The sequence below is a fragment of the Pseudomonas sp. URIL14HWK12:I5 genome (assembly GCF_900176445.1).
In the GTDB taxonomy this organism is placed as follows: Bacteria; Pseudomonadota; Gammaproteobacteria; order Pseudomonadales; family Pseudomonadaceae; genus Aquipseudomonas; species Aquipseudomonas monteilii.
On record NZ_FWXQ01000005.1, the window covers coordinates 394,545 to 440,596 of the forward strand.

39 protein-coding genes and 1 rRNA gene are annotated in these 46,052 nt (G+C 63.0%); 19 read left to right on the top strand and 21 right to left on the bottom strand.

Annotation, left to right across the window (positions count from 1 at the left end; all coding sequences use genetic code 11):
* Window positions 1–123 precede the first annotated feature (123 nt).
* A complete protein-coding gene (locus B9A31_RS14505) occupies window positions 124–1,641 on the top strand; it encodes a nucleobase:cation symporter-2 family protein (RefSeq protein ID WP_019098815.1) in 1,518 nt (505 codons plus the stop codon).
* A gap of 95 nt (window positions 1,642–1,736) precedes the next feature.
* On the opposite strand, the gene radA is transcribed toward B9A31_RS14505, so the two are convergent.
* Entirely contained in the window at window positions 1,737–3,107 is a 1,371-nt protein-coding gene (gene radA, locus B9A31_RS14510; RefSeq protein WP_012274175.1) for a DNA repair protein RadA, read from the bottom strand.
* Window positions 3,108–3,283: 176 nt separating this feature from the next.
* On the opposite strand from radA, the gene mscL reads away from it, so the two are divergent.
* Window positions 3,284–3,703 (top strand): large-conductance mechanosensitive channel protein MscL, encoded by a 420-nt coding sequence (gene mscL / locus B9A31_RS14515; protein WP_019098814.1) that lies wholly within the window; start codon window positions 3,284–3,286, stop codon window positions 3,701–3,703.
* 28 nt (window positions 3,704–3,731) lie between these two features.
* Here the strand turns inward: mscL and B9A31_RS14520 are convergent, their stop codons facing one another.
* Window positions 3,732–4,508, bottom strand: a complete 777-nt coding sequence (locus B9A31_RS14520; RefSeq protein WP_025753999.1) for a ferredoxin--NADP reductase — start codon at window positions 4,506–4,508, stop codon at window positions 3,732–3,734.
* Window positions 4,509–4,721: 213 nt separating this feature from the next.
* Here B9A31_RS14520 and B9A31_RS14525 point away from each other — a divergent pair, with 213 nt between their 5' ends.
* Together B9A31_RS14525 and B9A31_RS14530 are read left to right on the top strand one after the other, a co-directional pair.
* Window positions 4,722–5,429, top strand: a complete 708-nt coding sequence (locus B9A31_RS14525; RefSeq protein ID WP_084297086.1) for an autoinducer binding domain-containing protein — start codon at window positions 4,722–4,724, stop codon at window positions 5,427–5,429.
* Window positions 5,430–5,525: 96 nt separating this feature from the next.
* On the top strand, window positions 5,526–6,650 hold the full coding sequence (locus B9A31_RS14530) for a methyltransferase (protein ID WP_025754000.1): 1,125 nt from the start codon (window positions 5,526–5,528) through the stop codon (window positions 6,648–6,650).
* A gap of 31 nt (window positions 6,651–6,681) precedes the next feature.
* Here the strand turns inward: B9A31_RS14530 and B9A31_RS14535 are convergent, their stop codons facing one another.
* Genes B9A31_RS14535 through B9A31_RS14545 form a run of 3 tightly spaced genes read right to left on the bottom strand, consistent with a single transcriptional unit; the run spans window position 6,682 to window position 9,294 of the window.
* Entirely contained in the window at window positions 6,682–6,837 is a 156-nt protein-coding gene (locus tag B9A31_RS14535; protein WP_016713451.1) for a DUF2474 domain-containing protein, read from the bottom strand.
* 9 nt (window positions 6,838–6,846) lie between these two features.
* Window positions 6,847–7,854, bottom strand: a complete 1,008-nt coding sequence (cydB, locus tag B9A31_RS14540) for a cytochrome d ubiquinol oxidase subunit II (RefSeq protein WP_019098811.1) — start codon at window positions 7,852–7,854, stop codon at window positions 6,847–6,849.
* 3 nt (window positions 7,855–7,857) lie between these two features.
* Window positions 7,858–9,294, bottom strand: coding sequence for a cytochrome ubiquinol oxidase subunit I (locus B9A31_RS14545; protein ID WP_084297087.1), 1,437 nt, complete (start codon window positions 9,292–9,294; stop codon window positions 7,858–7,860).
* A 346-nt stretch (window positions 9,295–9,640) separates the two neighbouring features.
* Here B9A31_RS14545 and B9A31_RS14550 point away from each other — a divergent pair, with 346 nt between their 5' ends.
* The 3 genes from B9A31_RS14550 to trmA all read left to right on the top strand — a co-directional run bounded on the left by B9A31_RS14550 (window position 9,641) and on the right by trmA (window position 13,456).
* Window positions 9,641–10,861, top strand: a complete 1,221-nt coding sequence (locus tag B9A31_RS14550) for an MFS transporter (protein WP_016713448.1) — start codon at window positions 9,641–9,643, stop codon at window positions 10,859–10,861.
* Window positions 10,862–11,078: 217 nt separating this feature from the next.
* Window positions 11,079–12,374, top strand: coding sequence for an NCS2 family permease (locus B9A31_RS14555; protein ID WP_019098809.1), 1,296 nt, complete (start codon window positions 11,079–11,081; stop codon window positions 12,372–12,374).
* Entirely contained in the window at window positions 12,371–13,456 is a 1,086-nt protein-coding gene (gene trmA, locus B9A31_RS14560; protein WP_025754003.1) for a tRNA (uridine(54)-C5)-methyltransferase TrmA, read from the top strand. Before B9A31_RS14555 ends, trmA begins: the two co-directional genes overlap by 4 nt.
* 43 nt (window positions 13,457–13,499) lie before the next feature.
* Here trmA and pcaG read toward each other — a convergent pair whose 3' ends face one another.
* Window positions 13,500–14,105 (bottom strand): protocatechuate 3,4-dioxygenase subunit alpha, encoded by a 606-nt coding sequence (gene pcaG, locus B9A31_RS14565; protein WP_012274187.1) that lies wholly within the window; start codon window positions 14,103–14,105, stop codon window positions 13,500–13,502.
* Window positions 14,106–14,115: 10 nt separating this feature from the next.
* On the bottom strand, window positions 14,116–14,835 hold the full coding sequence (pcaH, locus tag B9A31_RS14570; RefSeq protein WP_009682255.1) for a protocatechuate 3,4-dioxygenase subunit beta: 720 nt from the start codon (window positions 14,833–14,835) through the stop codon (window positions 14,116–14,118).
* A 200-nt stretch (window positions 14,836–15,035) separates the two neighbouring features.
* Between pcaH and B9A31_RS14575 the strand changes: the two genes are divergently transcribed.
* Window positions 15,036–15,929, top strand: a complete 894-nt coding sequence (locus tag B9A31_RS14575; protein ID WP_016713442.1) for a KPN_02809 family neutral zinc metallopeptidase — start codon at window positions 15,036–15,038, stop codon at window positions 15,927–15,929.
* 174 nt (window positions 15,930–16,103) lie between these two features.
* Entirely contained in the window at window positions 16,104–18,023 is a 1,920-nt protein-coding gene (locus tag B9A31_RS14580; RefSeq protein ID WP_019098807.1) for a methyl-accepting chemotaxis protein, read from the top strand.
* 134 nt (window positions 18,024–18,157) lie between these two features.
* Here B9A31_RS14580 and ggt read toward each other — a convergent pair whose 3' ends face one another.
* The 3 genes from ggt to B9A31_RS14595 form a co-directional block, all read right to left on the bottom strand.
* Window positions 18,158–19,825, bottom strand: coding sequence for a gamma-glutamyltransferase (gene ggt / locus B9A31_RS14585; protein ID WP_019098806.1), 1,668 nt, complete (start codon window positions 19,823–19,825; stop codon window positions 18,158–18,160).
* A gap of 117 nt (window positions 19,826–19,942) precedes the next feature.
* Window positions 19,943–20,839 (bottom strand): LysR family transcriptional regulator, encoded by an 897-nt coding sequence (locus B9A31_RS14590; protein ID WP_025754006.1) that lies wholly within the window; start codon window positions 20,837–20,839, stop codon window positions 19,943–19,945.
* 30 nt (window positions 20,840–20,869) lie between these two features.
* Window positions 20,870–21,460: an NADPH:quinone oxidoreductase MdaB gene (locus B9A31_RS14595; RefSeq protein WP_084297088.1), complete on the bottom strand. Its 591-nt coding sequence runs from the start codon at window positions 21,458–21,460 to the stop codon at window positions 20,870–20,872.
* Window positions 21,461–21,622: 162 nt separating this feature from the next.
* Here B9A31_RS14595 and B9A31_RS14600 point away from each other — a divergent pair, with 162 nt between their 5' ends.
* On the top strand, window positions 21,623–21,937 hold the full coding sequence (locus tag B9A31_RS14600) for a putative quinol monooxygenase (RefSeq protein WP_019098803.1): 315 nt from the start codon (window positions 21,623–21,625) through the stop codon (window positions 21,935–21,937).
* Here B9A31_RS14600 and B9A31_RS14605 read toward each other — a convergent pair.
* Entirely contained in the window at window positions 21,927–22,691 is a 765-nt protein-coding gene (locus tag B9A31_RS14605; RefSeq protein WP_019098802.1) for a sulfite exporter TauE/SafE family protein, read from the bottom strand. The genes B9A31_RS14600 and B9A31_RS14605 overlap by 11 nt on opposite strands.
* A gap of 138 nt (window positions 22,692–22,829) precedes the next feature.
* On the opposite strand from B9A31_RS14605, the gene B9A31_RS14610 reads away from it, so the two are divergent.
* Genes B9A31_RS14610 through B9A31_RS14635 form a run of 6 tightly spaced genes read left to right on the top strand, consistent with a single transcriptional unit; the run spans window position 22,830 to window position 28,530 of the window.
* Entirely contained in the window at window positions 22,830–23,441 is a 612-nt protein-coding gene (locus tag B9A31_RS14610) for a CDP-alcohol phosphatidyltransferase family protein (RefSeq protein ID WP_019098801.1), read from the top strand.
* 24 nt (window positions 23,442–23,465) lie between these two features.
* Window positions 23,466–25,220: a bifunctional alpha/beta hydrolase/class I SAM-dependent methyltransferase gene (locus B9A31_RS14615; protein ID WP_027609102.1), complete on the top strand. Its 1,755-nt coding sequence runs from the start codon at window positions 23,466–23,468 to the stop codon at window positions 25,218–25,220.
* On the top strand, window positions 25,221–26,534 hold the full coding sequence (locus B9A31_RS14620) for a phosphatase PAP2/dual specificity phosphatase family protein (RefSeq protein WP_084297089.1): 1,314 nt from the start codon (window positions 25,221–25,223) through the stop codon (window positions 26,532–26,534). It begins immediately after the preceding gene.
* Window positions 26,531–26,962: a hypothetical protein gene (locus B9A31_RS14625; RefSeq protein WP_084297090.1), complete on the top strand. Its 432-nt coding sequence runs from the start codon at window positions 26,531–26,533 to the stop codon at window positions 26,960–26,962. The genes B9A31_RS14620 and B9A31_RS14625 overlap by 4 nt, the downstream gene beginning before the upstream one ends.
* Window positions 26,963–26,972: 10 nt before the next feature.
* Window positions 26,973–27,596, top strand: a complete 624-nt coding sequence (locus B9A31_RS14630; protein ID WP_084297091.1) for a lysophospholipid acyltransferase family protein — start codon at window positions 26,973–26,975, stop codon at window positions 27,594–27,596.
* Window position 27,597: 1 nt separating this feature from the next.
* The gene (locus B9A31_RS14635; protein ID WP_019098796.1) at window positions 27,598–28,530 is read left to right on the top strand and encodes a phosphatidate cytidylyltransferase; all 933 of its coding nucleotides are present in this window, start codon (window positions 27,598–27,600) and stop codon (window positions 28,528–28,530) included.
* Window positions 28,531–28,622: 92 nt separating this feature from the next.
* On the opposite strand, the gene B9A31_RS14640 is transcribed toward B9A31_RS14635, so the two are convergent.
* On the bottom strand, window positions 28,623–28,898 hold the full coding sequence (locus B9A31_RS14640; RefSeq protein WP_019098795.1) for a metal/formaldehyde-sensitive transcriptional repressor: 276 nt from the start codon (window positions 28,896–28,898) through the stop codon (window positions 28,623–28,625).
* A gap of 70 nt (window positions 28,899–28,968) precedes the next feature.
* Between B9A31_RS14640 and dmeF the strand changes: the two genes are divergently transcribed.
* Together dmeF and B9A31_RS14650 are read left to right on the top strand one after the other, a co-directional pair.
* Window positions 28,969–29,904: a CDF family Co(II)/Ni(II) efflux transporter DmeF gene (gene dmeF, locus B9A31_RS14645; protein ID WP_027609100.1), complete on the top strand. Its 936-nt coding sequence runs from the start codon at window positions 28,969–28,971 to the stop codon at window positions 29,902–29,904.
* Between the two features lie 96 nt (window positions 29,905–30,000).
* Window positions 30,001–30,345, top strand: a complete 345-nt coding sequence (locus tag B9A31_RS14650; RefSeq protein ID WP_003258412.1) for a cupin domain-containing protein — start codon at window positions 30,001–30,003, stop codon at window positions 30,343–30,345.
* A gap of 89 nt (window positions 30,346–30,434) precedes the next feature.
* Here B9A31_RS14650 and mmsB read toward each other — a convergent pair whose 3' ends face one another.
* Together mmsB and B9A31_RS14660 are read right to left on the bottom strand one after the other, a co-directional pair.
* Entirely contained in the window at window positions 30,435–31,322 is an 888-nt protein-coding gene (gene mmsB, locus B9A31_RS14655) for a 3-hydroxyisobutyrate dehydrogenase (protein WP_027609099.1), read from the bottom strand.
* A 9-nt stretch (window positions 31,323–31,331) separates the two neighbouring features.
* The gene (locus tag B9A31_RS14660) at window positions 31,332–32,858 is read right to left on the bottom strand and encodes a CoA-acylating methylmalonate-semialdehyde dehydrogenase (protein ID WP_016713426.1); all 1,527 of its coding nucleotides are present in this window, start codon (window positions 32,856–32,858) and stop codon (window positions 31,332–31,334) included.
* Between the two features lie 132 nt (window positions 32,859–32,990).
* Between B9A31_RS14660 and B9A31_RS14665 the strand changes: the two genes are divergently transcribed.
* The gene (locus B9A31_RS14665) at window positions 32,991–33,941 is read left to right on the top strand and encodes a LysR family transcriptional regulator (RefSeq protein ID WP_025754015.1); all 951 of its coding nucleotides are present in this window, start codon (window positions 32,991–32,993) and stop codon (window positions 33,939–33,941) included.
* Between the two features lie 30 nt (window positions 33,942–33,971).
* Here the strand turns inward: B9A31_RS14665 and B9A31_RS14670 are convergent, their stop codons facing one another.
* From B9A31_RS14670 to rrf, 7 genes are all read right to left on the bottom strand, one after another.
* A complete protein-coding gene (locus tag B9A31_RS14670) occupies window positions 33,972–34,463 on the bottom strand; it encodes an outer membrane lipoprotein YfiB (protein WP_027609098.1) in 492 nt (163 codons plus the stop codon).
* Between the two features lie 4 nt (window positions 34,464–34,467).
* Entirely contained in the window at window positions 34,468–35,739 is a 1,272-nt protein-coding gene (locus B9A31_RS14675; RefSeq protein ID WP_025754016.1) for a diguanylate cyclase DgcN/YfiN, read from the bottom strand.
* Window positions 35,736–36,302, bottom strand: a complete 567-nt coding sequence (locus B9A31_RS14680; RefSeq protein WP_019097845.1) for a regulatory sequestration protein YfiR — start codon at window positions 36,300–36,302, stop codon at window positions 35,736–35,738. The genes B9A31_RS14675 and B9A31_RS14680 overlap by 4 nt, the downstream gene beginning before the upstream one ends.
* A 100-nt stretch (window positions 36,303–36,402) precedes the next feature.
* The gene (recD, locus tag B9A31_RS14685) at window positions 36,403–38,478 is read right to left on the bottom strand and encodes an exodeoxyribonuclease V subunit alpha (RefSeq protein WP_027609097.1); all 2,076 of its coding nucleotides are present in this window, start codon (window positions 38,476–38,478) and stop codon (window positions 36,403–36,405) included.
* Entirely contained in the window at window positions 38,475–42,149 is a 3,675-nt protein-coding gene (gene recB / locus B9A31_RS14690; protein WP_027609096.1) for an exodeoxyribonuclease V subunit beta, read from the bottom strand. Before recB ends, recD begins: the two co-directional genes overlap by 4 nt.
* Complete coding sequence (gene recC, locus B9A31_RS14695) at window positions 42,146–45,625, bottom strand: exodeoxyribonuclease V subunit gamma (protein WP_084297092.1); 3,480 nt, start codon at window positions 45,623–45,625, stop codon at window positions 42,146–42,148. The genes recB and recC overlap by 4 nt, the downstream gene beginning before the upstream one ends.
* 150 nt (window positions 45,626–45,775) lie before the next feature.
* A 5S ribosomal RNA gene (gene rrf, locus B9A31_RS14700) occupies window positions 45,776–45,891 on the bottom strand.
* Window positions 45,892–46,052: the final 161 nt, after the last annotated feature.

Genomic DNA, 46,052 nt, shown 5'->3' on the forward strand with positions numbered 1-46,052 from the left:
TTCGCACACCCTGCGGTCGCTCGTGTACGCGCTCCGATCAAAATATTGTATACAATTTTTGTGGCAATAATTTGCAGGAAATGTCTACAGTAGCGACACAACAATAAACAGAGAGCCTGCTCCATGACTACGTCCCCTAGCACGTCTCCCACCAAGCGCCCCGAGGATGAAAACCTCGGGCTTGGTGCCAACCTGGCCTATGGTCTGCAGCATGTGTTGACCATGTACGGGGGGATCGTCGCGGTACCCCTGATCCTGGGGCAGGCCGCTGGCCTGAACGGTGCCGAAATCGGCATGCTGATCGCGGCCTCGCTGTTTGCCGGTGGCCTGGCCACCCTGCTACAGACCTTGGGGCTGCCGTTTTTTGGCTGCCAGTTGCCGCTGGTGCAGGGCGTGTCGTTCGCCGGTGTGGCGACCATGGGCGCGATCCTCAGCAGCGAGGGTGGCGGTGGCTTGCCGGGCGTGCTTGGCGCGGTCATGGCTGCATCGCTGATCGGCTTTCTGATCACGCCGGTGTTCTCGCGCATCACCAAGTTCTTCCCGCCACTGGTGACCGGTATCGTCATCACCACCATCGGCCTGACCCTGATGCCGGTGGCCGCACGATGGGTAATGGGTGGCAACAGCGCCTCGCCAGAATTCGGCAGCGTTGCCAACATCGGCCTGGCCGGGCTCACCTTCGCCATCGTGCTACTGCTGAGCAAGCTGGGCAGCGCGACCATCTCGCGCCTGTCGATCCTGCTGGCCATGGTGGTCGGCACGCTGATCGCCTGGGCGCTGGGCATGACCGATTTCAGCAAAGTCACCGAAGGTCCGATATTTGCCTTCCCGACGCCGTTCCATTTCGGCATGCCGGAATTCCACATCGCCGCGATCCTGTCGATGTGCATCGTGATCATGGTGACCCTGGTGGAAACCTCGGCCGACATCCTCGCCGTGGGTGAGATCATCGATACCAAGGTCGACTCCAAGCGCCTGGGCAATGGCCTGCGCGCCGACATGGCATCGAGCATCCTGGCGCCGATCTTCGGCTCGTTCACCCAGAGCGCGTTCGCCCAGAACGTTGGCCTGGTGGCCGTGACCGGGGTCAAGAGCCGCTATGTGGTAGCTACCGGTGGTGTGATCCTGGTGGTGCTCGGCCTGCTGCCGATCATGGGCCGGGTGATTGCCGCAGTACCTACCCCGGTACTGGGCGGCGCGGGCATCGTGCTGTTCGGCACCGTGGCAGCCAGTGGTATTCGCACCCTGTCGAAGGTCAGCTACAAGAACAACGTCAACCTGATCATCGTCGCGGCCTCGCTGGGCTTCGGCATGATCCCGATCGCCGCGCCGACCTTCTACCACCACTTCCCGAACTGGTTCGAGACCATCTTCCACTCAGGCATCAGCTCGGCGGCGATCATGGCCATCCTGCTGAACCTGATCTTCAACCACTTCACCACCGGCAACTCGGAAAACCAGTCGGTGTTCGCTGCGGCCTACGAGCGCACCATCCAGTACTCGGACATTTCTGCGTTGCGTGATGGTGACTACTTCAAGGATGGCAAGCTGTTCGACGCTGAAGGCAATGAGGTACCGATGCTGGAGGTGGATGAGCATGGCAATGAAACCGTCAGGCGGGCGGCGGTTGCCGAGCATTGACTGCTGACTGAGTGGTGAAGTGGAGGGGCCGACGCGCATCGTCGGCCCCTTTTTCGTTTGCCTGTGCCCGCGAAGAGGTCGGTACAGGCTACTAATTACTCGAACAGTGCATCCAGAGCCTGCTCCAGCCGAGTCACGGCAATCACCTGCAACCCCGCTGGCGGTTCTTTCGGCGCATTGCCCTTGGGCACGATGGCACGCTTGAAACCATGCTTGGCCGCCTCCTTCAACCGCTCCTGACCGCTGGGCACAGGCCGCACCTCGCCCGACAAGCCAATCTCGCCAAACACCAGCAGCCCATGGGCGAGTGGCCGGTTGCGCAAGCTGGACATCACCGCCGCCAGCAACGCCAGGTCCGAGGCTGTCTCCAGCACCTTCACCCCGCCCACCACGTTGAGGAACACGTCCTGATCGTGGGTCGGAATCCCGCCGTGGCGGTGCAACACCGCCAACAACATGGCCAGACGGTTCTGGTCCAGGCCCAGGGTTACCCGCCGGGGGTTGGCCAGGTGGCTGTCGTCGACCAGTGCCTGCACCTCGACCAGCATCGGCCGGGTGCCCTCCCAAGTCGCCATGACCACGCTGCCCGGTACTTCCTCCTGGGTGCGGTTGAGGAAGATCGCCGAAGGGTTGGAGACTTCTTTAAGGCCTCGGTCGGTCATGCCGAACACACCCAGTTCGTTGACCGCGCCAAAGCGGTTCTTCACCGCACGCAGCAAGCGCAGTCGGCCATCGGACTCACCCTCGAAATACAACACGGTGTCGACCATGTGCTCCAGTACCCGCGGGCCGGCCAGCGAGCCTTCCTTGGTCACATGGCCGACCAGGAAGATGGCCGTACCGCTTTGCTTGGCGTAACGCACCAGCAGCGCCGTGCTCTCACGCACCTGGGCCACGCCACCGGGCGCTGATTGCAACTGTTCGGTGAAAATGGTCTGGATCGAGTCGATCACCATCACCCGTGGTTTCTCGACGCGGGCTGTGGCGATGATGGTCTCGATGCAGGTTTCGGTCATCACCTTGAGCTGGTCCTGGGGCAAGCCCAGGCGCCGCGAACGCATGGCCACCTGCTGCTGCGATTCCTCACCCGTCACATACAGTGCCGGCATGCCCACGGCAATGTTGCACAACGTCTGCAGCAGGATGGTCGACTTGCCGATGCCGGGGTCGCCACCAATCAGCACCACCGAGCCATCCACCAGGCCTCCTCCCAGCACGCGGTCCAGTTCGGTGCTGCTGGTGGTGAAGCGCGGGATTTCCTCGACGCTGACTTCGGCCAGGGTCTTGATCTGTGCCTGTTGCCCGGTCCAGCCGGCGCGGCCGCTGCTGGGTGCCGCCGCGCCGCCGCTCTCGATCATGGTTTCGACCAGGGTGTTCCAGGCCCCGCATTCGCCACACTGGCCTGCCCATTTGGGGAAGGTCGCGCCGCACTCGGTGCAGCCATACAAGCGCTTGGCCTTGGCCATGGGTGGGGTCTCCTGGAAAAAACCGCCATGATAGCCGAGCCGAACGTGTCTCGAACGCTTCGGGATGCGACAAAACTATTCGTTCCAACTGCAGTCAGTAGGCCTGAGCACCACGCATGAAGCGTTTTAGTGGCTTACACTGCGTTAACCTTACCTTTTGTTACAAGGAACCAAACATGGGCATGATCAGTGAGTTCAAGGCCTTCGCGGTCAAAGGCAATGTCGTCGACATGGCGGTGGGTATCATCATCGGCGCGGCCTTCGGCAAGATCGTCTCGTCCTTCGTCGGAGACGTGGTCATGCCGCCACTGGGCCTATTGATCGGGGGCGTGGACTTCAGCGACCTGGCCATTACCCTGAAGGCTGCCGAAGGTGATGTACCGGCGGTGGTGCTGGCGTATGGCAAGTTCATCCAGACCGTGATCGACTTCCTGATCGTGGCCTTTGCCATCTTTATGGGGGTGAAGGCAATCAACCGGCTCAAGCGTGAAGAAGCCGTGGCACCGACTGTTCCGCCAGTGCCAACGGCCGAAGAAACGCTGCTGACCGAGATTCGCGATTTGCTCAAGACACAGAACCAGAACCGTTTGCCTTGAGATAGCTGGGGGCGCTGTGCGCCCCCAATTACCAGTAGTTTTCTACCGCCACCTGCCCCGGCCGCTTGCTCAGGCTCAGTTGCAGGTCACGTGCCTTCAGCACCTTGCGCGTCTCGTCGATCATATCCGGGTTGCCGCATAGCATCACCCTCGAATGCTCCGGTGACAGCTCGAGCCCTGCGGCCTTCTCCAACTCGCCATTCTCGATCAGCGTGGTAATACGCTGGTTCAACGCACCCGGGTGCCGCTCACGGGTCACCACCGGAATGAACTGCAACTTGCCAGCAAACTCGGCCAGGTAGTCGCGCCGCTCCAGCCCGGCGATTTCATCCACATAAGCCAGCTCTTTCGCTTCGCGCACCGAGTACACCAACTTGATGCTGTCGAAACGCTCCCAGGCCTCGAAGTCCTGCAGAATCGACATGAATGGCGCAATCCCCGTGCCCGTGGCCAACAGCCACAAGTCACGCCCCCCGACAAAGCGGTCGAGGGTGAGGAAACCAAACGCCTGGCGGTCGATCAGCAGAGTGTCGCCTGCCCCCAACCGGCTCAGCTCGCTGGTGAATTCACCGCCCGGCACAACGATGGAGAAGAAGTCGAGGTGCTCGTCATGCGGTGCGCTGACCATGGAATAGGCGCGCCACACCACGCTGCCATCGGCCTTGGTCACGCCCAGGCGGGCAAACTGGCCGGAACGGAAGCGGAACCCCGCATCGCGCGTAACCCGCAGGCTGAAGAGGTTCGGCGTCAACGGCTGAACATCGAGCAGGGTCTGGCGGGTGAACTTTTCGGCGCTTGCGGTCATATCGGGCTCCAGGGTTGGCGAGTGCACAGTGTCGCTTAAAGCGGCCCGGATAAAAACCACCGCTTTGTAGGGCCTCATCAAGGGCGATCGTGCCGAACGCTCAGAAACTCCTTATCGCTATAACAAAAAAATCCCAACACAATGCTAGGACTTTTCCTACAATCTTTCGGGTACTCAAACGGATTGGATCCTGGCACCCAAGGAGAGCTTCAAATGCTTCATTGGAGACCCGAACACCTGCATGTGTTCGTCAGCGAGCGATGCCCAAGGAAGTTGTTCGACATCGCAGTGCACTTGGCTCAGGACTTGGGCATGGAGTACCTCGGGCTGAATATTCGCATTCAGATCGCCACGCAGACACCCAGGGTTTACCTCTACAGCAATTATCCGGATGAATGGATCGAGCGCTATCAGCGCGACGAGTTCTACAAACAGGACCCCGCCGCAAACGTGAGCCACAGCTCGACGATGCCAGTGCTTTGGACCGAAGAACTGTACCGCGAAGCCCCTCAGTTTCGTGAAGAGGCTTGCCAACATGGCCTGCGTCATGGCTGGACGCAGTCGCTGCACGACATACAGCACAACGAGAGCCAGATCAGCGTAGCCAGACCCGCCGGCAACATCGACATTACCGAACTCTACGGCAAAGCCGGCAGCGTGCAGTGGCTGTGCCACACCCTTCACGCCGTACTGGGCGAGCACCACCTGAACGCACTGTGCCCCCCCCAACCCAAAATGAGCGATCGGGAACTGGAAGTGCTGAAATGGTCAGCCGCCGGCAAGACCGCTGCCGACGTGGCCTGCATTCTATCGCTGTCGCAAAGCACGGTTAACTTTCATATCCGCAGCGTGATCACCAAAACCAACGCAGCAAACAAAGCCGGTGCCATCGCCATCGCAGCCATGCGTGGCTGGATCTGACCTACAAACCTGCGACCTTGGGCAAAGCCCTGTAGAATCGCCCGGCAAAGCCCGGAGCGAACCGCAACGGGCAGTTTCATACCCGAGCCAGACGCCATGCCCCTGTTGACCACCCCCTACGCCGAACTCGACCTGATCCGCCAGCCGGAGCAGGCCAACGACCCGCTGCAGGCTTTCGACGCCGCCGACGAGTACCTGCTTGCGCAACTGCACGAACAGGCTCCCGACGCCAGCTGCCGGGTGCTGGTGCTCAATGACAGCTTCGGTGCCTTGGCCGCCAGCCTGGCGGGCCAGCTGCAGGTAGTCAGCAGTGGCGATTCGCACCTGGCGCATCTGGCCCTGGAAAAGAACCTGGCGCGCAATGGCTTGCCGTTCGACAGCGTGCCGTTCGTACCGGCCAGTGAACACTGGCAAGGCCCGTTCGACCGGGTGCTGGTGCGCGTGCCAAAAACCCTGGCGCTGCTCGAAGAGCAACTGATTCGCCTGCAAGGCCACCTGGCGCCAGGGGCGCAGGTGATTGCGGGGGCAATGATCAAGCATTTGCCACGCGCGGCCGGTGACCTGATGGAAAAATACATCGGCCCGGTGCAGGCCTCGCTGGCGCAGAAAAAGGCGCGCTTGCTGACGGCAACGGTGGCCGAACTGCCGGCCGCCCGCTCGCCCTACCCTAGCCGCTATCGCCTTGAAGCGCCTGCGCTGGAGCTGGTGAACCACGCCAACGTGTTCTGCCGTGAAGGGCTGGATATCGGCACCCGGGCATTCTTGCCGCATCTGCCACGTGACCTGGGCAACGCGAGGGTGGCAGACCTGGGCTGCGGTAATGGCGTACTGGCGATTGCCAGTGCATTGGCCAACCCGGATGCCCAGTACACGCTGGTCGACGAGTCGTACATGGCAGTGCAATCGGCGCGGGAGAACTGGCAGGCTGCACTGGGCGAACGCCCGGCGACCTTCGTCGCAGCCGATGGGTTGGCCGGGGTGGAGAAGCAGTCGCTGGACGTGGTGCTGTGCAACCCGCCGTTCCACCAGCAGCAGGTGGTGGGGGATTTCCTGGCGTGGCGCATGTTCCAGCAGGCGCGTGAGGCGCTGCTGGTGGGTGGGGCGCTGTACATCGTGGGTAACCGGCACTTGGGCTATCACAGCAAGCTGGCACGGTTGTTCCGGGGGGTGGAGCAGGTGGCAGCGACGCCAAAGTTCGTCATCCTGAAAGCCCGTAAGTAAAGGCGCCGCTCCCACAGTTCTCCCCGCAACCTCAGTGGGTGGTAAGGCCCGCAGCCCCCATGAACAGCCGCATCACCCACGCCGCCACACCCAACGCCGCCACGCTCATCGCCCAGATCAGCAACAGCCAACCCAGCCGCTGCCACAGCGGCTTCTTCTCTTCCAAGCCATGTTTGCCGGTCATCATGCGGTCCTCCTAGTGATAGCCGTCTTCATGGGTCACCTTGCCGCGGAACACGTAGTAGCTCCAGAAGGTGTACATGAGGATGAACGGCAGGATGAATAACGTGCCCACTAGCATGAAGCCCTGGCTTTGCGGTGGCGCCGCAGCATCCCAGATCGAGATCGAGGGCGGGATGATGTTCGGCCACAGGCTAATGCCCAGGCCGCTGTAGCCAAGGAAGATCAGCACCAGGGTAAGCAGGAACGGCGTGTAGTGCGCGTTGCGTGCCACCGCCTTGAGCAACCCGTAAAAGGTCACCAGCACCAGCAGCGGTACCGGCATGAACCAGATCAGGTTAGGCATGCTGAACCAGCGGTCGGCGATCTGTGGATAAGCGATGGGTGTCCACAGGCTGACGATACCGATCACCACCAGCAGCACCAGCGCCAGCGGCCGGGCCATGTCGTGCATCTTCTGTTGCAGCGGCCCTTCGGTCTTCATGATCAGCCAGGTGCAGCCCAACAGCGTGTAGGCCACGATCAGCCCCAAGCCACAGAACAGGCTGAACGGGGTAAGCCAATCGAGGGTGCCACCGGCGAAATGGCGGTCGACCACCTTGAAGCCTTCGAGGAAGGCACCCAGGGCCACACCCTGGAAGAAGGTGGCAACCAGCGACCCCCAGATGAACGCCTTGTCCCAGATATGGCGCTTGTCGGCCTTGGCCTTGAAGCGGAACTCGAAGGCCACGCCGCGGAAGATCAGCCCGATCAGCATCAGGACCAACGGCAGGTACAGGGCTTCGAGCACCACGGCATAGGCCATCGGGAACGCCCCGAACAGCCCCGCACCACCCAGGATCAACCAGGTTTCGTTGCCGTCCCACACCGGGGCGACGGTGTTCATCATTACATCGCGGTCCTGCTCGCCCTTGACGAAGGGGAAGAGCATGCCGATACCCAGGTCGAAGCCGTCCATCACCACGTACATCATGACGCCGAAGATGATGATCACCGCCCAGATCAGCGGAAGGTCGATACCCATGGCTCAGTCCTCCTTGCTCAGGCTGGCAGTCTTGGCCTCATGGCCATCATCGGCGGCAGACAGCGGCCGCGCCGGCGTACGTTTCTGGCCAGGGCCGCCCGGTGTGTGTTCGTCACCTTCGCCGGTCTGCGGTCCTTTGCGCACCAGGCGCATCATGTAGCCAAGGCCGGTACCGAACAGGGCGAAGTACACCACCACGAACGCCACCAGGGTGAAGCCGAGCTGTGCATAACTGTGGTTGGACACGCCATCCGCCGTGCGCATCAGGCCATACACCACCCAGGGCTGGCGGCCGATCTCGGTGGTGAACCAGCCGGCCAGCAAGGCGATCAGCCCGGAAGGCCCCATCCATAGCGCCAGGTACAGGAACGGGCGCGAGGTGTAGAGCGTGCCACGCTTGCGCAGCCACAGGCTCCACAGGCCGACGAAGATCATCAGGAAGCCAAGCCCGACCATGATTCGGAACGACCAGAAGACGATGGTCGAGTTGGGCCGGTCCTCAGGCGGGAATTCCTTCATTGCCGGCACCTGCTTGTCCAGGCTGTGGGTGAGGATCAGGCTGCCGAGCGCCGGGATTTCCAGTTTGAAGTGCGTCGTTTCGGCCTTCATGTCGGGAATGCCGAACAGGATCAACGGGGTCGGCTCGCCGGGTACGTTCTCCCAGTGGCCTTCGATGGCAGCGATTTTCACCGGCTGGTGCTTGAGCGTGTTCAGGCCATGGAAGTCGCCGATCACGGCCTGGATCGGGGCGACGATCAGCGCCATCCACATGGCCATCGACAGCATCTTGCGCACCGCCGGGTTGTCACGCCCGCGTAGCAGGTGCCAGGCCGCCGAGGCGCCGACGAAGAACGCCGTGGAGACGAACGCAGCGGTGGCCATGTGCATCAGGCGGTAGGGGAACGAGGGGTTGAACACCACCGCAAACCAGTCCACCGGCACCACCCGGCCATCGATGATCTCGTGGCCTTGCGGGGTTTGCATCCAGCTGTTGGAGGCGAGAATCCAGAAGGTGGATACCAGCGTGCCCAGTGCCACCATGCAGGTGGAGAAAAAGTGCAAGCCGCGGCCTACACGGTTCCAGCCGAACAGCATGACGCCGAGGAAGCCCGCTTCGAGGAAGAAGGCAGTCAGCACCTCGTAGGTCAGCAATGGCCCGGTGACGGCGCCGGCGAACTCTGAGAAGCGGCTCCAGTTGGTACCGAACTGGTAGGCCATGACCAGGCCCGAGACCACGCCCATGCCGAAGTTGACGGCGAAAATTTTCGACCAGAAGTGATAGAGGTCACGGTAGACCTGGTTGTGGGTCCGAAGCCAGAGGCCTTCGAGGACTGCCAGGTAGCTCGCCAGGCCAATGGTGATGGCCGGGAACAGGATGTGGAACGACACGGTAAAGGCAAACTGAATTCGGGCGAGCTCTAGGGCCTCTATTCCGAACATGGTGCTTCCTCTTCAGATAATCCGGCGTCCGGGCTTGTGGCCCCAGTCGCCCACTGCCCCCACTGGATCGAGTACGGCGTGTTGGAATTGTTCTGTTCAATCGCAGGGATTCCGGCCCAAAGGGCCTATTCGTTGAATCTGGAACGATTGATCCAGATCAACGAATGTTAGGAAGCATAGTCCCGAATTGCCCGGCAAGCCGTGTGGCTGATTGCCGCGTGACCGGTTGCCCCACCCTCTTTCATTAGGTGTGAAAAAGTGCCGATCCGGGCAAACAGTAACCGGTTGTTACAAACAGATGATACGCTGCGCACCCCCTCTACTGCGCCGAGGCCCCTGGTTTCCGATGTCTGATTCCGCACCGCAGTTGTTACGTCACCACCGCCCTTTCCTGGCGTTCTGGCTGGCCCGCGTGTTTACCGCCAGCGGCTTCCAGATGCTCACTGTGGCCATTGGCTGGCACCTCTATCAATTGACCGGCAACGTGCTGGACCTGGGCCTGGTCGGCCTGGTGGAATTTGCACCACGGGTGCTGTTCATGCTGCACACCGGGCATGTAGCCGACCGCTATGACCGGCGCAAAGTCGCCGCCCTGTGCCAGAGCCTGCAGGGGTTGATCGCCCTGGCGCTGGCGGTGGGCAGCGCGACTGACAACGTCACCCGAGAACTCATTTTCGCCCTCGCCTTCCTGCTGGGTGCCACACGCTCGTTCGAAATGCCGGCGACCCAGGCGCTGTTGCCCAACGTGGTGCCGCCTGGGCTGTTCCCAAGGGCGGTGGCGGCGTCAGCGTCAGCCACCCAATCGGCGACCATCGTGGCGCCAGCAGTGGGCGGCTTCCTGTATGCCTTTGGCAGTATCTGGGTGTATGGCCCCACCGTGGCCCTGTATGCCATCGCCTGCGTGCTCACCCTGAGCCTGCAGGCACGCGGCCAGGTCGTGCAGCGCGGGCGGGCCAGCATCGAATCGCTGCTGGCCGGCATTCGCTTCATCCGCAGCCGGCCTGACATCCTCGGTGCTATCTCGCTGGACCTGTTTGCCGTTCTGCTGGGTGGCGCCACCGCGCTGCTGCCGGTGTTCGCCAAGGACATCCTGCTGACCGGCCCGCTGGGCCTTGGCCTTTTGCGTTCGGCCCCGGCGGTGGGCGCATTGCTGATGTCGGTATGGCTGGCGCGCTTCCCGTTCGAACGCAATGTGGGGCGCACCATGTTCACGGCAGTCGGGGTGTTCGGCGTGGCGACCATCGCCTTCGGCTTGTCGACCTCGTTCTGGTTCTCGCTGGCAGTGCTGGTAGTGCTGGGCGCGGCGGACATGATCAGCATGGTGATTCGCGGGGCTTTCGTGCAACTGGAAACGCCGGATGAAATGCGCGGGCGGGTGAGCGCGGTGAACGGGTTGTTCATTGGTGCCTCGAACCAGCTCGGCGAGTTCGAATCCGGGGTGACGGCGCACTGGTTTGGCACAGTGCCAGCGGTGGTGATGGGCGGAGTGGGCACATTGGTGGTGACCGGGGTGTGGATAAGACTGTTCCCAACACTGGCCAAGCGGGATCGGTTGCATAACAACTGAGCGCTAACCTGTGCGGCCTCTTCGCGGGTAAAACCGCGAAGAGGCCGCACAGGCTTGAGAAAATCCCATTCCCAACGGCCATAGGCCCCCGCCGAGCATGCTGGTATCATGCGCGGCTTTTTTCCTCCCCACACAAAACCACGGCAACCGGTACGGTCTGTGCTTTGCTGATGGGGTCGATACATTCATGGCGCCGGGGGCGCCTTGGGGAGCGGGCATGCTGGAAAGGCTGTTTCAACTAAAAGCACACAACACCAATGTGCGCACCGAGATTCTCGCGGGCGTCACCACCTTCCTGGCCATGGCCTACATCCTGTTCGTCAACCCGAGCATCCTCGGCGAGACCGGCATGGACAAAGGCGCGATCTTCGTCGCCACCTGCCTGGCCGCAGCCATCGGCTCGGTGACCATGGGCCTGATCGCCAACTACCCGATCGCCCTGGCGCCGGGCATGGGCCTGAACGCGTTCTTCACCTACACCGTGGTGCTGCACATGGGCCACACCTGGCAAGTGGCGCTGGGTGCGGTGTTCCTGTCGGCGGTGATGTTCTTCCTGTTGTCGATCTTCCGCATCCGCGAATGGATCGTGAACAGCATCCCGCTGCCGCTGCGCTCGGCGATTGCCGCCGGCATCGGGCTGTTCTTGGCGCTGATCGCCCTGCATAATGCCGGCATCGTCGTCGATAACCCGGCTACTCTGGTGGGCCTCGGCGACCTCAAGCAGCCAGCGCCGATCCTCGCTACCCTGGGCTTCTTCCTGATCGTGGGCCTGGAGTCGCTGAAAGTGCGCGGTGCCGTGCTGATCGGCATCCTGGCGGTGACCATCGCCTCGATCGTGATGGGCGTGACGCCGTTCGGCGGCATCGTCTCCATGCCGCCGTCGCTGGCACCGACCTTCCTGCAACTGGACATTGCCGGTGCGCTGGACGTAGGCCTGGTCAGCGTGATCTTCGCCTTCCTGTTCGTCGACCTGTTCGACAACTCCGGCACCCTGATCGGCGTGGCCAAGCGCGCCGGTTTGATGGGCAAGGACGGCCACATGCCGAAAATGGGCCGCGCGCTGATCGCCGACAGCACCGCCGCCATGGCCGGTTCGCTGCTGGGCACCTCGACCACCACCAGCTACATCGAGTCCGCTGCAGGTGTGAGCGCCGGTGGCCGCACTGGCCTGACCGCCATCGTGGTTGCCGTGCTGTTCCTGCTGGCGCTGTTCTTCGCGCCGCTGGCCGGTAGCGTGCCAGCCTTCGCCACTGCCCCGGCGTTGCTGTTCGTCGCGGTGCTGATGGCTTCGGGCCTGGCAGAAATAAACTGGGACGACGTTACCGAAGCCGCACCGGTAGTGGTGACTGCCCTGGCCATGCCGCTGACCTACTCGATCGCCAACGGCATCGCCTTCGGCTTCATTTCCTGGACCGCCGTCAAGCTGATCTCCGGCCGCCACCGCGACCTGAACCCGGCCTTGGTGATCCTTTCCATCCTGTTCGTCATCAAGCTGGGCTGGTTCAACGCATGAGTGCTGCTTTCGACCCCTCCTCCTACGCCACCCAACTGGATGCCAAGGTGGCCCGGCTGCGCGAGCTGCTGGCGCCCTTCGGCGCGCCGGAGCCGGCTGTTTTCGACTCGCCACGCGAGCACTACCGCCTGCGCGCCGAGTTCCGCCTGTGGCGCGAGGACGGCCAGCGCCACTACGCCATGTTCGCCCCGGGCGAGAAGCACAAGGCGATCCTGATCGAGGATTTCCCCATTGCCAGCCAGCGCATCAATGCGCTGATGCCGCGCCTGAAGGCGGCCTGGCAGGCCAGCGAGGAACTGGGCAACCGCCTGTTCCAGGTGGAGTTCCTGACCACCCTGGCCGGTGATGCGATGATCACCCTGTGCTACCACCGCCCGTTGGACGAGGCGTGGGAACTGGCCGCACGGCAACTGGCCGAAGCGCTGGGTGTTAGCGTGATTGGCCGCTCCAAAGGCAAACGCCTGGTGATTGGCCGCGACTACGCGGTGGAAAAACTCGACGTGGCTGGCCGCGTGTTCAGCTATCGCCAGCCGGAAGGCGCGTTCACCCAGCCTAACGGTGCGGTGAACCAGAAGATGCTGAGCTGGGCGTTCGAAGCCATCGGCGAGCGTGAAGACGATTTGCTGGAGCTGTACTGCGGCAACGGCAACTTCACCCTGCCGCTGGCCACCCGCGTGCGACAGGTGCTGGCGACCGAAATCAGCAAGACCTCGGTCAATGCCGCGCTGAGCAACCTCGACGAGAACGCTGTGGATAACGTGCGTTTGGTGCGCTTGTCGGCAGAGGAGCTGACTCAGGCACTGAATGAGGTGCGGCCGTTCCGTCGCCTGGAAGGCATCGACCTGAAGAGCTACGACTTCGGCACCGTGTTCGTCGACCCGCCGCGCGCGGGGATGGACCCGGACACCTGCGAGCTGACCCGACGTTTCGAGCGCATTCTGTACATCTCGTGCAACCCGGAAACGCTGGCGGCGAACATTGCCCAGTTGCAGGACACCCACCGTATCGAACGGTGTGCGTTGTTTGATCAGTTCCCCTATACCCACCATATGGAGAGTGGGGTTCTGCTGGTTCGGCGTTAACTGATAGAACGCTGGGGCCGCGTTGCGGCCCCAAGGGTTTGTATCAGAAGTCGAAGAAGACCGTCTCCCCTTCCCCCTGAATACGGATATCGAAGCGATACGCCGTTTTCCCGTCCACTTCGCAACGCTTGGCAATCAACGTCTCACGCCGCTGCGGCTGCTCGATCAGGTTCAGCACCGGGCACTTGGCGTTGGCCTGGGCTTCGTCATCGAAGTACAGGCGCGTGTGCAGGTGAATGTTGATGCCCCGGGCAAACAGGCTGATGTTGATGTGCGGCGCCATCGGCACGCCAGCCGCGTTGTTCACCACGCCCGGCTTGACCGTGTGCAGCGTCCACTCGCCGGCATCGAAGGTAGTGGCGGTGCGACCAAAGCTGTTGAAGGCGTTTTCCAGGTTGTAGGCATCCTGGTATTCGCCATTGGCGTCGGCTTGCCACACTTCCAGGAACGAGTCGCGCACCAGGTGGCCGTTACCGTCATACACCTGGCCGATCAGCAGAATGTGCTCGCCCGGCGCGTCTGGCTTGGCCAGGCGGTTCCAGATTTCCTGGTCGCGGGTCGGGTTGCCGGCCGCTTCCAGGGCCAGGCCGATGTGCACGTAGGGGCCGGCGGTCTGCGAAGGGGTTTCCGGCAGCAGTTCGATTGGCATGGCGGGGTCCTCAGCAGTTTTCGAAGTGGGTCTTGCGCTGGCCGCGCAGCACGATGTCGAAGCGGTAGGCCAGGCAGTCCATCGGGTTGGCATTGCTCATGTCGAGCTTGGCGATCAACTGCTGCACGGCTTGCGGGTTGGCGATCGACTTGACGATCGGGCACATCGGGATCAGCGGGTCACCCTCGAAGTACAGTTGGGTGATCAGCTTGGTCGCAATCGACGGGCCGCTGATGGCGAAGTGGATGTGCGCCGGGCGCCAGTCATTAGGGCCGTTGCGCCATGGGTACGGGCCTGGCTTGATGGTGCGGAAGCTGTAGTAGCCATCACGGTCGGTCAGGCAACGGCCAACGCCACCGAAGTTCGGGTCCAGCGGAGCCAGGTAGCGGTCGTTCTTGTGGCGGTAGCGGCCGCCGGCGTTGGCTTGCCACATCTCCACCAGGGTGTTCGGCACAGGCTTGCCGTACTGGTCGACCACGCGGCCGGCAACGATGATGCGTTCGCCGATCGGCAGGCCACCGTTGTTGAAGTTCAGCAGCAGGTCATGGTCGTGGGCACCGAAGCCCAGGTGGGAAAAGTCTGGCCCCGTGGTTTCGCTGATCGACTGCGGAATGCTGACCAGTGCCTGGCGCGGCGAGCGGGCAACGGACGTCTTGTAGTCAGGCGTAAGGGCTTTGGGGTGCCAGTTGCGATCACGGATCACGAAGCGGCTGTTGTCCTGTGCGGGCATGCCGGTTTCCTCTCTTGGAATTATGTGAACGCCTGGGCGTGGCAGGCGGACTTGCAGTTTCAGGCATGTCGCGCGCGATGAATATTGAAATCAGCCCTCTCTCACATAACCATTTGGTTATGGGTTAACATCTTGGCCTGACACCTGCCGCTGTCGTGAACTAATCTTTGTCTTCTTGTTTCACGCTCGGGAGAGCACTCATGGAATGGCGAAAAGGCCGACGCAGCGACAACGTGGTCGATGCCCGAGGCGAAGGTGGCGGTGGCGGCGGCATGCGTTTCGGCGGCGGCAAGGGGCTGGGGCTTGGGGCGATCCTGCTGATCGTCGGCATCGGCTGGCTCACCGGGCAGGACCCGTTGCAGATTCTTGGCCAGCTCGCCGGCCAGATGGAACAGCAACAGACGCAGGTTGCACCGAGTGGTGCGGGCGGCAAGGCGCCACCGGCCAATGACCAGCAGGCCGAGTTCGTGGCCTCGATCCTGGGCGACACCGAAGACACCTGGAAAGCCCTGTTTGCCGAAGCCGGCAAACAGTACCGCGACCCCAAGCTGGTGCTGTTCAGTGGCCAGGTCAATTCAGCCTGTGGTTTCGCCTCGGCGGCAGTGGGGCCGTTCTATTGCCCGGCAGACCAGCGGGTGTACCTGGACATGTCGTTCTTCCGCGAAATGGAAACCCGCTTTGCTGCCGCTGGCGATTTTGCCCAGGCCTACGTGATCGCTCACGAAATCGGCCACCATGTGCAGACCCTGCTGGGCGTTTCGGCCAAGGTGGATGCCGCGCGCCGCAACGGCCAGCGCATGGAAGGCGACAACGGCCTGCTGGTGCGCCAGGAACTGCAAGCCGACTGCCTGGCCGGCGTGTGGGCCTACCAGGCCCAAAAGCGCCTGAACTGGCTGGAACCGGGTGACGTCGAAGAAGCCTTGAACGCGGCCAATGCCATTGGCGATGACCGCCTGCAACAGCAAGGTCGCGGACGCGTAGTGCCTGACTCGTTCACCCATGGCACTTCGGCGCAGCGGGTGCGCTGGTTCAAGGCCGGGTTTGCCCAAGGCGAGGTGAACAGTTGCGACACCTTCAGTGCGCGTAACCTTTGATACTGATCGGGGCCGCTTTGCAGCCCCAATTTATCCAGTTACAAATCTGCTGAAAAAGCGTTTCAGCTTCCGCAATCATTGCCGATAACCCCTGAACGAATCAGCGGGCATCCAGAACAACAACGCCTGGCGATCGAAGATCAAGAGAGCGAAAACTACTTCTGGAGAGCGTGCATGAACAGCTGGTTCGCCAACATCAGCGTCAACCTCAAACTCGGCCTGGGCTTCGGCCTGGTGCTGGTACTCACCGGCCTGCTGGCCCTCACCGGCTGGACCAGCCTGGGCAGCCTGATCGACCGCAGCAACTGGATGGGCGACATCGGCCAGCTGAACAAAGACCTCACCGACCTGCGCATTGCGCGCCTGCAGTACATGATCGCCAACGGCGACGATGCCGCCGCCGCCAACACCCAGACCAAACTGGACGCCTTCAGCAAGCAGCAGGCTTACCTGGCCAGCACCTTCAAGAGCCCGGAAAACATCAAGCTGCTGAATGAACTGGGCGAAACCATCAGCGCCTACAAGCTGTCGCTGAACAAGATGCGCCAGGGCTACGACGCCACCCGCAATGCGCGTGCGGCGATGGACAGCTCGGCCACCCGCGCCGACCAGGCCATGGATGTGCTCAGCCAGGAAGTCATGGCACGCCCCGAGGCCGACAGCGTACGCCTGGCCCAGTACCAGCTGATCAGCAAGGCTCGCCAGCAACTGTTGCAGGTGCGCATCGACGTGCGCGGCTACATTGCCGACAACACCGCCGCCAACGAACAAGCAGCCCTGCGCCAGCTGGACGCAGCGCTGGCCGACATCGACAACCTCAAGCGCCAGCTGCCCGCCGAAGACGCTCGTCTGCAACAGTTCGAGCGCTCGGTGCTGGCCTACCGCGACGCCGTACGCCAATTCCGCGACGCAGTCGCCGACATCACCACCTCACGCGCCGAAATGACCGTACAGGGCGCCGACATCGTCAAGCGCAGCGATGCGCTGTACCAGATCCAGCTGGAGCGCCGCGACATCGAAAGCACCCAGGCCCGCAGCCTGCAGGCCATCGCCACGTTGCTGGCGCTGTTGGTTGGCGTGCTGGCAGCGGTGCTGATCACCCGCCAGATCACCGGCCCGCTGCGTGAAACCCTGGGAGCAGTGGAAAAGATCGCCAGCGGCGACCTTACCCAGCACCTGCGCGTCACCCGCCGCGATGAGTTGGGCGTGTTGCAGCAAGGCATCGCACGCATGGGCACCACCCTGCGCGAGCTGATCACTGGCATCCGTGATGGCGTCACCCAGATCGCCAGCGCCGCCGAAGAGCTGTCGGCAGTCACCGAACAGACCAGCGCGGGCGCCAACAGCCAGAAGGTCGAGACCGATCAGGTGGCCACCGCCATGCACGAAATGGCTGCCACCGTTCAGGAAGTGGCACGCAACGCCGAGCAGGCCTCGCATGCCGCCACCGGTGCCGACGACGAAGCCCGTGCCGGCGATCGCGTGGTGGGCGAGGCGATTGGCCAGATCGAGCGCCTGGCCGAAGACATGCACCGCTCCACCGAAGCCATGAACCTGCTGCAGCAGGAAAGCCAGAAGATCGGCAGCGTGATGGACGTGATCAAGTCGGTGGCCGAACAGACCAACCTGCTGGCGCTGAACGCTGCGATCGAAGCGGCGCGTGCTGGCGAGGCCGGGCGTGGATTTGCCGTGGTTGCCGACGAAGTGCGCGGCCTGGCGCAGCGCACGCAGAAGTCCACCGAAGAAATCGAAGAGCTGATTGCCAGCTTGCAACATGGCACCCAGCAAGTGGCGAACGCCATGCAGGGCAGCCGTACCCTCACCGACAGCAGCGTCGAGCTGGCACGCAAGGCCGGGGCGTCGCTGGAGAGCATCACCAGCACGGTGTCGAGCATCCAGTCGATGAACCAGCAGATTGCGGCGGCGGCAGAGCAGCAGAGCGCGGTGGCTGAAGAGATCAGCCGTAGCATTCTGAATGTACGTGATGTGTCGGAGCAGACGGCAGCGGCCAGTGACGAGACAGCGGCGTCCAGTGTGGAACTGGCGCGGCTGGGTGGGCAGTTGCAGACGCTGGTCAGCCAGTTCCGCGTCTGACCTCAAGATTTTGGGGCCGCTTTGCGGCCCATCGCCGGCAAGCCAGGCCCCCACAGGGACAATGCAAGCCTTAAGGGCAGCGGCACACCTGTGGGAGCTGGCTTGCCGGCGATAGGGCCGGCACAAGCGACTGCTTACTTCACGATTATGCCCACACCTCGCCCACGTGGATCGGAAGCGGTCTCCAGCTTGGCCCCGTCCACCCGGATCGCCTGGATATCACCCATCTCCCAGCCCTGATCCTCCAGCACATAACCCATCTTCTTCAACTTGTCAGCCTCCGGCCCGGTCAACGGCGCATAGGCATCAAAGTAGATAGTGTCCTTGGGCAGCAACTGATGGTGCACGCGCTGCGCCGCCACCGCCTTGTCCAGCGGCATGCCGTAGTCGTACAGGTTGTTCATCACCTGGAAGATCGAGGTAAAGATCCGCGAGCCACCCGGCGTACCGATCACCAGCTCGACTTTGCCATCGCGGGTCATCAGGCTAGGGCTCATTGACGACAACATACGCTTGCCCGGTTCGATGGCATTGGCATCGCCACCCACCACACCAAAGGCATTCGCCGCCCCCGGCTTGGCGCTGAAGTCATCCATCTCGTCGTTGAGCAGGAAGCCTGCGCCCTTCACCACCACGCCACTGCCGTAGTCGAGGTTGAGGGTGTAGGTGTTGCTGACCGCGTTGCCCTGCTTGTCGACGATGGAGAAGTGCGTGGTCTGGTGCGGCTCAAGGCCCGGCTTGACCTTGTCGGTTTCGGAAATGGCGTTCGGGTTGACCTGCGCGGCACGCTTGGCCAGGTAGTCCTTGGCCACCAGTTTATCCACAGGTACCTTTGTGAACGCCGGGTCACCGAGGTAGTCGGCACGGTCGGCGAACACGCGCTTCTCGATCTCGGCCAACAGGTGGATGTACTGCGCCGAGTTGTGCGCCACCCCTTTGAAGTCCGCCGCACGGTCTTCCTTGATGCCCAGCAGCTGGGCCAGGGCCACACCGCCAGAGCTTGGCGGTGGCGCGGTGTAGACCACATTGCCACGCCAGCTCACGGCCATCGGCTCACGCCATACGGCCTTGTAGTCCTTCAGGTCTTCTTTGGTGATCAGGCCTTTGTCAGCCTGCATCTGCGCCACCAACAGGTCGGCGGTCTTGCCCTGGTAGAACTCGCTCACGCCTTTGTCAGCGATACGTTCCAGTGTCTGGGCCAGTTCTGGCTGTTTGAACAGTTCACCGACCTTCATGTTGCCGAAGTAGTCGTTGAAATTGGTCGCCGTCTTGAACATGCCTTGGGCATCGTTGCGGTACTGGTACTGCTTTTCCGCCACCTTGAAGCCATTTTTCGCATAGCCGATGGCCGGGGTCAGCAGCTCGCTCCAGGGCAGCTTGCCGAACTTCTTGTGGGCCTCCCACAGGCCCATCACGGTGCCGGGCACACCTGCTGCACGCACCCCGACCAGGCTGAGGTTCTCGATGACTTCGCCCTTGTCATCGAGGTACATGTTGCGCGTGGCGGCCTTTGGCGCGACTTCGCGGTAGTCGAGGAAGTAAGGCTTGCCGTCGACGAACAGGGTCATGAACCCGCCACCACCAATGTTACCGGCTTCGGGGTACGTCACTGCCAAGGTGAAGGCAGTGGCCACCGCGGCATCCACCGCGTTACCACCCTTTTTCAGGATATCGGCAGCCACCTGTGCACCATATTGATCGGGGGCCGCCACCGCGCCACCCTCCAGCGTGGCGGCGTAAACCGAGGAACAGCTCAGGATCGCGGCTGCGAGAGCCAGGTACTGGAATGGAACAATACGCATGACACTTCCTTGGTGTTGTTTTTGTTGAGCAGTCAGTAAGGCCGAAGCGGTTCGACTGCGCAATAACACGTAGGAAGTTTCGCCGTCTGCGGACAGGATATGTCGCGTTCAGGCAACTCAGCAGGCGTACATCGCCAGCTTGCGCTGGATGAAATCGAGGAAGCACTGGATACGCAATGCCAGCTGGGTGTTGCGGTAGTACACCGCATGAATCGGCTGGCGGTAGCCATTGTTGGCCTCGCTCAGCAGCACCTGCAGACGCCCGGTGCGAATGTCCTCGTGGGTCATGAAGTGCGACAGACTGACGATGCCCTCGCCGGCCAGCGCCAGCTGGCGCAGGGTCTCGCCACTGGAGGCGATCAGCGCCGGGCGAATGCTCCAACGGTCACCCTGGGCATGGCGCAGTGGCCACTGGTTGAGCGATTCGGGCTGGCTGAAACCCAGCAGGCTATGGTTGGCCAGATCCTCGACCTGCTGCGGTGTACCGTGCTGCTCAAGGTAAACCGGGCTGGCCAGCACCTGCACCGGGCTGCAACCGAGGTTGCGTGCGTGCAGGCTGGAGTCGGCCAGCTCACCGATGCGGATCGCCACGTCGGTGCTCTGCTCCAGCAGGTCGATGATCAGGTCGTCGGTGTTAAGCTCCAGCTCGATACCCGGGTACTGGCGGCGAAACTCGCCAATCCACGGCAAGATGGCATGCAGCATGAACGGCGCGGCCGCATTGATGCGCAGCCGCCCGGTAGCGGTCTGGCGGTTCATCGACAGGCGCTCTTCCATCTCGTCCATCTGCTCCAGTACCTGCCGCGAACGCTCAAGGAAAAAGCGTCCTTCCTCGGTCAGGTCCATACGCCGGGTGGTGCGGTTGACCAAGGTAGTGCCGAGCTTGCCCTCCAGGCGCGACAAGGTACGGCTGACGGCGGACGGGGTCTGGCCCATCTGCTCGGCAGCGGCAGAGATCGAGCCGCAGTCGATGACGGCGACGAACACCTGGAGTTCTTCGGATCGGGTTTTCACATTCGGGCCTGCGGCAGCTACTTGCCTGGATTAGATCGCCTTGCCGAACACCTTGTCCAGATGTGCTTCATAAGCCGCCAGTGCCGCCGGTACATCCGGGCGCTTCATCACATCTACCGCCAGGAAGGTTGGCAGGCCGGTCATGCCGAGGAACTGGTTGGCCTTGTGGAACGGGAAGTACACCGCATCCACACCCTTGCCTTCGAAGAAATCGGCAGGGTCATCGAATGCCTGCTGCGGCGCGTTCCAGGTCAGCGACAGCATGTACTGCTTGCCCTGTACCAAACCACCGCTGCCGTACTTTTGCGAGTGGTCCGAACGGGTGCGGCCATCGTTGGCGTAAAGGCTGCCATGGCCAGCGGTGAAGACTTCATCGATGTACTTCTTCACGGTCCAGGGCGCGCCCATCCACCACCCCGGCATTTGATAGATGATGACATCGGCCCAGAGGAACTTCTCCACTTCGGCCTGTACGTCGTAGCCGCCGTCGATGAACGTCTCCTGCACATCGAAACCGGCGCGGTCCAGGTGAGCGATGGCCGCTTCGTGCAAGGTCGCGTTGAGGCGGCCATCGGAGTGAGCGAACTGTTTACCACCATTGAGCAGAAGGATCTTTTTCATGCTGGCCTCCCCGGCCGGGTCAGAATTCATGCCGGCAGGTTAGAGACCCATGGGGTTGGGATACAGCGGTAACGGGGCAAAATACAATTGACCAGAAGTCACGAATGCGCAGCATATTATTGCCGTAGAATCGGTTCACCTTCCATCACCGAGTAGCGCCCCATGAGCGAGCAGTTCGCCTTCATCCTCAAAGCCAAGACCCGCCCGGAAATGGCTGACGCCTTCGAAAACCTGTTCCGGCCTTACGTCGAGCCAAGCCGCCAGGAGCCGGGCTGCATCGAGTACCACATGCTGCGTGACCAGCAGGACCCGAGCCTGTTCGTGTTCTTCGAAGTGTGGGCCAACCAGGCTGCGCTGGATGTGCATTCGGCCCTGCCGCACATGGCCGCGTTCTTCGAAAAGCGCATGGATTACCTGGAGCGCGATTTCGATATCCAGCGGGTCGACATGCTCAGCGCCTCAAGCGCTAGCCGTTGATCAGCAAATGGCCGCCCAGTGCCGCCAGGCCGATGAAAAAGCAACGTTTGAACACCAGCGCGCTGATGCGCTGACGCAACCACTGGCCGACCAGCATGCCGAGCAAAGCTGGCGCCAGCATCAGCAGCGAAGCCCCCAACGCCTGGCCACCCAAGGCATCCTGCCCGGCCAGGCCAACGGCCAGCGCCAGGGTCGAAACCGTGAACGACAGGCCCAGGGCCTGGATCAGTTGCTCGCGGCTCAGGCCCAGGCTCTGCAGGTAGGGCACAGCCGGTATCACGAATACCCCGGTTGCCGCCGTGACGCCCCCCGTCACCAGCCCACAAACCGGCCCCAGCCAGCGCTCGTGCGCCGCCGCCACTTGCAAACCTGGGCCAATCAGCCCGTACACCGCATACACCAGCAAGGCCGCACCCAGTGCGTGGACGGCCCATGGGCCGCTGTTGATGCCCAACCAGGCGCTGCCCAGCAAGGTGCCAATGAAGATGAGTGCCAGCATCGGGCCTAGCCGCACCAGCAAGGCCTGAAGGTGCCCGCCACTTGCCAGTTGCCAAAGGTTGGTGAGGGTCGAAGGCACGATCAGCAGCGCAGCAGCCTGCGCCGGTGACATAGCCAGGCCCAGCAGGCCCATGGCGATGGTCGGCATACCCAGGCCGATCACACCTTTGACGGCGCCGGCCAGCAGGAAGGTCAGCACCACCAGCAGCGAGAGCGCTGGGCCAATGTTCTGGTAGAAATCGAGCAAGGTAGTCATGGGCCGATAATGGCGTGTGCCGGGCGCGCTGAAAACCCTGGCCTCAACCGATGTGAGCAATTTCTCAGCCACTCACTTGCAGCCAGCAAAATCCTCGGCACACAATCGGCACATCGCACCACTAAAAAGGACTTTCCAGTGGCATCGATCTACCAGCTCAAACCGCGCTTCCAGGCTCTGCTGCGCCCAACCGTCCAGCGCCTGCATGACCGGGGCGTCACCGCCAACCAGGTCACCGTCACCGCCGCCGTGGTATCGATCCTGCTGGGCCTGCTGCTAGCCGCCCTGCCCCATGCCACTTGGCTGTTCATCCTGGTGCCAGTGTGGATGTTGCTGCGCATGGCGCTGAACGCCGTCGACGGCATGCTGGCTCGGGAGTTCGGCCAGCAATCCACCCTCGGCGCCTACCTAAACGAACTCTGCGACGTGATCGCCGATGCCGCCCTGTACCTGCCCTTCGCCCTGCTGGCCGGGGTGTCACCGACGCTGGTGACACTGGTGGTGCTGTGCGCCACCTTCAGCGAATACGCCGGGGTCATGGGCCCGCTGGCCGGCGCCTCGCGGCGTTATGACGGCCCCATGGGCAAAAGCGACCGCGCCTTTGCCTTCGGCGTGCTGGGCACCGGCGTCGCCTTTGGCCTGCTGAACGACAGCTGGATCAATGGTTTGCTGCTGGTCATCCTCGCGCTCTCGCTCTATACCCTCTACAACCGGGTTCGCCAGGGGCTGGCCGAAACCCGCAGAGCCTAAAATCGTCGCAAAAGGACGTTGACCATGCGCCAAGCGCAAGCGCTGCATTTCTCCACCCATGACGGTGTCGAGCTGCACTACCGTCATTGGCCTGCCACCCGCAACGAACACCAGCCACGCCGGGCTGTGGTGATGTTTCACCGTGGCCATGAACACGGCGGGCGTATGGCCCACCTGGCCGATGAACTGGACATGCCGGGCTATGACTTCTTCGCCTGGGATGCGCGCGGCCACGGCCAGTCGCCAGGTGCACGCGGCGACAGCCCGGGGTTCGCCACCAGCGTGCGCGACGTGCAAACCTTCATCGAACATATCCACGCCCACCACGGTATCGCCGAGCAGGACATGGTGGTGCTGGCGCAAAGCGTCGGCGCCGTGCTGATTGCCACCTGGGCCCACGACTACGCGCCCAAGGTGCGCTGCCTGGTGCTGGCCTCGCCGGCATTCAAGGTCAAGCTGTACGTGCCGTTCGCCCGCCCCGGCCTGAAACTGCTCAAGGCCTTGCGCGGCAACTTCTTCGTCAACAGCTACGTCAAGCCGCGCCTGCTTACCCATGACCCGGAGCGGGTGATGTCGTACGTGGCCGACCCGCTGATCAGCCGGCCAATCTCGGTGACCATGCTGCTAGGCCTGTACGAAGCCGCCGACCGGGTAGTGGCAGACGCCCAGGCCATTCAGGTACCGACCCAGTTGCTGGTCTCCGGGGCCGACTTCGTGGTCGAGCGCCAGCCACAGGAGCGCTTTTTCGAACGGTTGGGCAGTGCCCGCAAGGAAATGCACCTACTGCCCGGGTTCTTCCACGACACCTTGGGTGAACGTGATCGGGCCCATGCGCTGAGGCGCATCGAACGGTTTGTCGAACACTGCTTCACCCGCCCCGCCGCACAGCCGTCATTGCTGGATGCCGACAAGACCGGCGCCAGCTGCGCCGAGGCCGAGAGCCTGGCCGCCCCCTTGCCACGCAATTCGCCCCGCGACCTTTACTGGCGCGCCACCCGCGCGGGCCTGCAGTTGGGCAAGGGGCTGTCCGAAGGCGTGAAGCTGGGCTTTGACACCGGCTTCGACTCGGGCAGCACCCTCGACTACGTGTACCGCAACCAGCCGACCGGCAAGGGCAAACTGGGCCGCCTGATCGACCAGAATTACCTCGACGCCATCGGCTGGCGTGGTATTCGCCAGCGCAAGCTGCACGTCGAGGAATTGCTGCGCCTGGCCATCGCCCACCTGCGTGAACAACAACGGCCCGTGCACATTGTCGATATTGCCGCCGGCCATGGCCGCTACATCCTCGAAGCCCTGCAAGACCTTGAGCGGTTGCCGGATTCGATCCTGCTGCGCGACTACAGCGAACTGAACGTTCAGCAAGGCAGTACGCTAATCAGCGAAAAGGGCCTGGCCGACATCGCCCGCTTCGTCCAGGGCGATGCTTTCGATCGCCAGAGCCTGGCCACACTTGAGCAACCCCCAACGCTGGCAGTGGTTTCAGGGCTGTACGAACTCTTCCCCAGTAACCAACTGGTGGGCAACTCGTTGGCCGGGCTGGCCGACGCCGTAGAGGATGGCGGCTACCTGGTCTACACCGGCCAGCCGTGGCACCCGCAACTGGAGATGATTGCCCGCGCCCTCACCAGCCATCGGGGTGGCGAGGCTTGGGTGATGCGCCGCCGCAGCCAGGCCGAGATGGACCAGTTGGTCGAGGCAGCGGGCTTCCGCAAGCTGGCCCAGCGTATCGATCAATGGGGCATTTTCAGCGTCAGCCTGGCACAGCGGGTACGCTGAGTGAGCCCGCCACGCGAGCCTGGGCTGATCCGCCGGGGCGTGTTCTGGCTTCTGCTGCTGGGGCCGTTGTTCTTCCTCAGCTATGGGCTGGCGAACCATTACACGGCCGGGCGCAGTGATGTCGGCAGCCTGGTGTTCAGCTGGGAGCACGGCATGCCGCTGTGGCCCTGGACGATCATCCCGTACTGGTCGATCGACCTGCTCTACGGGCTGTCCTTCCTGCTGCCGCGCACACGCCAGGAAATGGACCGCCACGCGCTGGCGCTGCTCAGCGCGCAGGTGATCAGCGTCTGCTGTTTCCTGCTGTGGCCGCTGCGTTTCACCTTCGAGCGACCGGAACTGGACGGGCTGTTCGGCTGGCTGTTCGATGTATTGATGGGCTTCGACAAACCCTTCAACCAGGCGCCTTCGCTGCACATCGCTTTGCTGGTGATCATCTGGACGATGTTTGCCCGGCATCTGCAACGCCAGCCCTGGCGTTGGCTGATGCATGGCTGGATGGCGCTGATCGGGGTGTCGGTGCTGACCACCTGGCAGCATCATTTCATCGATGTACCCACTGGGGCGCTGGCCGGGTTTGCCTGCCTGTGGCTGTGGCCGTATCAAGGGCACCTGCCCTTCCAGGCGGCCCGCCTTGCACGGGATGCCAAGCGTTGGAAGGTCGCCGGTTGTTATGCTGTGGGCGCGCTGCTGTGTGCGCTTCCAGCTGTTGCGCTGGGCGGCACCTGGCTGTGGTTAAGTTGGCCGGGCGTGTCGCTGGGGCTAGTGGCAATGAACTATGCCGTGTTCGGGGCGGATGGTTTTCAGAAGGGTGCCGACGGGCGCTTGTCGAATGCGAGCCGGTGGCTGTTGGCACCCTATCTGGCAGGTGCGTGGCTCAATTCGCGGCTTTGGACGAAGGGCCACCCGCAAGCGGATGAGGTATGCGATGACGTGTACCTTGGGCGGACTCCAGGACGTGGTGAGGGGGGGCAATTTGCTGCGATTGTCGATTTGTGTGCGGAGCTGCCGTGCACCGTATTGGCAACGCAGCATTACCTGCATTTCCCCACCCTTGACCTGATAGCACCCGACAGCATCCTGCTACAACAAGCCGCCAGCGCTATCGAGCACCTACGCACTCAAGGCCCCGTGCTGGTGTGCTGCGCTTTGGGTTATTCACGCAGCGCCAGCGCCGTGGCGGCCTGGCTGGTGGTGACCGGCCGCTGCGATGACGCCCACCAGGCAGAATCCCTTATCCGCAAAGCCCGCCCCGGCATCGTCCTGCGCAACACGCATCGCCAGGCTCTCCAGCAACTGGAAGCACAGCCATGAACCTGCGTGTAGTGGCCAGCCTGCTGGGCCGAGGCAAACATCTGGAGCACCTGTCTGACGGCCTCACCCTGCTGGCTCTGGCCTATGGCCTCGCCCCCTTGCTGGGTCTCCCTCTGGCACCGCTGGCCAGCGTGCTGTGCAGCGTGCTGCTGGCGCTCGGCGTGCTGCACAAGTACTGGGCCATCCGCGTGGCGATCGATGCCGAACTGTTTGCCCACCTTGCCAATAGCGTAGACCTGGCGGCAGACACCCAGGCCCTGGACCACGCCCTGTTCGAACTGAAACTCAAACCACAGGCCACCGACGGCCGCGCCTGGCCTGCCCGCAGCCAGGCCGCACTAGGCCTGTTGCGCCGTCAGGCCGTATGCCTGGGCCTGCAGCTCTCGCTAGCCTTGGCTACCCTGCTGACACTGCCTTTGAAGGGATAACGAACGCCTCATGCTCGCCAACCTGACCGCCTATGTCATCACCTCCGCCGCCCGCCTGATCACGGGTGCCCGCGCCCTTTGGCTGGGTTGTACGCCGCTGCCGGTACAGCGCCTGTACTTCGCCAACCACAGCAGCCACGGTGACTTCGTACTGCTGTGGGCTTCACTGCCGCAACCTCTGCGCAAGCGTACCCGCCCGGTGGCGGGCGCGGACTACTGGGCCAAACCGGGGATTCGCGACTTTCTCATTCGCAAGGTGTTCAACGGCGTGCTGATTGATCGGCAACGCAGTGAAGGCCAGGGCAGCCCGCTGCAACCGATCCTCGCAGCCATGGCGCAGGGTGACTCGCTGATCTTCTTCCCGGAGGGCACGCGCAACCTGGGTGATGAACCGCTAATGCCGTTCAGAAGCGGCTTGTACCACCTGGCGGCAGCCAACCCCGACGTCGAACTGGTACCGGTCTGGATCGCCAATCTCAACCGGGTGATGCCCAAGGGCCGCGCCCTTCCGCTGCCCCTACTTTGCACACTGAGCTTTGGCGAACCGTTGCACCTGCACGCTGATGAAAGCAAGCAGGCCTTTCTAGAGCGGGCCAGCCGAGCCCTGCTGAACCTGGCCCCGAAGGATGCCTGACATGGACGACAACACCCTTTCCCTGTTCGGCGGTATCGGCGCCCTGCTGCTGCTCGCCAGCGTGATCGGCCGCCTGCTCAAGTGGCGCGCAGGCCCAGCGCCACACGCGGTAATCGACAACCTCAACGCTCGCATCAACGCCTGGTGGGTGATGGTGCTGGTCATCGGCATCGCTTTCCTGTTCGGCAAGTACGGTGTGATCGTGCTGTTCTACGGCGTGTCGTTCTACGCCCTGCGCGAGTTCATGACCCTTACCCCGACCCGGCGCAGCGACTACCCGGCGTTGGTGGCGGCGTTCTATGTGGCGCTGCCGGTGCAGTACGTGCTCATCGCCATGGACTGGTACGGCCTGTTCAGCATCTTCATCCCGGTGTACCTGTTCCTGCTGCTGCCGATATTGGCCAGCTTTGGCGGCGATACCACACGCTTCCTTGAGCGTGCATCAAAGGTACAGTGGGGGTTGATGATCGCGGTGTACTGCGTGTCATCGGTGCCGGCCTTGATGACGCTGGACATCCCGGGCTACGAGGGGCGCAACCTGCTGCTGATAGCCTGGCTGATCCTGGTGGTGCAGATCAGCGACGTGCTGCAGTACGTATGCGGCAAGCTGTTCGGCAAACACAAGGTGGCACCCACCCTGTCGCCGTCCAAAACCGTCGAAGGCCTGGCCGGCGGCGTGGCACTGGCCACCTTGATAGGCGCCCTGCTGTGCTGGATCACCCCGTTCACCTTCTGGCAGGCCGCACTGATGGCCCTGACCGTGAACACCATGGGCTTCTTCGGCGGGCTGGTGATGTCGGCGATCAAGCGCGACCGTGGGGTGAAGGACTGGGGACACATGATCGAAGGCCATGGCGGCATGCTCGACCGTATGGACTCGGTGTGCTTTGCGGCGCCGGTGTTCTTCCACTTTGTGCGGTATTGGTGGGCGTAGCCACATACCCCTGGGGGGTATAGATCAACTGCCCAACCCAATTTCCAATCGCCTGCACCATCCATGTGGGAGCGGGTTCCGCTCCCGCGAGATTACTTGAGGTAAGACCGCAACAACGCCGCCACCTTGTCCGCCTCATCCTGCCGCTCCTCGGCGCTAAGCCCGTCCGCCACCAGATGTTCGCGGATATGCCCTTCCATCACTTCGGCCATCAGCCCGTTCACCGCGCCGCGCACGGCGGCGATCTGCTGCAGGATCGCCAGGCAGTCCTTGTCCTGCTCCAGCGCCGTCTCAAGCGCGGCCGCCTGGCCCTTGATCTTGCGCACCCGGGCCAGCAGTTGCTTCTTGCTCTTCAGGGTATGTGCCATTGGATTCCACACCATGCTAGGTATACTGGGGTATAGTATATTTCTCGATCGTCCGGGAGCATGATAAACCATGGCGACACAAACCTCTGACCGTTGGCAGCACAGCCATCAGTTCCACACCAGCAACCTGGGCGCCGAGCGCAAGACCCGCCTGGCGGTGTGGCTGACCGCCGTGATGATGGTGGCGGAGATTGCCGGTGGCTGGTTCTTCAACTCCATGGCACTGCTGGCCGACGGCTGGCACATGAGCTCTCACGCTCTGGCCCTTGGCCTGTCGCTACTGGCCTACGCCGCCGCACGGCGCTATGCCGCTGATCGACGCTTTGCCTTCGGTACCTGGAAAATCGAGATTCTCGGTGGTTATTCCAGCGCGCTGCTGTTGCTGGGCGTGGCCGGGCTGATGGTGTTCCAGTCGGTGGAGCGGCTACTGGCACCGGGACCCATCCATTATGACGAGGCCATCTTCATCGCCGTGGTAGGCCTTGCCGTCAACCTGATTTGTGCCTGGCTACTGCGCGATGACCATCACCATCATGATCATCATGGGCACGACCATCACCATGACCACGGCCATCACCACCACGACCTGAACCTGCGCTCGGCCTACCTGCACGTGATGGCCGATGCCGCCACTTCGGTACTGGCCATCGTGGCCTTGCTGGCCGGCAAGTTCTGGGGCGCCAGCTGGCTCGATCCGGTCATGGGCCTAGTGGGTGCGCTGCTGGTGGCGCTGTGGGCCCGCGGCCTGCTGCGCGATACCGGGCGGGTGCTGCTGGATGCGGAGATGGACGCGCCGGTGGTGGAAGAAATCCGCGAAGTGGTGGCGCAGCTGCCCGTGCCGGCCAGCATCACCGACCTGCATGTATGGCGGGTGGGCAAGGCCCAATACGCCTGCATTCTTGGTTTGGCCACCTCAAGTGCCCTCAGCGCCGACAGCGTGCGCCAGGCCTTGGGTGTGCATGAAGAACTGGCGCACATCACCGTCGAGGTAAACCACCTGGCATAGCGCGACCAGACAGCTGGACGTCGAGCCCAGGCAACTGCGGCTCGGCCGATGGCCCTATGGTGACGAGTCATTCAGCCAGTCACCAGGAGTTGTGCCATGTCCGATTTCATCACCGTCCTGCGCGAAACCTGCCCGACACCGGTCGTGGACGCCACCAAGTGGAAGCGCATCGGCGGCGATCCGCACACCGTCAACCTCAATGCCTACCTGTCGGCCGACGGCAGCAAGATCATGGGCACCTGGATCTGCACCCCGGGCAAGTTCGAGGTCAACTACGAGAAGTGGGAGTTCTGCCACTTCCTCGATGGCTACTGCATCATCACCCCGGAAGGCGAAGAGCCGAAGCACCTGAAAGCCGGTGACGTATTCGTCATCGAACCGGGGATGAAAGGCACTTGGGAAGTGGTCGAGACTGTACGCAAGTACTTCGTTTTCGCCTGATAAAAAAATCGCGGGGCAGGTGCCCTTCCCTCTGGTGCGCAGTTACAGAGGGAAGGCCACCTGGCCCGCGATGAAGTCCACCTCGCTCGTCAATCCTTCTTGCGATACCCCTCGACGATGGCCGAGAAGTCCTTGCCCCCTTCGCCGCGCAGGCTCATGGCCTGATACAGCTGCTGGGCCACGGCCCCGAGGATCACCGGCTGGTGTGCCTGGCGTGCCGCTTCGGTGGCCAGCCCCAGGTCCTTGAGCATCAGTTCGGCGCCAAAGCCTCCGGTATAACCGCGCGACGCAGGCGCCGTTTCGATGATGCCCGGCCACGGGTTGTAGGTGTCCGAACTCCAGCAACGCCCGGTCGAGCTGTTGATGATGCCGGCCAGCACCTTGGTGTCGATGCCCAGCGCGTTACCCAAGGCCATGGCCTCGGACACGCCGATCATGGAGATGCCCAGCAGCAGGTTGTTGCAGATCTTGGCGATCTGCCCGGTGCCGACTTCACCGCAGTGCACAATGTTGCGGCCCATCTGCTCCAGTACCGGCTTGAGGCTGGCGAACAGCTCGGCGCTGGCGCCCACCATGAAGGTCAGGGTGCCTGCTGCCGCGCCGCCGGTGCCACCGGACACCGGCGCATCGCCCATGTCCACACCCTTGGCCGCTGCGGCCTTGGACACATCGCGGGCGGTCTGCGGGTCGATGGTGCTGCAGTCCACGGTTGGTGTGCCGGGGCGAATGCCGGCCAACACGCCGTCGTCGTTCAGGTACACGCTGCGCACATGGGCCGCCGCCGGCAGCATGGTGATAACCAGCTCGCTGTTGGCCGCCGCGTCCTTGGGCGACGGGCTGATCTGCCCGCCCAGTTCTGCCAACTCGGCCAGCACGGTTTTGTTCAGGTCGAACAGGTTCAGCTGGTGCCCGGCCTTGATCAGGTTGCGGGCCATGGGCGCGCCCATGTTGCCGAGGCCAATGAATGCAATACGCATGACGTCTCCTTAGCGCAGGCTGATGGTGGTGTTCACACCGTCATTGACACTGTCGTCATCGAACCAGCGGGCGGTGACGGTCTTGGTCTGAGTGTAGAACTGCACCACCTGCTTGCCGTACGGGCCGAGGTCACCGAGCTTGGAGCCACGCGAACCGGTGAAGCTGAAGAACGGTACCGGTACCGGGATCGGGATGTTGATGCCGACCTGGCCGATGTCGATTTCGCTCTGGAACTTGCGCGCGGCCGCGCCGCTTTGGGTGAACAGGCCGGTGCCGTTGCCGAACGGGTTGGCGTTGACCAGGGCGATGGCCTCATCAAGTGTATCGACCTCCAGGGTCACCAGCACCGGGCCGAAGATTTCCTGGGTGTACACCTGCATGTCGGTCTTCACGCCCGAGAACAGGGTTGGGCCGACGAAGTTGCCTTGCTCGTAGCCCGGTACCTTGACGTCACGGCCGTCGAGTTCCAGCTTGGCGCCTTCCTTGATGCCGCTTTCGATCAGGCCCAGCACACGCTCCTTGGCGCGTTTGGAAACTACCGGGCCTACATCGGTACCAGGCTCACAGCCGGCATTGACCTTGAGCTTGCTGGCCGCTTCCTTGATATCCGGCAGCCATTCACGGGCCTTGCCCACCAGCACCGCCACCGAGGTGGCCATGCAGCGCTGGCCCGCCGCGCCGAAAGCAGCACCGACCAGGGCGTTGATGGTTTGCGTGCGGTTGGCATCGGGCAGCACAACGGCGTGGTTCTTGGCGCCCATCATCGACTGCACGCGCTTGCCGTGCTGGCTGCCCAGGTTGTACACGTGGGTGCCGACTTCGGTAGAGCCAACGAAGGAAATGGCTTTGATGTCTTGATGGGTGCAAATGGCATCCACCACTTGCTTGCCACCGTGCACCACGTTAAGCACACCCGCCGGTACGCCGGCTTCCAGCGCCAGCTCGACCAGCAGCATGGTCGAGAGAGGGTCCTGTTCGGACGGCTTGAGCACGAACGTGTTGCCGCAGACGATGGCCATGGGGAACATCCACAGCGGGATCATCGCCGGGAAGTTGAACGGGGTGATACCGGCGCATACACCAATCGGCTGGCGCAGGGTGTAGGTATCGACACCGCCCGCGACGTTCTCGGCGAATTCGCCCATCTGCAGGGTGCCAATGGACGCCGCGTGCTCGACCACTTCCAGCCCGCGGAAGATATCGCCTTCGGCATCAGCCAGGGTTTTGCCCTGCTCTGCGCTGAGCACCTGGGCAATGCGTTTGGTGTGTTCGCGAATCAGCGCCTGCAGCTTGAGCATGATGCGCATGCGTGCGCCAATCGGGGTGTCGCGCCAGGTCTGGAAAGCGCGATGGGCAGCAGCCACGGCAGCGTCGACTTCTTCGACGGTGGCGAACGGCACGCGCGCCAGTACTTCCTGGGTGGCAGGGTTGACGATGTCGCGCCATTCGGTAGTTTTCGACTCGACCCATTGGCCGTCGATCAGCAGCTTGACCTGCTCGACCTTGGTGGGGTTCGGGGATTGCGGTGCGTTCATCTGCGTTCTCCTTGGAATTATTGTCGGGACGAGATCGCCAGCGCCAAGCAAACGCAAGGTGGCGTCCTGAGGCTTGTTTCGAGTATAGATGTGCAAACATCCAACAAGAACGCACAAAAAAACCGGATCATCATGCAAAAAGACCTCACATCCCTGAGCGCCCTCAACTGGGACGACCTGAAGTTTTTCCTTGAAGTGGCTCGCACCCGCAAGGCCAGCAGTGCCGCCAAACGGCTGAGCGTGGACTACACCACGGTGTCACGGCGCATCAGCTCGCTGGAGGGGGCCTTGGGTACGTTGCTGTTCGAAAAGTCGCGGACCAACGGTTTTGTGCTGACCGCCGAAGGCCAGCGCCTGCTGGGCTATGCCGAGTCGATCGAAAGCACGCTGCACATGGCCTGCGAGCAGGTGTCCGGGTCGGGCGTGGCGTTGTCGGGGCATGTACGCATGGGTTGCACGGAGGGCTTCGGCAGCTTCTTCATTACCCCTCAGCTGAGCCACTTCGTTGATGCCTACCCGGCGATTTCGGTGGATATTCTGCCGCTGCCGCACTTCATCAGCCTGTCCAAACGTGAGGCTGATATTGTCATCGCGCTGGAGCGGCCAGAGCATGGGCCTTATGTGTGCTGCAAGCTGTGCGATTACCGCTTGCGGCTGTATGCGACCCAGGATTACCTGGACAGCCACGCGCCGATTCGTCAGGTGGCGGACTTGGCCAAACATCCCTTTATCAGTTACGTGGATGATCTGGCGTTCAGTTCGGAGCTTTTGTACCTGGCCAACCTGATCCCCGGTGCCAGTGCGCACCTACGCAGTACCAGTGTGATTGCACAGTACACCGCGGCGTTGCAGGGGCGTGGGTTGGCGATATTGCCGTGTTTTCTGGCAGCACAGGACCCGAGATTGGTGACGGTGTTGCCGGATGAGATCGAGGTGACGCGGCAGTTCTGGATGTATTGCCGGGAGGATTTGAGGAAGTTGAAGCGGATTACCCTGCTGTGGGATTACATCCGGGGGGTGACCGAGGCGAACGCGCCGTTGTTGATGGGCGAAACGCGGGAGATGAGTTTTGCTCAGGAATGATCAGGGCGCTCTGCGCCCTGATATAACCAGTCAGTAAGACGCCACCACTATGGATACACGCCGGTTTTCGGTACGCCCGGCGCTGGTGCGGTTGTCTGCCACTGGCTGGGTGCTGCCCAGGCCACGGCGCTGTATGTTCTGGGCCTGCATGCCCACCCCGACCAGCGCTTTGGCCACGCTTTGGGCACGGCGCTCGGACAGTTGCTGGTTATACGCCGCCTTGCCCGACGAATCGGCATGCCCGTCTACCCGCACGCCCTGGATGCCAACACCCAGCAGCGCCTTGCCAATGCGCTCGACAATCGCCTGGCTCTGGCCGTTGAGGCTGTCCAGGTCGCTGCCGAACAGCACTTTACCGGACAGGTCGTAGGCCCAGCCTTCATCGGTGGGGGTAAAGCCTTCGCGCTTGAGTACGGCAATCTGTTCAGGGGTAAGGCCCTTGGGGGATGCGCTCTGGCAACCGGTCAGCGCCAGCATGGCGAGCAACAAGGCCCAAAGGGGGAAACGTAAAGCGTGCATCACGGGTTCAACTCCTGTTCTTGATTTCACTGGCGGACCGTTCCGTCTGCGCCACTTGCCAATGGCCACGGCGTTTACGCTTGGCCTCGTACATCGCCGCATCGGCGGCATTGAGAAGACTGGCGGGGTCAGCGCCGTCATCCGGGTAATAGGCAATACCGACACTCAGTGAGGTGGCAATGCTGCGGCCGCTGTCCAGCTGCACCGGCAGCTTCATGCTGGCCACGATCTTCTCGGCAATCTGCTCGGCGTCCTTGCGCGACTGCAAAGGTGTCAGCAACACCGCGAACTCGTCACCGCCCAGGCGTGCCACCAGGTCGTGCTCGCGCAGCTGGGCACGCACGCGGTCGGCCACGCTGATCAGCACTTCGTCGCCCACGGCATGGCCAAGGGTGTCGTTGATCTGCTTGAAGTGGTCGCTGTCGAGGAACAAAAGCGCCAGGTGGTCCCGCTGCCGCGCGGCATTGCGCACGCTGCGGTTCAGGCGCCCTTCGAAGAAGGCGCGGTTGGGCAGGCCGGTCAGGCTGTCGTGGCTAGCCTGGTGAGCCAAGGTCTGGTTTTCGCTCTGCAGGTGGCTGTGCCACACCTCCAGTTCGTCCAGCAGGGCATTGAAGTCGTTGCCCAGCTCGTTGAGCTCGGCAATCGGCGCCTCCGGCACGCGCCGGTCGAAGCTGCGCTCGCGGCGGGCGGCGTGGGCGACACTGGCCAGGCCGCGCAGCGGGCGGGTGATATTGCTGAGCAGGCGCCGCGACAGATACTGGGCAGCCAAAGCGCTGAGTATCGTGCAGAACAGGATTCCGGCCAGACCGCTGAGCAGGAACAGCAACAGGCTACGGCCCTGGCCGACCAGTTCAGTGTGCCCGACTTTTTGCTGCTGGTGCAGGATCGGCAGGTTGACCGGCTCATCCAGCAAGGCCGTGGCCACCTGCACTTCGAGCTTGCCGAGCATGCCCGTATCGCCGCGTTGCCAGTGCGCCAGCAGCTCGCCTTCGTTGTTGAAGACCTTGGCCTCGGCCACCTCCTCGTTACTGGCGATCAGCGCCAGTGATTCGTTGGCTGCAGCACTGTCATCGAACACCACCGCCGCCTCTACGGTGTAGTTGATCGAGCGGGCAATCAGGTGCAGGTTGTGGTTGGCATAGACGCGCAGGGCGAGCACACCCAGCAGCGTAAGCGAAATACCGGCCAGACCTACAGCGAGCAAGGCAACGCTGAGGTGGCCACGGCCCAGCACCGAGCGCAGGGTCGGGCGTACGCCCTGCTTGCGGGTCGGCTTCATGGCTGCACCGCCCGGCGCCGCGACAATTGCAGCACGCTGGGGTGGATGCGCACGCCGGAACGCGCCACCGAATCCAGGTTGACTTCAAAGGCCACCTGCTGGTCGCTGACCCGCAGGCAGAACAGGCTGCCGACCGTGCAGGGGTCGTTCGCTTCGCTGATGCTCAGAACCGGGTGGCCGCTGATGCGCTCGAACAGTTTGTCGCGCTGGCCTTGGTCAAGCTTGCCAATGTAGATGGCATCGCAGGCCTGGGCGACCTGGGTATCCTCTGCCAGCAGCCGCCGCACCTGCAGCGGGCGGCCGGACTCCTGTACATGGCCTTTGATCAGGTCATCGGCATACTCGGTGGGGCCGACCAGGCACAGGCGTAAGGGGGAGGGTTCGACCGGCCAGCGGGCATAGCTGAAGATACCCAGTACGACCTGGGTCACGGCCTTGGCGCGTTGCTGGGCCTGGGCGGTGGTTGTGGCGGTATCTGCCCGGGCGGCGCCCATGGAAATGAACAGGGCGGCCAGCAACAGCGAAAGTGCACAGTTTGGCGCTCGCCTCCCGGCCACATTCATGTGGGAAATCTCTTATGGTCCTTTCCGGTATCGGCGCAACGATAGCACATGGCCGCTTCCTTGTATGGAAGAGCGGCCAGGTGCATCGGGTTGTATGCCCCTAGACCTGCTCCAGCATCAACCCGGAAATACGCCGTACCTTGCGCGCCACCGCCTCTTCGAAAATGCCCTGGCGTGGCTCGACCAGGCTGAAGCAGTGCTTGGCGCGGGTGATGCCGGTATACACCAGCTCCTTGGTCAGCACCGGGTTGAGCGCATCCGGCAACACCAGTGCGGTGTGGCTGAACTCCGAGCCTTGGGACTTGTGCACGGTCATGGCGAACACCGTTTCCACTTCGTTAAGCCGGCTCGGCAAGACGAAGCGCACCCCGCCACTACCATCGTTACGCGGGAAAGCCACGCGCAGCAGCGGCTCGCCTTGCTCATCCGGCAGGCGCAGGGCGATGCCGATGTCACCGTTCATCAGGCCCAGGCCGTAGTCGTTGCGGGTCACCAACACCGGGCGCCCTTCGTACCAGGGCTGCTGGCTGTCGATCAGCCCGGCATTGTGCAGCACCCGCGCCACCCGCTCGTTGAGGCCTTCGACACCCCAGGCGCCGCGACGCACCGCGCAGAGCAACTGGAAGTCCTCGAAGCTGTGCAGCACCTTGCCCGCCCACTGCTCCCATGCCGGGTCGTCAAATGCGGTTTCGAGTGCCGGCCTGTAGCGGCCAAGGGTGCGCAGGTAGCTGCGATAGCCTTGCGGGCCTTCGGCACCACGGTTCAGGCCGTCGAGCAGCAGGCGGTCAAAAGCACGGTCCTGCTCGTGCTTGAGCGCCAGGCTGTGCACATCCTCCGGTGGCGTGGCCAGCAGGTTGCGTGCCGCGTAAGCGTCCTGGCGATTGACCAGCCTGGCCAGTTGACCAATGCCGCTGCCTTCGCCGAAGCGTCGTGAAAAGCGCAGCATTACCACCTGTTGGGCCAGCGGGTTGCGCTGCTCATCGCCGGCCTTGAGCCCGCTGCCGGCCAGCGACTCGCCGCTGACCTGTTCCAGCCACGCAGTGGTTGCCGGCGAGTAACAGCCCTCTTCGGCATCCCGGCACAAATCCCCCAGCACCGCACCGGCCTCGACAGAGGCCAACTGGTCCTTGTCCCCCAGCAACACCAGGCGTGCCCGTGGCGGCAAGGCATCGAGCAGGTTGGCCATCATTTCCAGGTCGATCATCGACGCCTCGTCGACCACCAGCACGTCCAGCGGCAACGGGTTGCCAGCATGGTGGCGGAAGTGCCGCGAGCCTGGGCGGCTGCCGAGCAGCCGGTGTACGGTGCTGACGTCAGTGGGAATTTGCCCGCGGACCTCAGCGCTGACTTGCAGCCGCTCGACTTGCTGGCCAATGGACTCGGTCAGGCGCGCAGCAGCCTTGCCGGTCGGCGCGGCCAGGCGTATGCGCAGCGGCCTGCCCAACTCTACCGCCGGCCCCTGCAGCAGGGCCAGCAGGCGCACGACGGTCGTGGTTTTCCCCGTGCCGGGGCCGCCCGTGATGATGCTGAAACCGGCACGGGTGGCCAGCGCACACGCAAGCTTCTGCCAGTCCACCTGGCCTGCTGGCGCCCCGCCCGCGAACAGCTGCGCCAGGCGATCTGACAGGTCGGTCAGCGGCGCTTCGGCCTGGGTCAGGCGCTGGCGCAGGGTATGGTCGATGCGCCGCTCGTAGCGCCAGTAACGGCGCAGGTACAGGCGCTCGCCGCTGAGCACCAGCGGCCGCGCTTGCTGGCCTGGGTTATCGCCGAGTGCCACCAGCGAGCTGGCGGCGATGCGCTGGCGCCAGGCATTCAAGTCGAGGTTGGCCAGCAGCTGCGAGGGTAACAGCAGAGGGCCAGTCAAGGCGTCGCCTTCCGGTGGCAGCGACAGTGCAAAGTCGGGCTCGGCCAGGGTTTGCTGCAAATCGAGGCACACATGGCCATGGCCCAGTTGGTGGCTGGCCAACGCTGCCGCCAGCAACAGCAAGGGGTCACTGCCAGGGGCGCGCTCTTCAAGGAACGACACGAATGCACGGTCCAGGGCACGCAGCCAGCCCCGCTCTACCCAGCGGTCGAGCAGTTGCAGCAGGTCACCGCTGTCATGCTGAGGTGCCAGCGCCAACAGGTGCTCGGCGTGCAGTGGGGTGGGCAAAAGGTCGAGTAGGCTTCGGCTCATGGCGCAACTCCGGCTAACAGGTCCTGCTGTGCGGGCGCGCGCTCGCCACGGAACAGCGCATCCAGGCGTTCAATCAGCTCACGCGGTGGCTTGGCGTGGTACACGCCGTGGCCGCTGCTGCTGGCGCCTCGCAGGAAGATGAACAGGGCGCCACCGACATGGCGGTCGTAATCGTAATCCGGCAGGCGTGCGCGCAACTGGCGGTGCAGGGCCAGCAGGTACAGCACGTACTGCAGGTCGTAGCGGTGCTCGATGATGGACTTTTCCATGGCCATTGTGTCGTAGGCCTGGATGTCCGGGCCCAGCCAGTTGGACTTGTAGTCGGTTACGTAATACCGCCCGTCCAGCTCGAACGCCAGGTCGATGAAGCCTTTGAACATGCCGTTGAGCACGGTTGGCTGCGCTGCCGGGCGTGCCAACCCAGGGTGGGTGTAGCGAGCGACCAGGCGGTCGAGTTGTTCGGCGTCGACCTGATGGCTGGCGAACCAGAACTCCATTTCGATCTGGTAATGGCGCAACTGACCGAGCGTTACACGCAGGTCGTTGCCCGGTAACGGCAGCGGCTCGTTCAACAAGCGTTGCAGCCACTGGGTGAGGGTGGGAATCCACCCGGTCCAGTCACGGCGGTTGCATCGCTGGCCAACGGTTCGCTCGATCAGCTGCGAGTTGCCGGTGACCTGGCTGAAGCCCTCGCGCCCTGCCCATTCCAGCAGGCCATGGAGGAAGGTGCCCGGGTTCGGCCCCCGTGGAAAGCGGTGGATATCGCCGCTGTCGGGCGGGACCTCGCGCAACACCTGGGCATCGAGCACCTCGTCATCCAGCAATTGCTGGGCCTGCGAGCTGTCGGCGCCAAGGGTCTGGTCGCCGACGCGCAGGGCGCTGTACGACGCGATCCACCAATGCTCGGCTGCGGCGCGGCGAGGCTTGCGTGCAGGCAGCAGCTCACGCTCGGCATGGGGCATGCGATACACCTGCTCATCCGCCTGCGGCAGACCCGGGCAGGTGATGTGCGGGCACGTCGCCGCCAGCGCCTGCAACCAGCCCGTCAACTGCGTCGATTCGGCCAGAGCAATGCCGCCCCCCAGCAGGTAGCCAAATGCCGAGCGGTGCAGCTGCGAACGCTTCTGGTTGCCACGCTTGAGGTCGGCAACACCCAGCCAGCAAGCATACTGTGCCCGGGTCAGGGCTACGTAGAGCAGGCGCAGGTCTTCGGCCAGGCGCTCGTCATCGGCGCGCTCGATCTGCTCCTGGTTCGGCGTGAGTGTGAGGTGGGCATTACCGTCGCTGTCATGCCAGGCCAACGGCAGTCGGGTGCCGTCGACGGGTTTGCTGGTGCAGATGAACGGCAGATAGACCAGGGGATATTCCAGGCCCTTGGACTTGTGGATCGTTACCACCTTGACCAGCTGTTCGTCGCTCTCCAGGCGCAGGATCTGTTCTTCACCGGCCTGCCCGGAACTGGCCAGGTGCTCGGCCAGGTGACGGATCAACGCCTGCTCACCGTCCAGCTCGCCTGCGGCCTGTTGCAACAGCTCGGCCAAGTGCAGCAGGTTGGTCAGCACCCGCTCGCCATCACTGCGGCGAATCAGCGTGCGCGGCAGATGGAAGTCATGCAGCAGGTGGCGCAACATCGGTAGCACCCCTTGGCGCTGCCAGGTGTCGCGGTAAAGGCGAAAACGCATGACCCAGCCTTCCCAGACCCGCTCGTCCTGGTTCAGCCGGTCCAGTTCGGCCAGCGACAGGCCCAGTGTGAGGCTGGCCAGTGCGGCCTTGAGCAGGCGTTCCGAGTCTGGCTCGGCGCAGGCCTTGAGCCAGGCCAGCAGGTCGTGGGCTTCCTGGGCGGCGAACACCGAGTCCTTGTCGGACAGGTACACGCTGCGCACATCACGCTTGGCCAGCTCGGCGCGGACCATCTGCGCTTCATGGCCATCACGCACCAGGATGGCGATGTCCGAAGGCAGGCAGGGGCGCAATTCGCCCTCGGCATTCTGGAAGCCCGCCGTGCCCTGCTGGCCACCGTTGAGCAAGGCGACGATATGGCTGGCGCAGCTGGCGGCCAGTTGCTGGCGGTAAACGCTGCTGGAAACCGGCTCTTCGCTTTCCAGCTGCCAGCATTGCAGGGCTGCGCTGGCTTCACCGCCAATCAGCAGCTGTTCGCCACGGCCCTTGGCATGCACCTCGATGAACGGCAACGGGTTGTCATCGGCCTCACGGAACAGGAATGCACCCCGCCCCATTTCACGCGCCTCGGCCTGCAGGAACACCTGGTTGACCGCCGCAACCATGGCTTTGCTGGAGCGGTAGTTGGTGTCCAGGCTGTGCAGGCGGCCGCTGGTGGCGCGCCGCGCAGCAAGGTAGGTGTAAATGTCGGCACCCCGGAAGGCGTAAATTGCCTGCTTGGGGTCACCGATCATGAACAGGCCGGTTTGTGCACGGTTTTCGCTGATCTGGTAAATGCGCTCGAAAATACCGTACTGCACCGGGTCGGTGTCCTGGAATTCGTCGATCAGCGCAACCGGAAACTGTTCGCGAATCAGGCTGGCCAGGCGCTCACCGGCCTCGCTGGCCAGGGCGTGCTGCAGGCGCAGGAGCATGTCGTCGAAGCCCATTTCCGCTCGGCGGCGCTTCTCCACTTCGAATCGCGCCGATACCCAGCCGGCAGCATGCTCAAGCAACGGCGCATCTGGGTTGTCCAAGGCCTGCAATTGCTGTTGCAACGTCTGCATGGCGTCGAGGGCCGGGTGGTCGGGCGGTTCGCCCTTCCAGGCTTCAGCCATGCCCGCAGGGGTGAGTCGGGTGAAGCCGGTACCCAGGTCGAGCTCCACCAGATGCTCATCGGCAGCCCAGGCGCAAAGTTTGTCGAACCAAGGTTCGAAGTAACGGGCCTGCATCTTGCGGCCGTCGACCTGCTTGGCGGCCAGTGCGTCGCGGCAGATTTGGCGCAGCTCTTCGGCCCACTGCGCCCACGGCGCCTTTAGCCGAGCCAGCTGTTGGTCACGTTGCTGCAGTGACGCCTGGATCAACGCGGAGGGCTCTGGCCCGTCGTGCTGAGCGCGTATGCGGCCAAACAGCGGGCGGATGCGCGGCAGCAAGGCATCGGGGCTCCCCCAGTTGCTGCGGACCCAGGCCAGCGCATCACCGTGCATGCCGTAGCAGAAACGCCGCCAGTAATCGCGCATCACCTGGCCCAGCAGCTCGCTGTGGTCGGTTTCCAGGGTCTGGGTGAACAGGCTGCCACTGTCGAAGGCATGCTCGCGGAGCATGCGCTGGCACCAGCCATGGATGGTCGATACCGCCGCTTCGTCCATCCACTGCACAGCGATTTCCAGGCGGCCGGCACACCGCGGCCAGGCCTCTTGTGGATAATCGTCACGCAGTTGATGCAACAACGGGTCGGCGGCTTCCAGTTCACCACGGAAAAACCGTGCAGCCTCAGCCAGGCGGGCACGAATACGCTCGCGCAGCTCTTTGGTGGCAGCGTCGGTGAAGGTCACCACGAGGATTTGCGGTGGTAGCAGCTCGCGGTCAAAGCCCTGTTCGCCACCGTGGCCGAGGATCAGGCGCAGGTACAGCGCCGAAATGGTGAAGGTCTTGCCCGTGCCGGCGCTGGCCTCGATCAGCTGGCTGCCGTGCAGGGGGAAACTCAGTGCCAAGGGACGGACCTGGGTCATACGCCTTTCTCCGGATTGCCCAAGGTCTGCCAAGGGGCGGTGAACAACGGGCGGTACAAGGTTTCGCACCAGCCTTCGAAGGTTTCATCAGCAGTGAGTGCGGCAAAGTCACGGAACTGGCGAGCCAGGGCAATGCTTTCACCCCGCTCGCCAAAGCTGGTGCGCTCGTCGCCTTCGTAGGCGCGGGCTGCGGCGGCCAAGGCCTTGTCGGCATCGTCCTGGGCCAACCATGCAAACGCGGTTTTGGCTGCAACGGGCAGAGGCGCATTCATCCCTGCCTGACGGGCCACGAGCAAATCGCCCAACAGTTGCCTGGCCTGCTCGGGCGGCAGCGGTGCAAGCAACAGGGTCAGGTCACTGGCTACCAGTGCACTGTTATAGGGGTAGCCTGCCGCACAGGCGGCCAAGTGCGTGACCCAAGGGGCAATCAGGCGGTGCCACTTGAGGTTGTTGCGCCCGGCACTGATGGTGTTGGGTACGGTGGTGATGCTGAGCAGGCTCTGGTCATCCGCCTGGAACACACGGCCCAGCCAGCCTTCGAGGCGGTGCTGGCCGTGCTCGAAATGCACCGGCAAAGCGCCCTCGACCAGCTGTGGCCAGCGTTGCAGCAACTGCTGGTGACGTTGCAGCAGGTCGGGTAGCGGCTCGATCAGCTCGTTCTGCAGTAGCTCGCCGAAGCCGGCCAGTGGCAACAAACCGCAGGCTTGCAGGCGCCGCGCCTGGGCCTGCAAGGCCTGTTCGGCGTTGCCCGGCTCGGCCAGGGCGGCGCCGAGCAGGCTCTCACTGGCGCCGTAGCGTTGCAGGGTATCGAGGACAAAGGGTTCTTCGTCCGGGGTCGGCGCCTCCAGTGCTTCGAAGTACACCTTCAAACGCTGGCTGAAGAAGTGCCGTACCGGGTGGCGCAGGAAGTCATTCAGCTGGGTCAGGCTCAGGGCTTCATCGTCGAAATAAGGTGGCAAGCCAGGGTCGCCCTGCTCTTGCTCTTCGCCTTGCTGGTGCAGCACCTGCCATTCGTGGGCAAAACTGAACAGCGGGCTACCCTTCTGGAAATAGCGGGGGCTGAACGGCTGCAGTGGGTGTTCCAGGGTCAGTGCATGCAGCAGTTGCTCGCCCGGCTCCACGGGTTGCCCTTGCTCGGCGCCGTTCAACTGCCAGCCCGCAGCGATGTGATCGCGCAACTGGCCGATCAGTACCGAGGCCGGGCGCTCGCTGTTATCGCGGATACTGCGCCCGACCCAGCTGACATACAGTTGGTCACGTGCCGACAGCAGCGCTTCGAGCAGCAGGTAACGGTCGTCTTCGCGGCGTGAGCGGTCACCGGGGCGGTAATCGCTGGCCATCAGGTCGAAGTCCAGTGGTTGCTGGGCGCGCGGGTAGTCGCCATCGTTCATGCCCAGCAGGCAGACTACGCGGAACGGGATGGCGCGCATGGGCATGAGGGTGCAGAAATTAACCGAACCGGCGAGGAAGCGTTGCGACAGCTTGCCCTGGTCGAGGCCTGACAGCCAGGCCTCACGCACCACGGTCAGCGGCAACGGGTCATTCAGCCCAACAGCCTCGCACACTTCAAGCCAGCCATCGCGCAGGTCCTGTAGCTGCATCAGCAGGAACTCGTCGTGCTCATCCTCGGCGAGGAAGAATACCTGCAGCAAGGCGTGCAGGCGCTCCCCCCACTCACTGACAGTGGCAGGCTCGGAAAACGCCTGACAAGCGACGTCGAGTGCATCGAGCAGTGCGACCAGCGGACCGATCAATGCTGCGTCCAGGCCTCCGATTTCATCGTAGGGCTCGATGCCATCGCAGGCCTCTCCCACACCTACGGCATAGCCCAGCAGCATGCGTCGCAGGCCGAAGCGCCAACTGTTCTGTTCAAGCCCGGCGGGCAAACCCAGGCTGGCCCGCTGCTCGGCGTTGAGGCCCCAACGAATACCGGCGCCCTCGATCCAGCGGTGCAGCGTAGGCAAGTCGTTTTCGCGGATACCGAAGCGGGCACGGACTGCCGGGACGTCCAGCAGGTCGAACACTTCGCTGACCGCGAAGCGGCTATCCGGCAGTTTGAGCAGGTGTTCAAGGGCAATCAGTAAAGGCTCACGCCCGCGCTGGCCTTGGTCGGTGAGAGTGAAGGGGATGTAGCGCGGGTCACTGCGCTGCAACTGGCCGAACACGGCGCGAATATGCGGCGCGTAAGTGTCGATGGCTGGCAGCATGACGATTACGTCACGAGGGCGCAACGTAGGGTCGGCGCTGAAGCGGGCCAGCAGCTGGTCATGGAGAATCTCCACTTCGCGTTGCGGGCTGTGTGCAATGTGGAAGCGGATCGAGCGGTCTTTGCCTGGATCGACTGGCGGCCACAGCTCGCGGGTTTCGGCGAGCGGGCGTAGTTCAAGAATGTCGTCCTGCAACTGGTTGAGCAACGTGGTAGGCGAGCCGTCGCTGAACAGGTCGATGCGCCCATCGTTGAACGCACCCTGGTAGCTGCCCGGATCGTCATAGCTGTCGAGCAGGTTGATGTAGTCGCGGCCCTGTTTGCCCCAAGCGGCCAACAACGGATGAGCATGCTGGTGCAGCGACTGGTCGTCCAGTTGCAGGGGCATGCCCTGTTTGCGTTGCTGGCGCCTGTACTGATGGCGCAACAGGTCCTTGTCAGCAACGATGTCCGCCCAGTGGTGGCGGCAGGGGTTGTGCACGCACAGCAATACCTGGCTAAAGCGCGCCAGGCCTGCCAGTGCCTCCAGGGCCTGCGCAGGCAACGAGGAAATGCCGAACACGATCACCCGCGGGGGCAGCCCCGCAGGTGCCTGTTCCAGATTGTTGATGCGCTCGGTGAAGCGCTGATGTACCCCGGCGCGGCTTTGCGCCATGCCCTGCTCACCGACATCCTCCAACAAGGCTCGCCACAACTCGGCTTGCCAGCGGTTGCCCGGCGGCAGGGCTTTGCGCTCACCACGGGCAGTATTGAGGATGTGATTGCCAGCAGCCCAGTCCTTGAGCCAGTCGGCGCGGTAGACCTGGTACTGGTCGAACAGGTCGGCCAGTCGCTCGGCGAGCTGGTAGCGCTTGCGCAGGTCGCTGTCGTCATTGAGGAAGCGCTGCAGCGGCTCGAAATGCGGGCGCTCTATCAGGGCTGGCAGCAGGCGCATCAGGCGCCAGGTCAGTGGGGCCTTGTCGAGCAGGGATACTTCGGGAATTTCGTCGTGGCCCAGCACGCTGCGGTACAGCTGCCACATGAAGCTGCCAGGCAGTTGCACATCGATTGCGGCAGCGATGCCGCAGCCACCCAGGTCATTTTCCAGCGGGTCTTCAGCCAGGGCCAGTTTGAGCCATTGGGCGATACCATTGCTTTGGACAAGGGCGATTTCGTTTTCCAAAGGTGCCAAGGGGTAACGGCGCATCCAGCTCACCACCAGGCTGCGTAGGTCATCGAGGCGGTTGCCGTGGACGATCATGAAACCTGGATGGAGCGTGGTAATAGCCATTGAGCATTCCCTGGAAGGCAGTTGGTTCAGATGCGGAACCATATCACGGGGCGTGGCACGGACCGTGGCACGCTTGGAGACAAACCTTTTCCTGGCCGGAAAAGACAAAACCCCTACCTGCATGTGCAGATAGGGGTTTTGCGAAATGAATCTTGACGATGACCTACTCTCACATGGGGAAACCCCACACTACCATCGGCGATGCATCGTTTCACTGCTGAGTTCGGGATGGGATCAGGTGGTTCCAATGCTCTATGGTCGTCAAGAAATTCTGTTGCCAGAATGTCCGTGAACACTCTTGGCCAATTCGGATATGCGATATTTGTGATGTTGCGAACTTTCGGGTCTTTCGTCTTCACCACCACAATTCGGCTTACGCGCAAATTGCTTGGGTGTTATATGGTCAAGCCTCACGGGCAATTAGTAT

Excerpts from the sequence above, each read along its gene's own strand:
- B9A31_RS14505 (WP_019098815.1), top strand. The coding sequence starts at position 124 with ATGACTACGTCCCCTAGCACGTCTCCCACCAAGCGCCCCGAGGATGAA.
- radA (WP_012274175.1), bottom strand. The coding sequence starts at position 3,107 with ATGGCCAAGGCCAAGCGCTTGTATGGCTGCACCGAGTGCGGCGCGACC.
- mscL (WP_019098814.1), top strand. The coding sequence starts at position 3,284 with ATGGGCATGATCAGTGAGTTCAAGGCCTTCGCGGTCAAAGGCAATGTC.
- B9A31_RS14520 (WP_025753999.1), bottom strand. The coding sequence starts at position 4,508 with ATGACCGCAAGCGCCGAAAAGTTCACCCGCCAGACCCTGCTCGATGTT.
- B9A31_RS14525 (WP_084297086.1), top strand. The coding sequence starts at position 4,722 with ATGCTTCATTGGAGACCCGAACACCTGCATGTGTTCGTCAGCGAGCGA.
- B9A31_RS14530 (WP_025754000.1), top strand. The coding sequence starts at position 5,526 with ATGCCCCTGTTGACCACCCCCTACGCCGAACTCGACCTGATCCGCCAG.
- B9A31_RS14535 (WP_016713451.1), bottom strand. The coding sequence starts at position 6,837 with ATGATGACCGGCAAACATGGCTTGGAAGAGAAGAAGCCGCTGTGGCAG.
- cydB (WP_019098811.1), bottom strand. The coding sequence starts at position 7,854 with ATGGGTATCGACCTTCCGCTGATCTGGGCGGTGATCATCATCTTCGGC.
- B9A31_RS14545 (WP_084297087.1), bottom strand. The coding sequence starts at position 9,294 with ATGTTCGGAATAGAGGCCCTAGAGCTCGCCCGAATTCAGTTTGCCTTT.
- B9A31_RS14550 (WP_016713448.1), top strand. The coding sequence starts at position 9,641 with ATGTCTGATTCCGCACCGCAGTTGTTACGTCACCACCGCCCTTTCCTG.
- B9A31_RS14555 (WP_019098809.1), top strand. The coding sequence starts at position 11,079 with ATGCTGGAAAGGCTGTTTCAACTAAAAGCACACAACACCAATGTGCGC.
- trmA (WP_025754003.1), top strand. The coding sequence starts at position 12,371 with ATGAGTGCTGCTTTCGACCCCTCCTCCTACGCCACCCAACTGGATGCC.
- pcaG (WP_012274187.1), bottom strand. The coding sequence starts at position 14,105 with ATGCCAATCGAACTGCTGCCGGAAACCCCTTCGCAGACCGCCGGCCCC.
- pcaH (WP_009682255.1), bottom strand. The coding sequence starts at position 14,835 with ATGCCCGCACAGGACAACAGCCGCTTCGTGATCCGTGATCGCAACTGG.
- B9A31_RS14575 (WP_016713442.1), top strand. The coding sequence starts at position 15,036 with ATGGAATGGCGAAAAGGCCGACGCAGCGACAACGTGGTCGATGCCCGA.
- B9A31_RS14580 (WP_019098807.1), top strand. The coding sequence starts at position 16,104 with ATGAACAGCTGGTTCGCCAACATCAGCGTCAACCTCAAACTCGGCCTG.
- ggt (WP_019098806.1), bottom strand. The coding sequence starts at position 19,825 with ATGCGTATTGTTCCATTCCAGTACCTGGCTCTCGCAGCCGCGATCCTG.
- B9A31_RS14595 (WP_084297088.1), bottom strand. The coding sequence starts at position 21,460 with ATGAAAAAGATCCTTCTGCTCAATGGTGGTAAACAGTTCGCTCACTCC.
- B9A31_RS14600 (WP_019098803.1), top strand. The coding sequence starts at position 21,623 with ATGAGCGAGCAGTTCGCCTTCATCCTCAAAGCCAAGACCCGCCCGGAA.
- B9A31_RS14605 (WP_019098802.1), bottom strand. The coding sequence starts at position 22,691 with ATGACTACCTTGCTCGATTTCTACCAGAACATTGGCCCAGCGCTCTCG.
- B9A31_RS14615 (WP_027609102.1), top strand. The coding sequence starts at position 23,466 with ATGCGCCAAGCGCAAGCGCTGCATTTCTCCACCCATGACGGTGTCGAG.
- B9A31_RS14625 (WP_084297090.1), top strand. The coding sequence starts at position 26,531 with ATGAACCTGCGTGTAGTGGCCAGCCTGCTGGGCCGAGGCAAACATCTG.
- B9A31_RS14630 (WP_084297091.1), top strand. The coding sequence starts at position 26,973 with ATGCTCGCCAACCTGACCGCCTATGTCATCACCTCCGCCGCCCGCCTG.
- B9A31_RS14635 (WP_019098796.1), top strand. The coding sequence starts at position 27,598 with ATGGACGACAACACCCTTTCCCTGTTCGGCGGTATCGGCGCCCTGCTG.
- B9A31_RS14640 (WP_019098795.1), bottom strand. The coding sequence starts at position 28,898 with ATGGCACATACCCTGAAGAGCAAGAAGCAACTGCTGGCCCGGGTGCGC.
- dmeF (WP_027609100.1), top strand. The coding sequence starts at position 28,969 with ATGGCGACACAAACCTCTGACCGTTGGCAGCACAGCCATCAGTTCCAC.
- B9A31_RS14650 (WP_003258412.1), top strand. The coding sequence starts at position 30,001 with ATGTCCGATTTCATCACCGTCCTGCGCGAAACCTGCCCGACACCGGTC.
- mmsB (WP_027609099.1), bottom strand. The coding sequence starts at position 31,322 with ATGCGTATTGCATTCATTGGCCTCGGCAACATGGGCGCGCCCATGGCC.
- B9A31_RS14660 (WP_016713426.1), bottom strand. The coding sequence starts at position 32,858 with ATGAACGCACCGCAATCCCCGAACCCCACCAAGGTCGAGCAGGTCAAG.
- B9A31_RS14665 (WP_025754015.1), top strand. The coding sequence starts at position 32,991 with ATGCAAAAAGACCTCACATCCCTGAGCGCCCTCAACTGGGACGACCTG.
- B9A31_RS14675 (WP_025754016.1), bottom strand. The coding sequence starts at position 35,739 with ATGAAGCCGACCCGCAAGCAGGGCGTACGCCCGACCCTGCGCTCGGTG.
- B9A31_RS14680 (WP_019097845.1), bottom strand. The coding sequence starts at position 36,302 with ATGAATGTGGCCGGGAGGCGAGCGCCAAACTGTGCACTTTCGCTGTTG.
- recD (WP_027609097.1), bottom strand. The coding sequence starts at position 38,478 with ATGAGCCGAAGCCTACTCGACCTTTTGCCCACCCCACTGCACGCCGAG.
- recB (WP_027609096.1), bottom strand. The coding sequence starts at position 42,149 with ATGACCCAGGTCCGTCCCTTGGCACTGAGTTTCCCCCTGCACGGCAGC.
- recC (WP_084297092.1), bottom strand. The coding sequence starts at position 45,625 with ATGGCTATTACCACGCTCCATCCAGGTTTCATGATCGTCCACGGCAAC.